This is a genomic window from Algoriphagus yeomjeoni (genome assembly GCF_003259505.1).
Lineage (GTDB): Bacteria > Bacteroidota > Bacteroidia > Cytophagales > Cyclobacteriaceae > Algoriphagus > Algoriphagus yeomjeoni.
The window spans coordinates 1-57,671 of sequence record NZ_QLLK01000012.1; the positions used below are offsets into that span (position 1 = coordinate 1).

General features: G+C 40.1%; 44 protein-coding genes and 1 pseudogene (1 of these 45 running past the window's edge). 13 read left to right on the plus strand and 32 right to left on the minus strand.

Features of this window, described 5'->3' with window-relative positions; all coding sequences use genetic code 11:
* Nucleotides 1-207, minus strand: a pseudogene (locus tag LV83_RS17345) (IS1595 family transposase); the annotation flags it as partial.
* 346 nt (nucleotides 208-553) lie between these two features.
* On the opposite strand from LV83_RS17345, the gene LV83_RS17350 reads away from it, so the two are divergent.
* Nucleotides 554-1,033 carry a hypothetical protein gene (locus tag LV83_RS17350; RefSeq protein WP_111612833.1) on the plus strand — a complete coding sequence of 160 codons (480 nt, stop codon included), beginning with the start codon at nucleotides 554-556 and terminating at the stop codon, nucleotides 1,031-1,033.
* Nucleotides 1,030-2,076, plus strand: a complete 1,047-nt coding sequence (locus LV83_RS17355; protein ID WP_111612834.1) for a hypothetical protein — start codon at nucleotides 1,030-1,032, stop codon at nucleotides 2,074-2,076. The genes LV83_RS17350 and LV83_RS17355 overlap by 4 nt, the downstream gene beginning before the upstream one ends.
* Nucleotides 2,077-2,625: 549 nt before the next feature.
* Here LV83_RS17355 and LV83_RS17370 read toward each other — a convergent pair.
* From LV83_RS17370 to LV83_RS17385, 4 genes are all read right to left on the minus strand, one after another.
* Nucleotides 2,626-2,880 carry a type II toxin-antitoxin system RelE family toxin gene (locus LV83_RS17370; protein ID WP_211320498.1) on the minus strand — a complete coding sequence of 85 codons (255 nt, stop codon included), beginning with the start codon at nucleotides 2,878-2,880 and terminating at the stop codon, nucleotides 2,626-2,628.
* Entirely contained in the window at nucleotides 2,880-3,089 is a 210-nt protein-coding gene (locus LV83_RS17375; protein ID WP_111612838.1) for a hypothetical protein, read from the minus strand. Before LV83_RS17375 ends, LV83_RS17370 begins: the two co-directional genes overlap by 1 nt.
* 119 nt (nucleotides 3,090-3,208) lie before the next feature.
* Entirely contained in the window at nucleotides 3,209-4,522 is a 1,314-nt protein-coding gene (rimO, locus tag LV83_RS17380; RefSeq protein WP_111612935.1) for a 30S ribosomal protein S12 methylthiotransferase RimO, read from the minus strand.
* 354 nt (nucleotides 4,523-4,876) lie between these two features.
* Nucleotides 4,877-5,971: a hypothetical protein gene (locus LV83_RS17385; protein ID WP_211320499.1), complete on the minus strand. Its 1,095-nt coding sequence runs from the start codon at nucleotides 5,969-5,971 to the stop codon at nucleotides 4,877-4,879.
* Nucleotides 5,972-6,293: 322 nt separating this feature from the next.
* Between LV83_RS17385 and LV83_RS17390 the strand changes: the two genes are divergently transcribed.
* Together LV83_RS17390 and LV83_RS17395 are read left to right on the plus strand one after the other, a co-directional pair.
* Nucleotides 6,294-8,303, plus strand: coding sequence for an alpha-ketoacid dehydrogenase subunit alpha/beta (locus LV83_RS17390; RefSeq protein ID WP_111612839.1), 2,010 nt, complete (start codon nucleotides 6,294-6,296; stop codon nucleotides 8,301-8,303).
* Between the two features lie 220 nt (nucleotides 8,304-8,523).
* Complete coding sequence (locus LV83_RS17395) at nucleotides 8,524-9,852, plus strand: DUF5723 family protein (protein ID WP_111612840.1); 1,329 nt, start codon at nucleotides 8,524-8,526, stop codon at nucleotides 9,850-9,852.
* Nucleotides 9,853-10,032: 180 nt separating this feature from the next.
* Here LV83_RS17395 and LV83_RS17400 read toward each other — a convergent pair whose 3' ends face one another.
* On the minus strand, nucleotides 10,033-11,193 hold the full coding sequence (locus tag LV83_RS17400; RefSeq protein ID WP_111612841.1) for a glycoside hydrolase family 5 protein: 1,161 nt from the start codon (nucleotides 11,191-11,193) through the stop codon (nucleotides 10,033-10,035).
* A gap of 147 nt (nucleotides 11,194-11,340) precedes the next feature.
* Here LV83_RS17400 and LV83_RS17405 point away from each other — a divergent pair, with 147 nt between their 5' ends.
* Nucleotides 11,341-12,036, plus strand: coding sequence for a hypothetical protein (locus tag LV83_RS17405; RefSeq protein ID WP_111612842.1), 696 nt, complete (start codon nucleotides 11,341-11,343; stop codon nucleotides 12,034-12,036).
* Between the two features lie 4 nt (nucleotides 12,037-12,040).
* Here LV83_RS17405 and LV83_RS17410 read toward each other — a convergent pair whose 3' ends face one another.
* The 7 genes from LV83_RS17410 to LV83_RS17440 form a co-directional block, all read right to left on the minus strand.
* Nucleotides 12,041-13,174: a carboxypeptidase-like regulatory domain-containing protein gene (locus tag LV83_RS17410; protein ID WP_111612843.1), complete on the minus strand. Its 1,134-nt coding sequence runs from the start codon at nucleotides 13,172-13,174 to the stop codon at nucleotides 12,041-12,043.
* Nucleotides 13,174-14,328, minus strand: a complete 1,155-nt coding sequence (locus LV83_RS17415) for a hypothetical protein (protein ID WP_111612844.1) — start codon at nucleotides 14,326-14,328, stop codon at nucleotides 13,174-13,176. The genes LV83_RS17410 and LV83_RS17415 overlap by 1 nt, the downstream gene beginning before the upstream one ends.
* Nucleotides 14,329-14,520: 192 nt before the next feature.
* Nucleotides 14,521-15,705, minus strand: a complete 1,185-nt coding sequence (locus LV83_RS17420; protein ID WP_111612845.1) for a hypothetical protein — start codon at nucleotides 15,703-15,705, stop codon at nucleotides 14,521-14,523.
* Nucleotides 15,706-15,939: 234 nt separating this feature from the next.
* Entirely contained in the window at nucleotides 15,940-19,131 is a 3,192-nt protein-coding gene (locus tag LV83_RS17425) for an efflux RND transporter permease subunit (protein WP_111612846.1), read from the minus strand.
* 1 nt (nucleotide 19,132) lies between these two features.
* The gene (locus LV83_RS17430) at nucleotides 19,133-22,177 is read right to left on the minus strand and encodes an efflux RND transporter permease subunit (RefSeq protein WP_111612847.1); all 3,045 of its coding nucleotides are present in this window, start codon (nucleotides 22,175-22,177) and stop codon (nucleotides 19,133-19,135) included.
* A 3-nt stretch (nucleotides 22,178-22,180) separates the two neighbouring features.
* Complete coding sequence (locus tag LV83_RS17435; protein WP_111612848.1) at nucleotides 22,181-23,251, minus strand: efflux RND transporter periplasmic adaptor subunit; 1,071 nt, start codon at nucleotides 23,249-23,251, stop codon at nucleotides 22,181-22,183.
* Nucleotides 23,252-23,333: 82 nt separating this feature from the next.
* Complete coding sequence (locus LV83_RS17440) at nucleotides 23,334-23,828, minus strand: septal ring lytic transglycosylase RlpA family protein (RefSeq protein WP_111612937.1); 495 nt, start codon at nucleotides 23,826-23,828, stop codon at nucleotides 23,334-23,336.
* A 122-nt stretch (nucleotides 23,829-23,950) separates the two neighbouring features.
* Between LV83_RS17440 and LV83_RS17445 the strand changes: the two genes are divergently transcribed.
* Together LV83_RS17445 and LV83_RS17450 are read left to right on the plus strand one after the other, a co-directional pair.
* A complete protein-coding gene (locus tag LV83_RS17445) occupies nucleotides 23,951-25,180 on the plus strand; it encodes a metallophosphoesterase family protein (protein WP_211320500.1) in 1,230 nt (409 codons plus the stop codon).
* Nucleotides 25,177-28,206, plus strand: a complete 3,030-nt coding sequence (locus tag LV83_RS17450; protein WP_111612849.1) for an SbcC/MukB-like Walker B domain-containing protein — start codon at nucleotides 25,177-25,179, stop codon at nucleotides 28,204-28,206. The genes LV83_RS17445 and LV83_RS17450 overlap by 4 nt, the downstream gene beginning before the upstream one ends.
* Nucleotides 28,207-28,477: 271 nt before the next feature.
* Here LV83_RS17450 and LV83_RS17455 read toward each other — a convergent pair whose 3' ends face one another.
* The 15 genes from LV83_RS17455 to LV83_RS17525 all read right to left on the minus strand — a co-directional run bounded on the left by LV83_RS17455 (nucleotide 28,478) and on the right by LV83_RS17525 (nucleotide 43,928).
* Nucleotides 28,478-29,674 (minus strand): ATP-binding protein, encoded by a 1,197-nt coding sequence (locus LV83_RS17455; protein WP_111612850.1) that lies wholly within the window; start codon nucleotides 29,672-29,674, stop codon nucleotides 28,478-28,480.
* 238 nt (nucleotides 29,675-29,912) lie between these two features.
* The gene (locus LV83_RS17460; protein ID WP_111612851.1) at nucleotides 29,913-30,521 is read right to left on the minus strand and encodes an alpha/beta hydrolase; all 609 of its coding nucleotides are present in this window, start codon (nucleotides 30,519-30,521) and stop codon (nucleotides 29,913-29,915) included.
* Nucleotides 30,514-31,464, minus strand: a complete 951-nt coding sequence (locus LV83_RS17465; RefSeq protein ID WP_111612852.1) for a ring-cleaving dioxygenase — start codon at nucleotides 31,462-31,464, stop codon at nucleotides 30,514-30,516. The genes LV83_RS17460 and LV83_RS17465 overlap by 8 nt, the downstream gene beginning before the upstream one ends.
* 51 nt (nucleotides 31,465-31,515) lie before the next feature.
* A complete protein-coding gene (locus LV83_RS17470) occupies nucleotides 31,516-32,070 on the minus strand; it encodes a YceI family protein (RefSeq protein ID WP_111612853.1) in 555 nt (184 codons plus the stop codon).
* Nucleotides 32,071-32,144: 74 nt separating this feature from the next.
* Nucleotides 32,145-32,597 (minus strand): MarR family winged helix-turn-helix transcriptional regulator, encoded by a 453-nt coding sequence (locus LV83_RS17475; RefSeq protein ID WP_111612854.1) that lies wholly within the window; start codon nucleotides 32,595-32,597, stop codon nucleotides 32,145-32,147.
* A 159-nt stretch (nucleotides 32,598-32,756) separates the two neighbouring features.
* Nucleotides 32,757-33,557, minus strand: a complete 801-nt coding sequence (locus LV83_RS17480; RefSeq protein ID WP_111612855.1) for an alpha/beta fold hydrolase — start codon at nucleotides 33,555-33,557, stop codon at nucleotides 32,757-32,759.
* Nucleotides 33,558-33,631: 74 nt separating this feature from the next.
* Nucleotides 33,632-35,221, minus strand: a complete 1,590-nt coding sequence (locus tag LV83_RS17485) for an amidohydrolase family protein (protein WP_111612856.1) — start codon at nucleotides 35,219-35,221, stop codon at nucleotides 33,632-33,634.
* 132 nt (nucleotides 35,222-35,353) lie between these two features.
* Nucleotides 35,354-36,169, minus strand: a complete 816-nt coding sequence (locus LV83_RS17490) for an enoyl-ACP reductase FabI (protein WP_111612857.1) — start codon at nucleotides 36,167-36,169, stop codon at nucleotides 35,354-35,356.
* A gap of 86 nt (nucleotides 36,170-36,255) precedes the next feature.
* A complete protein-coding gene (recN, locus tag LV83_RS17495) occupies nucleotides 36,256-37,908 on the minus strand; it encodes a DNA repair protein RecN (RefSeq protein ID WP_111612858.1) in 1,653 nt (550 codons plus the stop codon).
* A 39-nt stretch (nucleotides 37,909-37,947) separates the two neighbouring features.
* Nucleotides 37,948-38,850, minus strand: coding sequence for a type IX secretion system protein PorD (gene porD / locus LV83_RS17500; protein ID WP_111612859.1), 903 nt, complete (start codon nucleotides 38,848-38,850; stop codon nucleotides 37,948-37,950).
* Nucleotides 38,851-38,878: 28 nt separating this feature from the next.
* On the minus strand, nucleotides 38,879-40,087 hold the full coding sequence (coaBC, locus tag LV83_RS17505) for a bifunctional phosphopantothenoylcysteine decarboxylase/phosphopantothenate--cysteine ligase CoaBC (RefSeq protein ID WP_111612860.1): 1,209 nt from the start codon (nucleotides 40,085-40,087) through the stop codon (nucleotides 38,879-38,881).
* 4 nt (nucleotides 40,088-40,091) lie between these two features.
* Complete coding sequence (locus LV83_RS17510) at nucleotides 40,092-40,406, minus strand: DNA-directed RNA polymerase subunit omega (RefSeq protein ID WP_091698232.1); 315 nt, start codon at nucleotides 40,404-40,406, stop codon at nucleotides 40,092-40,094.
* 20 nt (nucleotides 40,407-40,426) lie between these two features.
* Complete coding sequence (locus LV83_RS17515; RefSeq protein ID WP_170124580.1) at nucleotides 40,427-41,335, minus strand: outer membrane protein assembly factor BamD; 909 nt, start codon at nucleotides 41,333-41,335, stop codon at nucleotides 40,427-40,429.
* A gap of 67 nt (nucleotides 41,336-41,402) precedes the next feature.
* Nucleotides 41,403-42,119 (minus strand): T9SS type A sorting domain-containing protein, encoded by a 717-nt coding sequence (locus LV83_RS17520; protein ID WP_111612861.1) that lies wholly within the window; start codon nucleotides 42,117-42,119, stop codon nucleotides 41,403-41,405.
* Between the two features lie 159 nt (nucleotides 42,120-42,278).
* A complete protein-coding gene (locus tag LV83_RS17525) occupies nucleotides 42,279-43,928 on the minus strand; it encodes an OstA-like protein (protein ID WP_111612862.1) in 1,650 nt (549 codons plus the stop codon).
* Nucleotides 43,929-43,976: 48 nt separating this feature from the next.
* Between LV83_RS17525 and tilS the strand changes: the two genes are divergently transcribed.
* From tilS to LV83_RS17555, 6 genes are all read left to right on the plus strand, one after another.
* Nucleotides 43,977-45,296: a tRNA lysidine(34) synthetase TilS gene (gene tilS, locus LV83_RS17530; protein ID WP_111612863.1), complete on the plus strand. Its 1,320-nt coding sequence runs from the start codon at nucleotides 43,977-43,979 to the stop codon at nucleotides 45,294-45,296.
* Nucleotides 45,297-45,299: 3 nt separating this feature from the next.
* The gene (locus tag LV83_RS17535) at nucleotides 45,300-45,815 is read left to right on the plus strand and encodes a Crp/Fnr family transcriptional regulator (RefSeq protein ID WP_111612864.1); all 516 of its coding nucleotides are present in this window, start codon (nucleotides 45,300-45,302) and stop codon (nucleotides 45,813-45,815) included.
* A 36-nt stretch (nucleotides 45,816-45,851) separates the two neighbouring features.
* Nucleotides 45,852-46,508 (plus strand): hypothetical protein, encoded by a 657-nt coding sequence (locus LV83_RS17540; RefSeq protein ID WP_111612865.1) that lies wholly within the window; start codon nucleotides 45,852-45,854, stop codon nucleotides 46,506-46,508.
* A gap of 174 nt (nucleotides 46,509-46,682) precedes the next feature.
* Nucleotides 46,683-47,618, plus strand: a complete 936-nt coding sequence (gene mdh / locus LV83_RS17545) for a malate dehydrogenase (protein ID WP_111612866.1) — start codon at nucleotides 46,683-46,685, stop codon at nucleotides 47,616-47,618.
* Nucleotides 47,619-47,718: 100 nt separating this feature from the next.
* Entirely contained in the window at nucleotides 47,719-50,424 is a 2,706-nt protein-coding gene (locus tag LV83_RS17550) for a hypothetical protein (RefSeq protein WP_111612867.1), read from the plus strand.
* Between the two features lie 68 nt (nucleotides 50,425-50,492).
* Nucleotides 50,493-52,148, plus strand: a complete 1,656-nt coding sequence (locus tag LV83_RS17555) for a mechanosensitive ion channel family protein (RefSeq protein WP_111612868.1) — start codon at nucleotides 50,493-50,495, stop codon at nucleotides 52,146-52,148.
* A gap of 5 nt (nucleotides 52,149-52,153) precedes the next feature.
* Here the strand turns inward: LV83_RS17555 and LV83_RS17560 are convergent, their stop codons facing one another.
* The 4 genes in view from LV83_RS17560 to LV83_RS17575 are tightly spaced (at most 58 nt apart) and all read right to left on the minus strand, a layout consistent with a single transcriptional unit that may run on beyond the window.
* Nucleotides 52,154-53,713 carry a hypothetical protein gene (locus LV83_RS17560; protein WP_111612869.1) on the minus strand — a complete coding sequence of 520 codons (1,560 nt, stop codon included), beginning with the start codon at nucleotides 53,711-53,713 and terminating at the stop codon, nucleotides 52,154-52,156.
* A 58-nt stretch (nucleotides 53,714-53,771) separates the two neighbouring features.
* On the minus strand, nucleotides 53,772-54,929 hold the full coding sequence (locus tag LV83_RS17565) for a DUF4249 domain-containing protein (RefSeq protein ID WP_111612870.1): 1,158 nt from the start codon (nucleotides 54,927-54,929) through the stop codon (nucleotides 53,772-53,774).
* Complete coding sequence (locus tag LV83_RS17570; RefSeq protein WP_111612871.1) at nucleotides 54,929-57,664, minus strand: TonB-dependent receptor; 2,736 nt, start codon at nucleotides 57,662-57,664, stop codon at nucleotides 54,929-54,931. Before LV83_RS17570 ends, LV83_RS17565 begins: the two co-directional genes overlap by 1 nt.
* Nucleotides 57,661-57,671, minus strand: the end of a protein-coding gene (locus LV83_RS17575) for a hypothetical protein (RefSeq protein ID WP_111612872.1). It continues 712 nt past the right edge of the window; only the last 11 of its 723 coding nucleotides appear in the window; the start codon falls outside the window, past its right edge; the stop codon is at nucleotides 57,661-57,663. Before LV83_RS17575 ends, LV83_RS17570 begins: the two co-directional genes overlap by 4 nt.

Sequence of the window (57,671 nt, forward strand, 5' to 3'; positions counted from 1 at the left end):
ATTTGAGCTCTGCATGACTGTACCGCTCCTGATACTGGTTCTAAATCCACAGGAAGCACACTGAAAGGAAAGCTTGTTTTCAAGCCAATAATGCTTGTTTCCAGTACACTTCTTACAGAAGATTCCCTCCTGTATCCTTTGTTCCTTGATGAATGCAATACAGGAAGCCTCGTCTGGAAACCGATTAATGAAATTGATAATAGTCATGGTCAAAACCGTTTATTTTGACCTAATTTATAATGAGTTAAATGCTCTTTAAAGTAATTGTCACCAACTGTCAATAAGAACTTATTTGGTCACTGGTGTCATTGCGGATATACATAAAAAAAAAAAATAGTTTTAAAAAGTTAAAGACTTTTACCGGTATTTTTCTTTTTCGCAGCTAAAAGTCAGGCTGAAAATTGCCTATTATCTTAATTTGTAAATAAAAATGAGAAGAATTGTCTATTTAAACTTGTGTTTATTCATTCTTAGTATCTCATCCTGTAATTTTAATGACAGCAACTTAGAAAAGGATTACATTTATAGTTCTAATAAAATCCCAATAGGGTATATGGCAAACGGTCAAATAGTCATACCCAATAAAGATAAACTCATTGATTCTGAGGTGACTTTTCAAGGAAATAGAGGAAAGGTTATCACAGCAGAGGTTATCGGTAAACCAGAGAGTTTTAAGTATTTATTAACCGAGATTAAGTTTTTTAAGAAAAATGTTGACGGTATAAACTCAGTTAAAGTAGCATCTCTACTTTTTGGGGAAGATGATTTATTTAGATATGATGAATTGATGGCTAGTGGAGAACAGCATACATGTAATGGTGAATCTGATAGTGTTTTGTTGTATTGCTCATGTTGCAGTTTTAAATATGACGAGGATGATAGTTCCAAAATAATTGGTTGTAAATGTTGTCAGTTTGGTAGATGCCAACACACCGTAACTACCGATCCTGAACCTCCGGTTATTGGAGGAAGGAAGAATCCTATACTAAATTCAATTGTCATGCAAAATTTTGAAGGGATTTTAAAAATATGAATTTAAACTGCTTAAAAACACTGACTATCAGTATGGTGTCAGTGTTTTTATTCTTTTGCTGCAAATCCCCCTCAGATGAAAGCTTTGGGAAATATCATCTTCAGGTAAAGGAGCTTGAATTTCCATTACCAACGACTGCGTTTTATCCAACAAGTTCTTTGGTCTTTAACAATCAATTTTTTTTCTTGGACGCGAAAGGACAGCAAATTTTAGTTTATGACGATAGTTTTAGATTAGTTAATATTTGGCAAATAAAAGATCATTTTGTTGACCTAAATGAACGGTTCAACCAGATTTACAAATATGGTGAGGACCACTTTTTACTTTATTCATCTATGGAAAATAAGGGGATTGTGGGAGATCAAAGTTTTTCAGACATTAAATTGGTTGATTTCTCTTCTCATTCTGAACAGCTTTTGTTTCCTAATGGTAGTGATTTGCAACTGATAGAAAAGGAATTGGTATTACCTGCCCTTGATTACGAAAGAGGAAAAAGACTTTTAAAAATCGTTAGTATAGATCTAAATTCTGGAAAACGAAAAAACTTATTTGAGTTTAATGAACCTTTGTTATCTAAAATCCCAATTATGTTTTATACTCCTTCTATTATTCTACAAGATAATTTGTTGGAAGTTTATTTTCCGACATTAGATAAAGGGGAGATAATAAATATAGATGAAAATCAAAATGAAAAAATTGAAATTCTAGACAAATATTTTGGCGAAAATTTTGATTTGGATAAATTTAACTCAGATCCATTTTATTTATTTGATTTATCATTTTATTACTATTCTTTGAAAAAGAATAGTACTCTTATAAGGCTTAGGAATGAGAAGTTTAATTTTGATAAAAATAAGCCTATCATAAATTATATCTTAAACAGGGATAATCGGAGTGTCAATTTTAAAATCCCACTTCCAGACTCCTTATTTCACAAAACAGTAGCAGAAAACAAAGGGCATTATTATTTTATTAATTCAGATTTAACAAATAAAAAGGAAGGAATTGTTTATTTATCCGAATTTTCATTCGAATTAAAGTAAAGTTTATAGTTAAATGAGTGTGCGTTTAAAATTTTCCACCTTAAAGTAAGGTGGCATTTATAGACTTTATAAACCTCCCTTAAAATTATACCTCTCATTTTATACAACCTCACTGCCATCTCAATAAACTCCTTCTGATGGGCCGCCTTGGTGACTTCGATCAATTGCATTCGGGTGATTTTAGAATGCTAAATTAGGCAGATCGGGTGAAAGGGCAAAAAAGGAGGATTGGCTTGGAAGGATTAAAGCCGCAAAGACCACGAAGAAAGCGCAAAGTGAATTGTCAAGAATCACCTTACGAATACTAAGCTAAAACCAAATCCAAATGATCAATTCTCTCACTACCAAAATACATCCTCCAATCAAAAGGAAGTATATCAAAGCATTTCTTCGAAATTTGTCTAAATAATTAAACTTGTGAAAGCCTACTTTGTCAGAAAGAATAACCTTTCTGTATAAATAAACACCCAATCCAAATATGGCTAAGCCAACTAAAATCAACATTGCTTATCTAATATACTCTGGCTAAAATTATTAGATTTTCGGTCGTTACTCATAAATATCCTTTCGGTGCCCAATAGCAATTACCTCAATCAACAGGATTTTATCTTGGATTTCATAGATAACTCTATAGTCAGCGACTCGAATCCGATAGGCTTCTCGACCTTTCAGTTTCTTACAGCCATTTGGTCGAGGCGCATCTACCAAATCAAAAATTGCTGATTTTAAAGTTGAAAAATACGGTTCAGGAATCTTGGCAAGAGACTTTATCGCTGATTTCTTAATGGCGATCTGATACGTCACTATTTCTCTTTTCTAATAGCCTCTATCATTTCAAATGCATCTTCTATCGGAACGGAAGGATCTTTGGATTTTTTAGCCTCGTCATATAAACGTACATCCTCAATATCATCGAGTTGCTCCATCATCGCCTCAAAATCCTTAATTGGAAGGACAACTGATATTTTTTTACCAGTTCGGTCGGTGATGTATTTAGGATCAATAGTAAGCATAGCAGGAAGTTAACATTTTGAAATAGCAAATATCTAATCAGTACTATTTTTTTAACGATCAAATGCCTGAAAATAGTTTTCAATTTTTAACTCTGCTAGCTAATCAGCAAATCTAATCCCTACTCCTCCACCTCAGCATACAGATCAAACTCTGTTGCATCAGTCACTTTTACATTTACAAAGTCTCCAACTCGGCAATAGTATTTGGAAGCATCTATCAATACCTCGTTATCCACTTCCACTGAATCGTATTCTGTACGACCTACGAAGTGACCTCCTTCTTTTTTATCGATTAATACTTTGAAGGATTTTCCGATTTTCTCCTGATTCAGATCGTAAGAAATCTGCTCCTGAATCTCCATCAGATTATTTGCTCGCTCCTGCTTCACTTCCTGCGGAATGTTGTCTTCCATAGAAAAGGCATGCGTATTTTCCTCATGTGAATAAGTGAATACACCCAGACGTTCGAATTTCATCCGCTCCACGAAGTCAACCATTTCTTGGTATTCCTTCTCGCCTTCGCCCGGATGACCAGCGATCAGCGTAGTTCGGATAGCGATATCCGGCAAAATATCACGGATGCTATGGATTAAGTTCTCTTGCTTTTCACGGGTTGTACCTCGACGCATCGCTTTCAGCACATCTGTAGAACCATGTTGCAAAGGAATATCCAGGTAATTACAGATATTCTCACTCTCCTTCATCACCTCGATCACATCCATAGGAAAACCCGTAGGATAGGCATAATGAAGACGAATCCAGTCGATTCCATTTACATCAGATAGCCTGCGCATCAATTCAGCAAGGTTACGCTTCTTATAGATATCCAATCCGTAATAGGTAGAATCCTGAGCGATCAGCAGCAACTCCTTCGTGCCTCCGGCAGCTTTATGCTCCGCTTCTTTTACTAATTCCTCAATCGGACGGGAAATGTGTCCTCCGCGCATAATAGGTATCGCACAAAAAGAGCAAGGTCTATCACAACCTTCAGAAATCTTCATATAAGCGTAGTGCGAAGAGTGCGTCAATAAGCGCTCGCCCACCAATTCATGCTTGTAGTCTGCTTTGAATTTCTTCAAAATCGCTGGCAAATCCCTAGTACCAAAAAATGCATCAACCTGCGGAATTTCCTTTTCCAGATCATCTTTGTAGCGCTGCGATAGACAACCTGTCACATAGACTTTGTCCACCAAACCTTGGTCTTTGGCATCCACATACTGCAAAATAGTGTCGATTGACTCCTGCTTTGCATTGTCGATAAAACCGCAAGTATTGATAATGATGATGTTATTGTCATCCGTCCCCGACTCATGGCTAGCGTTGATTCCGTTACCTCGAAGCTGGGTGAGTAGCACCTCTGAATCGACTAGATTCTTGGAGCAACCCATGGTTACAATATTGACTTTGTCTTTTTTTAACGTTCTCGCTTTCACAGTTTTCCTACTTTTTGAGGCTGCAAAGGTAGACAAAAAAGTAGCTTCGCCCTTTTTTGAATTTAAAATTTGAGGATTTGAAATTTAAAATAACCACCTAGCGCAAGTCTCATGACTTGTGCTTACCACATTGCAGTCTTCAGACTGCTTTGATTAAAAGGCAGCTCTTTCCATTCTTGCACGTAAAAACTCTAAGGATTGGGGAATAATTCTTAACTAAACCTTCGAGGTTTTGGAAGCCTCAAAGGTTAAAAGAAATTGGCTGTGCCGGTGCGCCGTCGCGAGAACAAATCAAAATTCATGAATGACGGTGAAAGAAATTTCAGAATTCTAAATTCCCAAATTTTAAATTCTCTAATACCCCGTTATCTCTTTCAGCAACTCGAAAAAACCCTTCTTCCGCTCTGAATTGATCCCCCAGTCCACAGGAACGCTCTGGTAACCTTCCTCAAATCCCTCATCCTTCATACGATAATCAAAATATCCCCAGGAAGCATACGCTGAGACAGCTGCTGTGAAATTATTCAGTTCCTGATCGAAGTTGAAGTGATCATCTTCGTTGTAAACGATGGGTTGGTTCCTGTATCCACTCACTTTTCTAGTCGCTTCTACTTGCTCAATAATCTTGTTTGGATCCTTTACACCATTCCCATGTAGCAGAATAAAATCGGAAGCTTTCACCACATTTTCCTTTGGAACTGCACCTCCACCATAACTCGTACTCACCAGAAATCTAAACCCATTTTTATCCTTACTTTTCACCAACTCTATCAACTCATGAACCCGCTCAGGCTGGAGTATGTCATGATCGTAGCGAATATTAAATTCGTTATTCACCTCAATCAGCACATGTTGGTAATCTTTGCTATGAAGCCAGTCGATCACATTGCTCACTGCATTTATGACGGCAGCCTCGTCTGCTAGATTTTCATCCTGCCCAAAGTAAAACAACCCAAGTATTGGTGCCATTCCTAATTCATCTGCTTTATCCAATATTCTCTCTAGCCGAGCAAAATACTCAGGCATCAGCTCACCGCTTTCTGTATAAGCGGAATTGATCCAAGGCTGACTTTGGGAATAACCATACGGACTTCCACCTTGGAGATTTAGAGTAAAAGACAACAACCCATAAGATTTCCAAATCGGCATATTTGCTACGAACTCATCCGTGTTCCGGTCTGCATCCCAGGTCTTGGCATCTGGATAAGCCCAATTTTTTACCGTTTCCTCATTCAGATCATCAAATACCCCTTGAACCATTCTGGAATTCATCAGCAAACCTTCTATCTGATATCCATTCCAACTTCTTCCTGTATAAGTCAACTCCTCATTGATGAGAAATTTATCAGAAGAGATGCTAACAACCGTCTTAGGTGCTGTTTGGGTAAAAGCAATAATTGCTGAAAAAAGATAAATACAGCTTAAAAAGCCAAGTGACTTGAGTTTCATAAGTGATAAATTTTGGATCAACGTTAAGTCCACAATTTCCATTTTCTTTTGGACATCAGTCTATTAGAAGATGATTTTTTCACCTGCTTACGCCAATATTATCTAAAGATCACTTCCCACAACATAATGTTAAACTAAGCTTAATCATCTTCATGAGTTGGAGCAAATGCTTTTTTCTACTTTTGAGATGTACAGCAAACTTTTTAACTCCTTGCATTTATTTTTCGCCCCGATTTATGTCGGGGCCCTTTGCGAGGCGCCAAGTTTTATTTTTTTGGCAATTTACTTCCATGCTGTACCTTAGGAAGGAAATCCCAATTCCATGGAAACAACTGATCTGACTTCCCAAAAAATGACTTTTAATCGAAAAAACTACAGCGACGAAATTTTGCTGGAGCTATATGAGTCTTTACTTATGCCCAGACGAATTGAAGAGAAAATGCTGATTCTTTTACGCCAAGGCAAAATTTCCAAATGGTTTAGTGGCTGGGGACAGGAAGCAATTTCCATAGGCGTGGTAAACGCACTTCAAGCAGATGAATTCATACTTCCCATGCATAGAAATCTAGGGATTTTCACGGGGAGAAATATGCCATTGGAGCGACTTTTCGCGCAGTTTCAGGGTAAACTTTCCGGCTTTACCAAAGGTCGGGATCGCTCCTTTCACTTTGGGTCCATCGAGCATCATATCGTAGGGATGATCTCTCATCTCGGTCCTCAGTTGGCTATTGCAGATGGTATTGGGTTGGCAGATAAACTTTCGAAGGAAAAGAAAGTAACAGTTGTTTTTTCAGGGGATGGGGCTAGTTCGGAAGGGGATTTTCATGAGGGATTAAATGTGGCTTCTGTCTGGAAATTACCGGTGATTTTTGTGGTAGAGCATAATGGCTATGGGCTTTCCACGCCTAGCGAAGAGCAATTTGCATTCAATTATTTCACTGAAAAAGGCCCAGGCTATGGAATGGAAGCCATTCGCATTCAGGGAAACAATGTGCTCGAAGTATATGATCAGATCAAAACACTGGCTGAAGATGTGCGCCAAAACCCTCGCCCAATTCTCGTAGAAGCAATCACTTTTCGGATGAGAGGACACGAGGAAGCTTCTGGCACCAAGTACGTTCCAAAGCAATTGATGGAAGATTGGGCGAAACTAGATCCGGTAGAAAACTACGAGAGTTATCTAGAAGAGATAGGAGTTTTGGATGAAAAGACCAAGGAGAAAGTCAACAAGCGAATCAAAAAATCGATCAATGAGGCATTGGAAATTGCCTTTGCCGAAGAAAGTATTTCAGCAAACTTAGAAACAGAACTTAGTGACGTCTACGCACCATTTTCGCAGGAACTAATCTCTCCTGCTCCAAACTCTCCAAAATCCGAAAAACGGCTGGTAGATGCGATCTCTGATGGACTCCGTCAATCCATGGAAAAATATCCAAACCTCATTCTAATGGGTCAGGATATCGGCGAATACGGAGGAGTTTTCAAAATCACGGACGGATTCAAAACCCAATTCGGTGCCGACCGAGTTCGCAATACGCCTCTTTGCGAAAGCGCCATTATCGGAGCAGGATTGGGACTTTCCATCAAAGGCTACAAAGCCATGGTGGAAATGCAATTCGCCGACTTTGTCTCAGTAGGTTTCAACCAGATTGTAAACAACTTAGCCAAGATACATTACCGCTGGGGACAGCACGCCGATGTCGTGATCCGCATGCCAACCGGTGCTGGAATGGCCGCCGGACCTTTTCACTCCCAGTCCAATGAAGCTTGGTTTTTTCATACGCCAGGGGTGAAAATTGTCTACCCTTCAAATCCTTACGATGCCAAAGGCTTGCTCAATGCAGCTTTGGAAGATCCAAATCCCTACCTCTATTTTGAGCATAAGGGAATGTACCGATCCATCAGCGAAGAGATTCCTGATGACTATTTCACGGTAGAAATAGGCAAGGCTTCTTTGGCAAAAGAAGGGAGAAATGTATCGATCATCACCTATGGCATGGGCGTTCACTGGGCAATGAAAGCTAGTGAAGAACTGAATTTATCAGCTGATATTTTAGACTTGCGCACATTGCTACCTTGGGACAAAGAAGCTGTAAAAGCCACGGTGAAGAAGACGGGCAAAGTGATTTTCCTTCAGGAGGATTGCTTGACCGGAGGAATCGGCGCAGAGATTTGTGCATGGATTTCTGAGCATTGTTTTGAATATCTGGACGCTCCTGTAATGCGTGAAGGAAGTCTGGATACGCCGGTTCCTTTTGCGCCAAGTTTGGAAAAGCAGTTTCTGCCGGTGGAGCGATTTAAAGAAAAACTCAATCGATTAATTGAGTTTTAAGCTAACTCTAGGATTAGAGTTTTTAGTTGACTCACAAGAGGTATAAACTAAACACCATTTTCTAATCCAAATACACCAAAATCTACCTATGCCTTTGGCATAAAGCAGATTACTTGTAATTTTCACTGAATTACATAAACCACAGGTTTATCCTGTTTTTCAGATTACAACTTTCTCTAATCCTTTTCATTTCAATAATCCTTTTTAACCACCATTTCCTATGAGAAAAAACTACTTTATAGTTCTACTTCCCGCACTGTTCATCTTTTCTATATCAACCTCCAAAGCACAATCTTTTGTTGGAAGTACAGTTGATAATTATGCGGGAATTCAATCCGTGCTAATCAATCCTGCCAATTCCGCGGACTCTAGAATGAAGCTCGACATCAACCTATTTTCTGCCAGTGCTTTTGTGGGAAACGATTTCATCAGTGTGGATTTAAGTAATCTTAAAAACTTTACTGATGGTTTCGACTTTGATACTGATGCGGAAAAGAATCCAATGGACAACAACAATTTTTTTGGAAACGTGGACATCCTCGGTCCTTCTGCCCTTTTCAATCTCAATGAAAAAAGCAGCATCGCACTGACCACGAGGGCTCGGGGATTTTTCAATCTTCATAATATTGGTGGAGAACTTTACGAAGTAGCAAATAGTGGTGTTGATGTAGATAATTTCAATCTATCAATGAATAACTTGTCTGGTGTTGTTCATGCTTGGGCAGAATTTGGATTAACCTACGGCAGGGTAATTTGGGAGCAGGATAAGCATTTCTTAAAAGCAGGAGCTACGCTTAAATACCTAGCTGGGGCAGGTGGAGTATTTGGATTTAGCCCAAACTTATCGGCTAACTACAATTCAACCAGCGACGCACTCACTACGGGAGGAAATCTTAACTATGGCTATACCTCTGGATTTGATTCAGAAGAAATCAACTTTTCCGATGTCACTGGAGGTTTTGGGGCTGACTTAGGAGTGGTGTACGAATTCAGAGCTTCGGACGATTGGGATGAAAATCCTTACAAACTCAGAGTGGGACTTTCTGTGACTGACATTGGAGCGATCAACTACAGTGGCACGAGTAACTTTCGCTACGATATGAATGCAACCATCAATGCAAATGAATTTGAAGAAAAAGACTTAGAGGAAGTTCTTGCGGACAATTATCAAGGTTCAGAAACGATTGAAAAAACTAAGTTTGGACTTCCAACCGCGATTCAGGTTTTTGCAGATTACAGTATTACCAAACGCTTTTTCGTGAGTGCTCAGGGAGCTATTTCGGTCAAAAAAATTTCTGATATTCCTGTAAGCAATATTATCAATACTTTCTCAGTTACTCCTCGATTTGAAATGAAATGGATCAGCGTCTATAGCCCGATCAGTTTAAGACAATACGATTCCAGCGTTGCTTGGGGATTTGGTTTCCGGGCTGGTCCAGTAACCATAGGTTCCGGATCTATTCTAACAAATCTGATTTCTAGTTCCTCCAAAAGTGCAGATGTGTATGTAGGGTTAAAAATACCGCTTTACAAAGTATCTGCTCTCTAAAGTAAAAAAGGTCTGGGATTTCGAAATCCCAGACCTTTTTTACTTGCTCTATGACTTTTCCGCCGCAATTAGTGTCTCACTAACTGAAAAAAAATATAGTAACCTTGTAGTTTCGGTGCGTGAGACACGCACCGAGGCGCAAGTCCCAGACCTTTTTATTTTTCTGATTCTTTGACTTTTTTAAATCTGCGCCCTCAGCAAATCCAAAAACTTCCGATCCAGCTTCTCCCCATACCAGTCTTCGTAGTCCACATCTTTTCGGCCAGAGTTCATCACCCCAAAAGCTCCTGAGAATTCCCATATGCCAAAGCCAATTCCATTCTCCTTCAAAACTTTCAACACCTCACCGAACCAGCTTAGGAATACGTCGTGCGGAGTTTCATTATAGCAGCCACATTCACCACAGTGCACCCCTATTCCCTGATCGACCAACTCTTTCCAAGGAGCATAATACCTTCGGATTTCTTCTATGTCAAACGTTCTTTCGCCTTGCTTCAATGGCCAATCAACTGGTGGTACTGTTGACGGATCCTTGTAAACCCAACCCGCTTTGTAATGTGATATCGGGAATGGATGATACCCACGGCAACTTTGCGCCAGCTCCAAATCCGCCAACTCAGGCATGGCCGTACCTCCGCCCCCATTCCCATCAGCGATCACCAATCTGGACTTTTTCACAGATCTGATCGTATCTAACGCCGCTTCAGCCACTCTGTGATAATCGGCTATTTCTACTGGTCCACCCGGACTGTGCTGATCATTGGGATCTTCACGCTGATAGGGTTCATTGACCAGATCAAAGCTTAAGTTCTTCTTGGAGATTCCTTTGTAGCGATTTGCCCACATCTCCCAGTGCGCACAGAATGCATCCTGAGCTTCCTGATCTTTCCAAAGATTATAGGGTTCTACGAAACCCGCATTGATGCAAAATCCCGGGGCTCGATGGAGATTCAAACTCACATGCAATCCCTGAGAAATACAGCGCTCGACGAGTTCATCCACTTTCTCCAAACGACTTTCATCAAAATTCAATACCTCATCTGGCCGAATCGGACGAGAGCGATCGATATCTAAATAGCTAGGATAAGAAATAGGAATTCGGGCAAAATCAAATCCCCAATCGGCTATCCATTTCACATATTCTGGCTTGGTGGGCCTACCACGATCTGGATGATCTGAGAAAAAATCGAGTAGGTTAAAGCCTTTCCAGGCAGGTAGCTTGTTTTTGGATTTGGCTACTTCGGCTAAAGCAGGAAGTGAAGTACTTCCTGCCAAGCTAAGTCCTGCGCCTAGCAAAGCAGATTTCTTAAGAAAATCCCTGCGGGAATCTGAGGTATTCATGGGTTAGTTATAGGTTTGACATCATTAAGATACTAAAGTCAACCAATCCTACAGAAGACAATACATAGATGGTTTCTTCTTTATTTTACAGGGATTCAGAAAACAAAACCACCTCTTTTTCACGTATGCATAACTAACTCTCTACTTATGCGAAAATACCTATTCATTCTTTTACTTCTGATCAGCACAACAAGCTTGCATGCTCAATTCTTTATAGCTGGTGGACATCTCAATGGAGGCTTGCCTGTTTCGAAACTGAAGAAAGAAGTGGACAAAACTTTCTTCCCAACTCTCAGTGGGATCTTACTCTATGAACTCTATAATCAGCCAATACAACTGGGATTGGAAGTTGCGTATGGCATTTACGGAACCAAAGTAGAAAAGCGGAACGACCTGTATCCAGGGTATACAGATGAATTTCGCCTGAGAAGAAACAACAATTACACCTCAGGAATGGCGGTTTTTAGATACTTGCCTTCCCTCACGAGCAAAGTTACTCCCTTCATAGAGATTCAAGCAGGTGCTAACTATCTCTATTCAAGATTTAAAATTCGGGCATCTATTTTTGAAGAAGTATTTGAAGCAGGAAAAGACATGCAAGATTGGGCTTTTGCCTATAAAATCGGCGGGGGAGTTCAATTTCCACTTCCGGGAATAGATGGGGGAAAACTGGAGCTGAGAGTCACTTACCAAGACGGAGGAACTATGCGATTTCTAACCAGAGGCGATACCAATTATTTGCCTAATAAAGGTGATGGTGAATTTGAATATAAACCTCGGAATAGTCCGCTGCAGCTTATTAACGCTTCAGTGGGGATTGTAGTTTATGATGCGTTTAGGTGAAAAATCACTTATATATCCTCTCTCGTATAAACTGCTCATCGATTTCCATCTTTTTATCTGGCTTCTCGTCTACTAAACGATGAAAAACCAACTTCCCCCTGTTTTGCTTGGTAAGATTTACTGAGTCACTTTTTATGCTGCTTTGCTTGATTATTTCTACTGATTTAAGGTAGGATCTTCCTTCAATTTTAAAATAATCTACTCGGAAACTCACATTACCTCTTGTGTAAGATTGCATTAAATTCCCCTCTTCCTTATAGGGAGAAACCACTTCTATACTTCTGATGTGATTGGTATTTCGATCTATATCGAAAGACACCTTATAGCCATCGGACTCTTTGGTAACCTTTACAAAAGTTTCTTCACCGATAGCATATAAATCCTCAAAGAACCATTCGCCAGTAAAAACCATCTTGGAATCGATAAACAATGCTTTCTCTAAGGTGTTTTTTAATGTAAGAAATTGTATAAAGTAAGTATCATCACCTTCAGGCTTGCCAAATGGAAAAGTAAAGTGCACCATTTCAGCTACGGTGATAAGTGAATATTTTTGGTTTCCTTTCAGCTCATTTACTTTGATCAAATAAGCTTTATCATTCCTTATGTGCTTATTTTTTCCCTTGGCACTTCGAAAACCCTGTGCCTCCATCAAAATATCCATCGCATACGCAAAAGTAGTTTCTTCATCCTCAATAACTTCTTCCTCGTAAGTAGCAAGCCCTATGTAATCTTTGGTATAGAAAGTTATATCGGCAAGGTCGATCGTATTCCGCAAAAACTCTTGTGGAGATATACCGATATCAATCACATTAAACTCATCCAACTGTATTTCCGACTCTTTGAGAAGAATTTGATTAGTCTGACTAGAATTAAGCTCAGATATTGGGATAATTGCTGCCTGAAATCCTATAAAGGAAATAATCAATCGACCACCTGAATTCTCTGGTTGGATCCGGATTTCACAGCGACCATCTACACCTGAAACTGCTCCATTCAGCGTTCCCTCTACCTGCACATGAGCATAGGCGATAGGATTATTTGTGTCGTAAGAACGTATAGAAAATGAATACGATTGGCCAAAAATCTCTGGACTTACAAAAAGACAAATCAGTAGTATCCACACAAAAATCTCACGCATTAATAATTCAGTTTAAACTTATACACCACTATTTCCTCATTATCAGGATTGTCCAAAGAGCCATCCGCATAGTAATAGTCCCCAATTTTACCGATTACGCTAAAGAAGTTAGGAACTTCAACGTCTCCTACAAGACGCTTTTGGTGATAAACCTGCATGCGTTGTGGGTTAGTTCCCAGCTCGAAGGAATTGGGATCAGGGTTACCAGCAGTGTAAGTTCTGAAAACCAATTCATCTTCAGGGATTACTTTAATGTATTTGTAAAATCCCTTTTGAGTTTGATTAATCCGCCAGTAATCCTCCCAATCTTCTACCGTACTAACTTCCCGGTAGCTTTGATCCATACCGACTCCTTTGTTTCCAAAGGCCTCCTGAACTTCAAAATCCTCATTCAGAATATAGATAAGCGAATCTGGCTCGAAGCTGATATAAATTTCCTCTGCCAAAAAATCATGGAAGTAATAATCGAAATGGGGTAAATAACTGTAGTTCTGATAAATCGCAGGCCTTTTACCCAACAACTCTACCACCTTGCCTGTATTTAGATCTACCTTGCCATAAAGCGGAGCTTTCTCATAATACTCCTTGTGCATTACAAAATTGAACCCTGGGTTTGAGGATTCAATTTTTGTATATAGAAATCCATCTCTGACTTCCAGTTGATTTCCCCAATATTTCACCTCATATATTCCAATATCATCTACTTTAGGATTTGATTCAACTTCTTTTATATCACTTGAATGACTGAAGTCCAATAGTGTTCTATTCAAAAGACTGTTTGATTCATTGAATTCAAACAAAGTCCATCCATTCATAAAATATTTCCTCCCTTTATAACTAGTATAGGTCTGAAAAACAGGTATCTCTGATGGACCTTCTCCATTAGAAATTGGGATTCGCAAAAACTCACCATCTTTATTGAATTCAATAACCTGCATAGAGAGGCGATCCAAAAAAAGTAGCTTATCCTCCTCAAGCTCTACTGATCCTTTACCAACAAAACCTTCATAGTTAAACTGGACTTGCTCCAATTCTAAGTTTGTGATAACAATATTTTTTAGCAGCTGGGGGTTAGTAGCTGAGGAAAGTTCATCTGGCTTTTGCGGGCTACAGCCAAAAAATATAAATAGTATAAAAATATAATTTAAGCGCATATGCTAAATTGGATAGTCAATTAGATACTTTTTTCCTTAGCTATTAAATTCAAAACAAGAAAGTAAACCCCACTGTTTTTAATCTATTAGTTTTTAACTAAGAAAGCAAATCAAAAAAAGTTAATCTTCATGGAAAAGTTTGAGTTCATAAGTTAAAAAATCTAATTACTTATTTACACTCAGTATTACAATTTACTCCTCCACTAACCTAATCTTATAAAACAGATTATAATCCCGCTCTACTTCTCCGTCGGCTGCTTTGATGATTAGCGTACCATCTGGCAAACCAAGATTTACCGATCCTGCCACCGGGAACTCATTCAGAATTCCGATTTGACGATCTCCTTTCACGACAATATTCCGCAGTTTTCTATACTTAATCATGGCATCTCTATATTCTGGATCTGATTGGAAATTCTCGCCTTTGGCTCTAAAGCCATTATACACATCCTCAGGCATAGCTGTATAGAACTGCACTAATTGGTATTCACCAAACGCTTTGATATCAGCGAAACCAGGATAAATCATCCCTTCTTTTTCTGAATCTGCCTCATGCCCTTCTCTATCTGGATGACTTAATTCTACTCCTGTTTCATATATTAGTTCGTAACCATCCAACCTGTACAAGCCCATTTGATTTCCTTTTACTGGCAAAGAAGCTACTTTTCTTGTTTTGGGATTGAAGCTCAAGAATGGATAACTCTCACCAACCCATTTTTGGATTTTCTTGGGCTCCCAATCCTCCGGATAAGTATTTACATAAGTTATTGAATCCTGATCCAGATCATAAATAAATCCAGTATTCGCTTGGTTATAAAAATCCGCTCCAATCTTCTCATGATCAATAGCTGCTTTGGAAAAGGAATTAGGCTCCTCACCTACTATAAATGATTTTCCCTCTTCTTCAAAAACAGAAAATGACTGCTTGTAATTATATATGGAGAGGGAATTCAATTCAACAAGGGTACCATCAAATTTCTTGATCTTTTTGAAATCCAAATTATATAAACTAAAATCCATCGTGCCAGAAAACTCCTTAAAAATATAGCCCTCCTCACCATAAAATCGGCCCTCAGCCACCATTTGAATCTGGTCAGGGCCTTCACCGGCTATATCACGATTGTCAATAATCTCCCCTTCCCCATTCACTAAGAAAATGTTTCCCTTTCTAAGTTCCTTCATCAGATATAAGTCCTTAGATGGTAAATAGTCTAGGACCGCTAACATTTCCAGCGCATCAACCATAATAGAATCCACAACCTCAAACTGAAGTTCTTGAGTTGGGTTAGCTGGAGTTGAAGTGGTTTCTTTTTCGGAGCAAGATAAAAATAGGCTTGCAAAAAGTGTGGTAAGGATCAAAAAAGGAGATTTAGTCATGGTTATGATTTAAGGTTTTAAGTTAGTCGAGAAAGGTGGGGATTATAGGACAATGACTTGCATAAAAAACAATCATCCCCGTGATTTTAAAAATTTATCTTAAAATCACGGGGGTAAGGTTTTAGTTTTAAATCATAGTACAATTAAGATCCAAAACCTTTAATGCGGTGGATAGAGACTTTACCTGCAGAATCTTCGAGGAGATTCCTCCTCCCTCGTCGTCAGAATGACACCTCAACAATTATCCGCTGCGCCACCTCGCCGCCGCGAGAAAACTCTGAAAAACCACTTGCGCCCTTGCGCCTTGGCGGGAGCTATCTTTTCTAAGATGGGTTTTTTCCACAACAGCACCGGCAACACCCAAAACACCCCAATCATACTGAAAATCAATCCTCCAATCGTGCCAATAGCCAGAGAGAACCAGAAAATCTCATTTTGACCTTCTATGATAAAAGGAATCAATCCGAAACAAGTGGACAAAATCGTGAGCAAAATTGGAATAGCTTTGCCAGCTACAGATTTGAGGACATTTCGATTATAAAGCCCTTGACTTCTATTGTTCAGATCATTGACGATAAAGATCCCGGCATTCACAGCCAAACCTCCCAGCATCACAAAGGCTGCATAACCGCCCTGATCAAAGTAAAAATCGAATAGTGAGAAGATCAGAAATAGCCCAATGAAACTGATCGGGATGATCGCAATGATATAAACCGGCTGCTTGAGGTTCTCAAACAATACCGAGCAAATCATAAATATCCCAATGATCAGCAAGCCCAATAAGCCATACTGACGCTTTTGCTGATCATAATTCCAGCTATACGAATCCTTTTTTGCCTCATAGCCTATCGGCATGGACACTTTCATTTCTTCAAGAACCTCATCCAGATATTCATCACCAAACTTTCTCGAACCCATGTATTCAAAAGCTACTATCCGGATGTATTGTCTATTTTCCTTGTGAAGTGAATTTGTAGTCGTTTCCTTGGTCAGTGTACCATAATCAGAGACTTTGTAGATTTTATTTTCTCCTCCGATCAGTCCTTTCTGCTCCATATCAAATTTACTGAAGTCAGCAGCCTTACGTTCTCTAATCATCAAACCGTAGTTTTTCTCTTCCAACGTCAGAATTGTCGATGCTCTCTGTGGTTTGGACATATCCTGCAAAGCGGTCAAAACCTCGTACTGATTCGTCTGCCCCAGCGCCATTCTATTCTGATCTAAGCGAAGTACATATTCCTCAGTTTTTTGCTCTCCGTAGCCAGCCCGTTCGTTTGTTTTTACTTCCTGAATTCTCTTGTGAAGCAAAAGCTTTTCTGCCAAAACATTGGCTTGCCGCTCCAATTCATCAAAATTGTAGCCTTTCATTTTCACTCTATAGCTAGGAATCTGATCGCTGGAACCTCCTGTATAAAACCCTTGTCCCACGCCGTAAATATTCCACTGAGCGCCAGACCAATCGGTTGATTTTACAGAGAGTTTCCCTTTCAGCTGATAGGGTAAAGCTCCATTTTCATAGGCTTCATCAAAGGTAATTTCTATACTTCCCTGCTGTCCACTATACACTGAAGTCACAAACTGATCTATGCCCTGCACATCATCCAAATAGGATTCAAACTCCCGCATGATAAAATCCATCTGTTCCAAGGTATTTCCAAATGGCAGTCGACAATACACATAAAGTTTCGTCTTGGCTGCCTCACGATAGCCACTTTTTTCATACACTCCACGCACAAACATCCGCATGGAACCTCCGAGAGCTTTATCTACATAGGGTCTGATTTCCTCCTGATAGAAAGTATTTCCCACAGTTTTGTTATACCACTCATGCTCATCCCATTTGGCAGGGAGAAAAAATATAGGAGTCCCAAAAAGCAAAATAAGGAAGGTGATAAATGTCTTTCTGTATTTGGCCGTCCAGGCTATACTTCTTTCATAGTTTCTCAAATACTTGACGCGCTTCCGCAACTTAGGAAGAGTCAATTTTCTGCCTTGCTTCACCGATTCTTTGAACATCACCTGATAAAATGCAGGAGTAAATACCAAGGCAATCAAAAGCGAAATACCCAACATTACCGAAACCACAATGGAAAATTCCGTAAGGTTTTTGCGGTCTTCCTCTGGCAGGAAAAAGACAATCATCAATGCCGCAATAGTAGTCAGAGAAGCTGCCAAAAGTGCCAGAAATACTCTCCTATTTTTATGTTTATGCAAATGATCAATCATGATTATCGCATTATCCACGATCAACCCAAAACTAATCGTCAATCCTGCCAACGAATACATGTGGATATCTACTTTGAGGAAATAAAGCACAATGGCACAAAGGCTCAGATTTGCCAAAATCCCTAAAAACAGGATACTCAGGTACTTGATATTTCTATTGATGAGAAAAATGAAAACCACTAAAATCAGGATAGAAAGTCCCGACCTTTTATAGATTTTATTCAGTTCCTTCTCTAAGTATTCCGTGTCGTCGTTTTCCAAACGCACCTCAAACCCAGCTGGAAGTGATTTCCCAGCGTCCTCAATTGCCAATTTCAGTTGTTGCGCCAGCAGGACTTTATTGACTCCATCGCGGTTGTACACGGTAAGCGTTACCGAATTATTCCCATTAATCCTGTAGTATCTGGTCGCCTCAGCTTCTTCTAAGGTCATGCTTGCTACATCACGAAGTCGAACTTCTTTTCCGCCAATTTCGCTAATGACCAAGTTTTCCAGCTGATCCTTGTCCTGAAGTGAGCGGTCCACCTGTACGAAGAGTGTCTGCCCTTCATTGTTCATCACCGCCCCGGGGAATGTCAGCCCAAATGCGCTCTGAATGCTATTGGCCAGCTGATTTCTAGTGACACCAAAAGACTGCATCTTTTGAATATCGTAAGTGACATAAAGCTGCAAATTATTTGCGCCCAGCACTTCCACTAGTTCTACTTCTTCGTAGCGCGTCAGGGCTGGCTTAAGGATATCCTCCGCTATTTTCTTGATTTCAAAAGATGCAAATGGCCCATTTACGCTGTAGGTCAAAATCGGGGATTTCTCCTGCGAACTAGTCTGGGAAGATTGCGAAACCGAGGGATACCCTACCCGCTGATCCATCTGTGGATAAATCTGCCGAATCATGGCGGAGATCTCAAACTTCTTCATTTCCATATCAGCCTTCTTGTCAAAAGTCAGCGTGATGGAACCACTATTATAATTGGAACTAGAATTGATTTCCTTCAGCTCAGTTAATCTGGAGAAAGCACCTTCTAAGGGAGAAGTCGCCAGTTTCTCCACGATTTCCGGTGAAGCATTTGGTATGCTATATCTCACCGACAATATTGGTGATCTGGCTCTGGGATTGAGATCTACCGAAAGCATAGGAATCACTGCAAACCCAAGGATGGAAACGACTACGAAGACTATCAGTATTCTGAATGGAGTCATATTATGCCGTTTTCAGTGATTTCTTAGAAACTGTAAACCAGTAAGCCAAAGGCACAAAATACAATGCGGTAAGTGTACCGATAGTCAAACCTCCTATCACAGCAAAGACCAAAGGTCGCTGCAAATCAGCGCCCAAACCGCTGCTAAATACGATTGGGATCAGTGCCAAAATAGTCGTAATGGAAGTCATCAAAATCGGCTTTAGACGAATCTGACCAGCTTTATGAAGTGCCATTTCCAGGGCTTGTGCAGCTGAAATATCATCCGACTCCACATAAGTTGACCGAAGTCGGTTGATGGTATCGATCTTCAAAATCGCATCATTTACCATGATTCCTAGCATCACTACCAAGCCAATGGCAGACATCACATTCAGCGAAGCTCCGAAAACCCATAAGATCAAAAATGCTCCACCGATTCCCAGCGGAAGGGTAAATACCACTATCAATGGCTGGATAAAACTTTCAAATTGCGCTGCCAAAATAAAGTAAAGTAGCAAGACCGAAATCAAGAGGATACCAATCAACTGTCGGATATTTTCTTTGTCTTTGAAATACTGTCCTACCACAGTTACTCCTAGGTTTTTATCCTGTCCCCAGCGATTGTAAGCACTCACATTCTCATCAGGATTCTCAGCGGTCACATTCAGCGATTGATAAATCCCGCCCTTGTCCGCAGTGACATATTTGTAATGATCCTCGTATCCATATTCTATAAATTCCCCAAGAATGTAGGAAGTTGTATCCGAAGCCACGACTCTGGTATTCCGAAGAATATCTTCAAATCGCGCATTTGGCTCCTTCAATCGGATCGGCGTGATCTCTCCAAAACGCCGTATATCGGTAATCGTATAACTTCCAAATAACCTGGAAATCTGAGTTTGGATAGCATCCACAGGGATTTGATAAGTAGCCATTTTATCAGCCCGAAGTGTGAAAATCACTGAGGCTTCTTTCATCAAACCAGGTCCCCGCTCCCACTCTTGTGTGGGGAATTGACTAAGCCAAGGATCCATTTTATCCTCGGGAACTGGCTCCTTGGATGCCAGATCTTTCCATCTCACCTCGTAAAATGGCATGTCAGAACTGAACAACTGATCAAATGCATTTGGCGCATCGCCCAGTGTAAAGGATGCTTCCGGATAATTCTTTTTCAGATTCGCTTCGAGTTCCTTGATCGCTTCTTCCTTTTCTTCTACAGATGGGAAAAGAAAATAGAGTAAGGACTGCTGAATAGAGTTTTCCCCATCGAATAGCAAAAACTGCTTCACTCCCACATCCGCCTCTGCCTGGTCGTATTTGCCTTCCATGGTTTTCAAAAGCGTGAGTACACGGTCTCTATTTTCAGAAGCCGAAATCGGTTCAGACCAATCCACATCAAGCGTCGCATCCAGCTTTTCTATTTCGGGTAAACCTGTCGTTTTTAACAGCAGGCTAACTCCCAAACCAAGTGGAATCAGTAACATAAAGATGAACATCGCGATCTTTCTATTGCCAGTAATTTTGCGATAGCCAAACTCATACAATCCAAGAACTTTGGTGAAAAACGCTCCCTCTCCATCATCGTATGCTTTTTTGCTTTTGGAGAAAAAGAGAAAATAAAGCATTGGTAGCAGGATAAAAGCTACTGCCAACGAAACCGAGAGAATCGCCGTCACCGCCACTGCCTGATCAAAAAACAAAGCACCAGAGATCCCGCTCAAAAACACCAGCGGAACAAATACGGCCAACGTAGTCAAAACAGAACTAATCAGCGCTCCCATCACCTCATCCACACCTTCCACACAAGCTTCGAAAATAGACAAACCACTTTCCCGCTTCCGGGTAATATTATCCAAAACAATGATGGCATTGTCAATCAGCATCCCGATCCCAAGTGCCAAACCTGAGAGGGAAATGATATTGATCGAAAGATCGAAAAAGTAGAAAATAAGAAAAGAAATCAGCAAGGAAGACGGCAAACTCACGCCAATAATCAGCGGCAATCTGTAATCTTTCATAAAGAGAAATAGCACTGCAAAAGCGAAAACCCCACCAAAAAGTAAAGACGTTTCCAAGTTGGAAATCGCAGCATTAAGGAGATTTGACTGATCTTGAGTGATCTCAAAATCCACCTGTGGATAATCCTCCTTGAACAATTCTATCGCTTCTTTAAGTGCAGGGATCAGTTCATTCATTTTGGCTGAAGCCTGCTTGTGAACGGTAATTACCAGACTTTCCTGTGTTCCAAAAAGGTGATATCCCAGCGTTTCCTGCGTCTCATAACTTACTTCGGCAAGTTTTCCCAAAGGAATGATCACGCCTGAAGATGCTGCTACCGGTAAGCTTTCTATGTCTTTTGGTGTGTCAACACGGGTAGCCAGACGAAGGTAGTAGCGGAACTGCCCGTCTTTTACGGAGATACCTGGAAGTTCAGAATTACCGGATTGAATGGCGGAAATCACATTTTGCTGCGTCATTCCGAGTGCGGACAAAGCCTCTTCATTTGGCTTTACTGTGATGATTCGGTCCTTTTTACCATTGATATCCACCAGAGAAACTCCGGGAAGCTGCTCAATCCTTTTCTTGAGGACATTTTCAGCCAGCAAACTCACTTCTACTTCATCCGCTCCTTCTTTTGGCACCACCTGCACACGGGCCACGGGAATATCTGAAGTATTGATTCGGATGACTTCAGGACGTCCAAGGTCTTGGGGAAGCCCATTTGTCAATCGGTCTATTTTCTCATTGACATCGATGTAAGCCAACTCCATTTGCGTGCTGTAGTCGAAGGTCAATCGTATCGTTCCAACTTCAGAACCGGCTTTGGAATCCATTTCCTCGAGGCCGTTCAGCGTGATCAATCCTTCCCGGATTGGACTGAGGACATTTTGCTCGATAGCTTCAGGAGAAGCATTGGGATAACTGACCTTCACCACTATTTGTGGCACATCGATCGGTGGCAAAAGCGAAATTGGCAGTGTGCGTAGGACGATGAAGGCAAATACCATCAGCGCCATAAAAGTCATAAAAACTGCAATAGGCCGGGCCAGTAAAAATCTAACCATGGCTTATTCTTTTACGATTTGAACCGGAGCTTGATGCGCAAGTTGAAGGTTGTTGGAAGTGATTACGGTGCTGTTTTCTTCGACACCTTCGAGAATTTCCACTTCCTCTCCATTGTCTTTGCCCACTTCCACATAGTTCCATTTGGACTCTTTATTTTCAATAGTAAAGACTACTGCTCTTCCTGATCTGTAAACCAGCGCATCTTTAGGAACTACCAAAGAGTTGCTTTGCGGAGCACGGATAATTGCCCGGGCATTCATCCCTGGCAGAAGATTTTTATTTGCTGCCAAAGTAATGGAAACCTGCACTAATCCACTTTCATCTACTTTAGGATTAATTCCTGTCACACGGCCACTAAGGGCAGTTTGAATGTCAGAGATCGGATAGACTTCTGCTTTTTGGTTGATGGAAATTAAGCTAATCTCCGATTCCAGCACTTTGACTTTCAGAATGAATTCATTGGTTCCTAAAATCTGGCAAAGCTCTGTATTGGCTCCCACCAAACTTCCTGCTTTGTATTTGAGATCCGCCACCTGACCGGAAATAGGGGCTTTCACCACACTTCTATCAAATGCCAACTGAGCTTCTTTGAGTTCTACCTCGCTCAGGAAAACACCAGATTTAGCCCTAAGCTGCTCATCGACTATTGCTTTTTGCTCGGTATTATCTGAGGCAAATAAGGTCTCAAACCCCATCTTCTGGGATTCATATTCTGCATTAGCATTGCGCAAAGAAATCTTTGCCTTCTCCAGCCTAAACTCAGCTTCTGTGGGATCAAGTGTAGCGATAACATCACCTTTCTTGACGTACTGCCCTTCGCGGACATTCACTTCAAGTAGGTAACCTGCTTGCTCTATCACGGCCAGAACTTCAGCTCCAGCTTCAAGTTTTCCGGTAGCATTGATTAGATAATCGAAGCTTTTTCGCTCAGCCATAGCAACATTAACCTCGGTGGCGGCAACTTCGTTTCGAAAGGATTCTGTGGGAGCTTCTTCGACCTTTTCCTTATCTTCTTTGCAAGCAGAAAACAGGACAATTAAAAAACCGAAAAGTAGTAGAGTAGAGTTTTTCATTGAAATAAGTAGTTTCGATGAATAAGAAACTAACTAATTCTTCAATGTCAAAATTTTTATTGCAGAAAGGATGTTAATGATTCTAAAAATCCGGCAAGGAAGTATCAATTTCTTTGGACGGTGGACTAATAGCAAGATTCACAGGTCTCAAGCGCATAGCAGCAGGTGGGTCGTCTCCAAAGTATTCTATAAGTCTATCGATCTCCTCTATAGTAGCTACTTCTATTCGCACGCGAGTAATTCCATCATCAAGCATGCCTAATTGGGTACCTGCAGCTCGGGACAGATCAATGATTCGCCTGGAAGTTTTCGGAAGCCTATCATTGATCCGGACCCAAACAAAATCACCTGTATCTTCTCGAGTTACTTTTACCAAGGTGTTAAAAGGCAAGGTTTTATGAGCTGCTGTGAGGCTATCCATATGAAAAATCTCACCATTGGACGTTTTTCTTAAGTGAAATCTGCGACCATAGAAACTGGCAACACCCTCTTGTATCACTAAAGCATCAGGTGGTAGTTGCGGTTGATTTGCCTCGGAAATAAGTGAAGCCACCAAAATAAGAAGCCAATTCCACATACGTAATCTGAATTTCGCCAGCATTTCCAATAAAGATGCCAATTTACGTCATTTGTATCAAATGGCTTGCAGTAGGTCATTCACTGAAGTAATTTAGTTCTTCATTCATTTTTAGATACGATATGATCAAAATCCTCCACACCGCAGATTGGCATTTGGGAAAAAGGCTACAGGAATTCTCCAGACTGGACGAGCAAAAATTGGTTTTGGAAGAAATCCAGCAGATTGCTGATCAGGAAAATGTGGATCTGATTCTATTGGCAGGAGATATTTTTGATACTTTCAATCCCAGTCATGAAGCAGTTGAGTTGCTTTACAAATCGCTTCGAAGACTTTCTAAAGGAGGCAAAAGACCCATTATTGCCATCTCTGGAAATCATGACAGCACGCAGTTTGTCGAAGCTCCAGATCCGCTAGCTCGGGAGATGGGGATCTTTTTCTATGGAAAATACGACACGATCATCCCAATCGGGAAACTGGACAATGGCATAGAAATCACACAATCTGATGAAGGCTTTGTGGAAATGAGACTGCCTGAAATTGACTTTCCTATTCGGGTGATTTTGGCACCCTATGCAAATGAAGTTTCCATGAAAACTTACCTAGGAGAAGGAGATCGTGAGGAAGAATTCCGCAATGTGATGGGAGCAAACTGGAAGAAAATCGCAGATCAATATTGTAATGAGCAAGGAGTAAATCTATTCGCTGGGCACTTTTTCTTTATGAAAGAAGGAGAGAAACCAGATCCAGAACCTGAATCCGAGCGACCGATTCTTCATGTAGGCGGCACACAGGCACTTTTCACCAGAAATATCCCCGCTCAAATTCAGTATGCAGCATTGGGGCATCTGCATCGCTATCATTCGGTTGGACACGAGCATTGCCCTGTAGTTTATTCCAGTTCGCCCCTCGCCTACTCTTTCAGCGAAGCTGATCAGCAAAAGCAAGTGGTGATCATCCAAGCTGAACCTGGAAAACCAGTTACGTATACACCAGTCGGCTTAAAAGAAGGAAGACCACTTTATCGCAAAAGCTTTGATAATTTACCCGATACCATAGTTTGGTTGGAGGAAAACCCCTGTTGTTTTGTGGAACTGACCTATGTGACGGAAAGCTCGATCGAGGCGGCAACGCGAAAAGCAATTATGAAAGCGCATGATGGAATTGTGATTTTGATTCCTCAGATCAAAAATCCTTTGGGAAGAGAAAATCAAAGCCTGCAAGTGGAAGACCTTGGTAAAGACATGGAAAGTCTCTTCAAACTTTTCTACCAAAGTGACAAAGGGCAAGAGCCAAACGAGGAATTACTCGCGATTTTTAAAGAAGTCATCAGCCAAAACGACGAAGCATGATTCCTATTAAACTTGACATTCAGGGATTGTATTCCTACAAAGAGAAGCAGACGATTGAATTTGACAAACTCACCGCAGCGGGCTTGTTTGGGATTTTTGGAGCTGTAGGATCTGGAAAGTCCTCAATTTTAGAAGCAATTCTTTTGGCACTTTATGGAAGTACTGAGCGCCTTTCTGATCGGGGGGAAAAGAACAGCATGGTCAATCTGCAGTCTGATCATCTACTTTTGAACTTTGAATTCAGCTCAGGGAAAAACAATGCAAAAACCTATTTAGCGCGGTATTCTGCAAAGAGAAACTCGAAGAACTTTGAGGACATCAAGCCGGCAGAGCATACTTTCTATGAGAAAGTTGACGGAAACTGGGAACCAATAACTGCCCGAGCCGAGGAAATCGTCGGCATGAAAAAAGAGCATTTCAAGCAAACGGTGATCATTCCTCAAGGGAAATTCCGGGAGTTTATTGATCAAAAGCCACTTGATCAGGCCAAGATGATGAAGGAGCTTTTTGGGTTGGAACGCTTCGATCTTTCCTTCAAAACAGGCACGCTTCTCAAAGCTGTAAAAGAACAGAAAATCCGTTTGGAAACGCAATTACAAGGATTGGAAGCATTCTCTGAAGAAGGTCTGGACGAAAAGCAAAGTCAATTTACCCAACTTAAAACCCAGGCTACTGACGCTTCGCAACAGCTGAAAAATGCTGAAACTGACGTACGTCTTCAAGAAAACCTACGGGCTAAAAACCAACAATTATCCAAGTTCAAGGCAGAGCGAGAAAGCCTGAACATTCAACGTCCAGAAATAGAAAAACAGCGCCAGCTTCATGCTGAATTCATCAAAGCAAAAACGCACCTGAGGCCAGTGTGGGATAATATCCGAGATACCAGCGCTGATCTAGAAAAGTACAAAGTCAGCGTGATTGATTGTGAGCGCTTCAAACTGGAGTTTGCCAAAGAAATCGAAGAACTGGAGGCGCAGGAAGCAGAGCTAAAACAGAAAAATCAGGAGAGACCACAGCGGGAAAGCAAAATCCGTGATTTGAAAAAAGTCATTGAAATCCAGTCCCTAGAGTCGCAGCGAGAACTAGCAAATAACAAGTTACTCAGTTTGCAACCGATAATTGAAGCTAAAAAACAAGCACAGAAAGCACTGGAAGCCAAAATAGCCGAGTTGGAAAGTGAAGCTGAAAAATTCGAAACTACAGACAGTTCGCAATTAGCAAATCTCATCAGCACGGCAAAAGACTGGAAAAACCTCGAAAGTCAATTGAGCAAGTTTCAATCTGAGGAGATTGAAATAGCTAAGGAAGTAGATCGCATCAACGAAAAACTTGAAGCTTTAAAAGACACTATTCCTGCTAAGGATGGCTCCTTTGAAAAATGGGAAAATGCTCAGAAATCTTCTATTCAAGAACTGGAAAAACAGCGGGATCTCTTGATGCAAAAGCAAGGCCTTGCGGCGCATGTTCATCTGCTCAATGCAGGTGAAGCCTGTCCCTTGTGCGGTGCCGTGGAGCATCCCAATCCACTTGAAAGCGATGGGAGCAGTGCTTTGTCAGCAAAAGACCAGCAAATTCACCAAGCGAAGAAGGTATTGGAGCAGATTCAGACTTCCAAAACCTCACACAATGAATTGATTTTTCACCTGGAAAATCATCAAAAAACCGCTGCTACGATTCAGAATGAATTGCAGACCACAGAACAAAACCTAGGTGCGATCAAATCCTCTCTTTTAAAGGAAGGCATTAATTCTCACGAGAATCTTTTGGCGAAAATCCAATCCATTGAGCACAGTAGTCTAGCTCGGGAAAGGCTAATCCAAAGCGTCAAAACCCATCGCAAAAACTGGGATGCTGATCGGGCTTTGATTGATCAATCTGAAAAAGACCTGCAACAGGCACAGCTAAAACTACAATCCGTCCTCAGCAATATTTCGGCTAAGAAAGAAGAAATCAGAGATATGGCTTTCTGTAAGAAATACTTCCAGAAAGACTCTCAGGCTATCACGGCAACCATTGAAGGAGTTGAGTCTGATATTGAAAAAGCAATTCAAGCACTTGATGGAAAGCAAAAACACTTGCGTGAAAAACGCAGTGGGTCGGATAAAAACCTGGCCGATTTATCCAGTTTCACCAAGCTTCGGGACGAAAGTTCTGTGAAGTTGGAAAAGCTTGAAGCTGAGTTTAAAGCGTTGAAAACCCAACATGGATTTCAGGATGAAGAACGATTGATCCGCTTATTTCAGCATTCCCTTGATGCGGAGAAGGTTGCTCGGGACATTGCTGACTTTGACCGTAAGCATGACATTGCTGAGAATAGAATACAGGAATTGGAGGCTGAAAGAGGTGTTTCTGAATTTCAGGAGCAAGCATTCCAGGAGCTTATCACTTCCTTCGAAAGCTTGAAAACCAACGCTGAAACCTTCCAAAACCAAGTCTTATTGCTGGACAAAGAAATACAGGAAGCCATTGGGAAATTAGCCGAAAAGAGAAGTTTGCAGGCTGACTTCGCCAAACTTGAGATTAGAGAAAGTTACCTCAAGGAGTTGGACAATATGTTTCGAGGCAGTGGATTCGTGAAGTTTGTAAGTTCGATTTACCTGAAGGAGCTTTGCAACACGGCCAATGTGCGTTTTATGAAGCTTTGCAAAAACAGGCTAAGTCTGGAGATCGATGACAACAATACCTTTTGGGTGATCGACTACCTTAACGGAGGCAAAAAGCGCTTGCTGAAAACGCTTTCTGGAGGTCAGACTTTTCAGGCTTCTTTATGTCTGGCTTTGGCTTTGGCAGAAAAAGTAAAAGCACTCAATCAGGCAGATCAGAGCTTCTTCTTCATGGACGAGGGTTTCGGAGCCTTGGACAAAAATGCACTGCGGGTGGTTTTTGAAACGCTGAAATCCCTGCGTCATGAGAATCGAATCGTCGGAATCATCTCTCACGTGGAAGATCTTCAGCAGGAAATTGGGGTATTTGCTAATGTGGAACTCGATCCCGAGCTGGGCTCTCAGGTGAGCTATTCATTCTAGTTTCAGATTTTACTCAATCTAATGAGTAAATTTACTCAGTACATTGAGTAAAATTCTAAAAACAGCCAAATTGTATTGAATATCAAATACTTATAGGATAATTTTTAAGGATAAATATTCCATATTAGAGCTTAAAATAATGAAGGAAAGCTCTGCATTTCATACTTAAGAGCAAACTATTATATGTGTTTTACTAAAAATCAGCAGTCTCTGCAAAACCTTCGTGAACTCAGCGGTGAAAAACTAAAAAAGACAGCCAATTAGCTGTCTTTTAAGTGTATAAATCTAGCACATTCATCTGCAAGAACTCCTCCCACGGAATACCATCTGTACCGATGACCAGGGATTTTTCGGGATGATAGGTGTTGGTGAAAGCATTCATCCCTGCCAGTCCTCCGACTTTTGCAGTCTTTACTTCCAAGGCAATGATTCGCTTTTTATATTCTACTATGAAATCCACCTCATCATTTCCATCTCGCCAATAATAGATTTGCAGCTTTCGCTCCTTGAAGGATTGATTCACCAGATGCGCACCCACGGCAGATTCCACCCATCGACCCCAGGCCCGATGGTCAGCTTGTAATGTATCTACAGTTTCGTTGGAAATTCCTGACATGATGGCGGTATTATGAACCATGAACTTGGGACTTGAGGATCGCTTCCGCACTAAGTTTGGGCTATATTTCTCCAGCCCACTTAGCAATCCTGCTTCATTCAGAAGTTCCAGATAATTGGAGAGTGTGGTGGTATTACCAGCATCTGCCAGCTGCCCCATGATTTTGGTGAAACTTAGCACCTGACCTGAATAGGATGAGCCTATCTCAAATAGGCGCTTCATCAGTGCTGGTTTGTCCACTCGCGTCAACATCAGAATATCCTTCGAAATACTGGTCTCTAAGAGTGCATCACGGACATAATTCTTCCAGCGGTCTTCATCCTCCTTCAGCAGAATAGCGCCAGGGTAGCCGCCATACCAGATGAATTCTTCAGGAGAAAGCCCGAAAGCCTCTTTCATTTCCTTGTAAGACCAATGTCCCAGGTAGGTGGACTCAAACCTACCAGCCAATGATTCAGTCAGACCCTGCTGTAGCATTAAGCGCGATGAACCAAGCAGCACAACTCTAATATCACGCTCCTCGGCGGTATCTCTATCCCATTCGGCTTTGACTTGCTCGCTCCAGTTATCGATTTTCTGTACTTCATCGATAACCAAAATATAAGGGACTTCGGTAGCAGAGCTTTGCTTCATCCGTGCATTTTCCCATTGCTGGGCTATCCAAAGCCTATCTGTAGCCGGCACCGCATCAGCCGCCACCAGCGTATGTGGCCAATTGATATCTTTCATGATTTGACGAACGAGGGTGGTTTTTCCTACCTGCCTAGGGCCATATATCACCTGAATGAACAACCGAGGCTCATCATGAAGACGTTTTTGAATTTGGATTTTTTCTGATCGCTGATAACTCATTTTCTTTACTTTTTATCCAGCGTAAATTTACTCATTATATTGAGTAAATTTATAAAATACCACCTATTTATTTTAATATCAGACTCTTATGATATAATTATTAAGCCAATTTTCATTCATTTCAGTCTTAAAAAATGGTAGGGATGAGTAAAAAAATTAAACTTGAACCATAAAATTTTGGTCATAAAAAAATCCTCTGACAAACTGCCAGAGGATTTTTCGAATTAAGAAAACCTATTTACAATATATTCCCATTTACCCAATCAATTTCTTCCTGACGGATAGTATGATTGGAATCCTTGAAAATCGACAATTTCACTTTTGCACCCATCCTGCTCAGTAGGGTTTCTGATTCATTTATTCTGGAAAGTGGCACATGAAAATCTTTTTCGCTGCTGCCAATAAAGATCTTAGTATTTCCAAAATCACCAGAATATTTATCAGACTGAACCTTTTCCCCGATCAATCCACCGGTAAAGGCAATTACTCCGCCTAGTTTCTGAGCATTTTGCGCAGCAAACTCTAGGCTTAGACATGCACCTTGGGAAAACCCAATCAAGACGACATGCTCAGCAGAAACTCCTGAATCAACAATTTGTTTCCAAGCAGTCTTAATTATTTCTAATGAAGCGGCTAAAGCAACCTTATTCGATTCATCAGGAGCCATAAAGCTATATGGATACCAAGAGCCTTCTTCAGCTTCTGGAGCCAAAAGCGCATATTCTTCTAACTTAAGATACTTTGAAAGTCCCAAAATACTATCTGCATTTGCACCTCGTCCATGAAGCAGTATTGCAGCTTTCTGGGCTTGATTCAATGGAACTCCTGCTGTTTTAATTTTAGTCATAGGATGCTACATTTAGCTTAACTGGAGTTAGGCTAGCTTCCAACTTCTCACGGTTTGGCTCTGCCCAGTCCGGTAATTTAATCAACTCGCCCAAGTGGGCTTCATCCTCATCAATTGAAAATCCAGGCTCATCGGTTGCGACTTCAAAAAGAACTCCACCTGGCTCACGGAAATAGATGGAAGTAAAGTAATTTCTATCTTTTACTTCGGTCACCTGATAGCCATTTCTCATCAAAATCTCCTGAACCTGAAGTTGGGACGCTGCATTATCTGTTCTAAATGCGATATGGTGAATTGTGCCTGCACTTTGCATTCCACGGCTTCCAGATTTATCTATTACAATATCCACTATATCCCCAGGCTTGCCTGCAGTCCCGTATCGGTATCTGCCATTTTCCTCACCTATGAATCGATAATCCATATGCTCTGTAAGTAACTTTTCAGTCAAATCCTTAGCACGCAGATTTAATGTAGCTCCATAGAAACCTTTAATGGAATGAGCAATTGGCACTTGCCCATAGGACCAGCCAGTCCGTTCATCCTGATCATTTGCTACTAACTCAATTCCCATGCTGTCATGATCCTCGAAGCGAATCAGCTTATCGCCAAAGCGAGTTAGTACATCTGAAACAGCAATGCCGTATTTTTTCAAGCGATCTATCCAATAATCCAAAGATCCTGAAGGAATAGAAAAGGCTGTGTAAGTCACTTCTCCAGCTCCTTTGGAACCCTTACGGGCACCAGTGAATGGAAAAGTGGTAAATACTGTGCCTGGTCTACCCAACTCATCTCCAAAATAGAAATGGTAAACTCCCGGCGCATCGAAATTGATAGTCTTCTTCACCAGTCTCAACCCGAGAATTCCAGTGTAAAAATCAATATTTGCTTGTGGGTTTCCAGCAATCGCGGTGATGTGATGGATACCAGTGATTAATGGTTGCATTGAATTTCCTTTCTTTTAAAATAAAAAAGCTGCCAAGAGGCAGCTTTTAGATTATCCGTTTACTTCAACTGATTCTTCTACTTGCTGCTGTACTAATTGTACATTTAAGTGTAGACGAACTTGATCGCTTACTACTACACTTCCTGCCTCAGTCACTGCTGACCAAGTAAGACCAAATTCTTTTCTATTAATTTTACCTTCGATTTCAAAGCCTGCTTTGGTTTGTCCGTAAGGATCACCTGCAACTCCACCGAAGTCAACTCCAAATTCTACAGTTTTTGTAGTTTCTCTCAAAGTCAAGTCACCCACTAATTTATAATCTCCTCCTTCATTCTTGATTTTTCCAGAGAAAGTCAATTTAGGATGATTTTCTGCATCAAAGAAATCTCCAGACTTCAAATGATTATCTCTGTCTTTCTGATTAGTATCAATGCTATCAATATCTGCAGAGAATGAAACTGCTGCCCCATCAAAATCCTTAGATGTACTTTCTGCAGAACCTTCAAATGACCTGAAATAACCTGTTACTGTAGAGATAACCAAGTGTTTAACTTTGAAAGATACTTCAGAGTGTGTAGGGTCGATAATCCATTTTGTAGTGCTCATAATTTTTGCTGTTTTAGTTTAGTTTTTATTTGTATTGATATTAATTGTATAGACACGTATTAGTTTAAAATTTTTTAGCCTCGTAATTTATCTAAGAGATTACTCATCAAAATCGCCTCATCTTCAGATAATTTGACAACCTCATTATTAAAGCCTTCCATATAAGTCTGGCAGTCACTTAATAGTTTTAATCCTTTATCAGTGATCACAATATCAACTTGACGACGATCTGCAGGACATTCTCTTCTTTCCACCAGTTGCTTTATTTTCAGTTTATCGACCAAGCGACTAGCATTTGACATTTTATTAAGCATTCTATCTTGTATAGAAGACACCGTAGTCGGAACTCCATTTTGACCTCTCAAAATCCTTAACACATTAAATTGTTCTGGGGAAAGATCAAAAGGCTTTAAAATCTTGTTTTGTGCTGACACCAAATAACTATGCGTGTAAAGAAGGTTGACCACTAATTTATTATAGGGGTCTTTGAACTCCTTCTGCTTGATTGCTTCTTCTAGGCTCCCCATAACTTTTGTTTTTGTATTTAATGTATATACATGTAAATGTAGTAAAAGGTTTCAAAAAGCAAAAAAAAAAAATACTCTAAATAAGAAAAGGCCTCAAATGAAGCCTTAAATGCATTAAATAATTATTTTTTTAGACGCAGTAAATCTCCATCTGGAAAATCAACTTCTTTCAATCAGCCAGTCTCCTATCAGACGATTGACTTCTTTTGGCTTTTCTATGGAACTACTATGGCCAGCTCCTATGATTCTATGAAGTTTAGACTTAGGAATACTCATTTGAATAAACTTTGATTTTAAGGGCTTGGTTGCTACATCTTCATCGCCGACAATCACCATGGTGGGGCAAGTGACATTTCCTAACTCGTGCTCTATCCCCTTTCTATAAATTACTCCTTCTACAGCCCCAGTGACATTTCTTTTATTTGCTTTCAACTCAGATTTCCAAAAATCAATTTTCTGAGCGTTAAGAGGATCGTTAAGCCAGCTATCCGCAAACATAATCTTCATCACTTTACTCGCTACAGGTGGCACGACGCCTAACCATTTCACGATTCCATTGAGTGTTTTGTATTTGGGGAGATTTTCTACAGGTTCAGCATTGGCAGATGTACCAAGTAGAATCAGGCTTTTGATCAATTCTGGATATCGAGAGGCTAGCCTCATTCCTACAAATCCTCCCATTGAAAGTCCTGCAAAATGAACTGGACCAATTTTCAATACCTTGATCAAGGCAGCGGCATCTTCAGCCAGCGTATCCATATCAAAAGGCCCCTTTACCTCACTCTGGCCCTGCCCTCTATGGTCATAGGCAATTACTCGAAATCGTGTCTGAAGAAAATCAATCTGATCAGCAAACATCTTGTGACTCCAAAGTAACCCATGGGAAAAAACGATAGTTTGCTCTCCAATTCCTTGATCCGTGTAGAAAATTTCGACTCCGTTTACATTGATTTGGGGCATTCTACTATTTGTTTTAAAACCTGCTAATCCCGAATGTGAAAGCAGAACATTCTAAAATTTAATCTGATATTAGTTTACCAATCTAACCCAGGCTGCTTAATAGAAAAGCTTTCTGACTCTTTTTGCTTGTCTACTATAACTTTTACATCCTTTAAAAGTTTTTTAGCATCATAAACTATCCCGTCCTTCACTGTATACTTTACGCCACCCACTCGGATAGGGTTATTATTTTCATCTATCCTGATCGCACCAGTACCGTAAAGGACTTTCAGATTTTGTAGAGGATTTTCTTCAAGAATCACGAAGTCAGCCAACTTTCCTACCTCTACGGAACCAATCTCCTTTTCCATTCCAAGCAATTCCGCTCCATATAAAGTAGCAGAGCGAAGAACCTCCAATGGGTGAAAACCAGCTTCGCGTAGCAATTCAAGTTCACGGATGAAAGCAAACCCATACAGCTGATAGATAAAACCAGAGTCCGAACCTGTGGTCACTCTACCGCCTTTATTCTTATACTCATTTACAAAAGTCATCCAAAGCTGATAATTCTCCTTCCACTGAACTTCTTCTTCTGTAGTCCAATCAAACCAATAAGAGCCATGAGACTGTCGGCTAGGAGCATAGAATCTCCAAAGTGACGGGAGCGTATATACCTCATGCCACTCAGCCGTGCGAGCGCGCATCATGTCACGGTTGGCTTCATAAATATTAAAAGTGGGATCTAAGGTGAAATCTAATTCAAGCAATTCATTCATCACTTTATTCCAATGTTCAGATCCAGGCTGTGCGGCTTGTTTCCAAAGTTTACCAGCTTCAGCAAACCTGTGCTGCTCATTTTGGTAATTATAGTCCAATCGAAAATCCTGAATGGTACGATTTTCAAAGAGTGCTTCCGGCAATCCGTACCAGTGTTCCATGGATGTCAAACCTGCTCTAGCTGAATTCAACACATTCCACCTAGCTACGTCCAACTGCTGATGGTGCATAGCAGAGCGAAGTCCAATTCTCTTGTTTTCCGAAATTGCAGCTTCCATTACCTCTGGATTGGCTCCAAAAAACTTAATTCCGTCCGCTCCTTTCTTGGCATTTTCATTGACCCAGGCTTTTGCTTGCTCCGCATTAGTTATCGGAGCTTTTGCTCCTTGACCAAAACTTGTATAGGCTAATATTCTAGGAGCGGTGATTTCATTTGCTGCAGATCGCTTCTTTTGATCAAGCACCCAATCCAACCCATTGCCAGCTGAAGGGTCTCTAATCGTAGTAATTCCATGTGCCATCCAAAGCTTGAATACATATTCAGCCGGAGTGCCCTGACCACTGCCTCCTATATGTCCATGAGAATCTATAAATCCGGGCAGTAAATAATGCCCTTCCAACTCATAAACCTTATCGTCGGGGCCAGCTTTTGGCCTGCGATTTTCATTGATTGGCATTCCAGGATAACCAACCACCTGGATTTGGGCTATTCTATTTTTCTCCACAACAATATCTACAGGACCTACTGGCGGTGCACCGGTACCATCGATTAAGATCACTCCTCTTAGGATCAAGCGTCCATATTGGCCGTCACCTTCATTACGATCTGGCGCAGATTCTATTTGGGAAAAAGTAGGAAAGGAAATGAAAAGGCCAAAAATGGCGAGGAGTAAAAGTCTTTTATTCATAGGAGAAAGTCTTATTCAGATCATTAAGTTAAGTGAAAAAGAATCAGATAAAAGCGAATAACTGACAAAATTATAGCACAAAAAAGCCCTAAGGAGTTTCCAAAGGGCTTTTTCGAGGATTGTTGGTGGAAATTATAAATCCTTAAACTTTTCCATGATGTCTTCAGAAATCCCAGTAAAGGAATATCCTCCATCATGGAAGAGGTTTTGCATTGTTACTAATCTAGTATAGTCAGAGAACATCGTCACGATATACTCTGCACAGGCTTCGGCTGAAGCATTTCCCAAAGGAGAAAGAGATTCTGCAAAATTATAAAACGAATCAAATCCTCCGATACCTGTTCCTGCTGTGGTTTTGGTTGGAGACTGAGAAATGGTATTTACTCTCACTTTCTTGAGCTTACCAAATCTGTACCCATAACCTCGAGCGATACTTTCTAACAAAGCTTTTGCGTCAGCCATGTCTGTATAGAAAGGGAATACTTTCTGAGCAGCGATATAGGAAAGACCGATGATTGATCCCCACTCATTCATGACATCTTGCTTCTCAGCCACTTGCATCATCTTATGGAAAGAGATTGCAGACACATCGTATGATTTCATGGCCCAATCGTAGTTTAGGTCTCCATAGGATCTCCCTTTTCTAATGTTTGGGGACATGCCAATGGAATGCAAAAGGAAATCAAAATTTCCTCCAAGATACTCTTTGGCTTCTGTGTAAAGTTTCTCGATATCTTCAGTGCTTGTAGCATCCGCAGGAATAACGATGGTATCACATTCCTTTGCAAGGTCATTGATGGCACCCATTCTCATTGCGATTGGAGCATTTGTCAAAACAAATTTTGCTCCTTGCTCTTTCGCTTTAAGCGCTGTTTTCCACGCAATTGAGTTCTCGTCAAGAGCACCGGTGATGATTCCAAGTTTTCCTTTTAGCAAATTATCTGGCATATAGCTAGGGGGTTATTTTCAAAAATTATTGTTCAAAAATAGGAAAAAATAATCATTCAAGCCTTGCATTTAAGCCGTGGCGGCAATTAACGGCGAAGCAATTCCTTAGCACTTTCTATCGCCGAAGCAGATGGAGATGCCCCAGCAATCATTTTGGCAAGCTCTAGCACTCGCTCTTCCTGATCCAGCAACTTGATTTTGCTGACGGTTTTCTCAGAGGAATTGTCTTTGTAAACAAAATAATGTAGATCTCCTTGCCCAGCAACCTGCGGCAAATGGGTAATGCAAATCACTTGATGTTTTTTAGAAATATCCTGCATCATTCCTACCATTTTTAGAGCTACCTCACCTGAAATCCCTGTGTCAATCTCATCAAAAATCAATGTAGGCATAGCCATTTTATCAGCCATTAAGTATTTAATCGCAAAAAGCAACCTGGAAAACTCTCCTCCTGAGGCTACCTTTTTAAGCGGTTGCGGAGAGGACCCCTTATTTGCAGAAAACAGCAATTCAATCTCATCCAATCCATTTACTGTAGGTTCAATGGATTTATGCTCCATGACTACTTTGGAATTTTCCATCCCTAATCCTGACAGTAATGCCTCGAGAGACTTCTGAAAATCACTAAAACTTCCTTGTCTTTTCTTGCGAAGAGCTTTTCCTGAATTGGCAACATGAATCTTCGCCTGATCCAATTCTTGCTTTGCGGCAGCAATAGTATCGTCCAAATTTTGAACCTGAAAGACTTTATCTGCCAGCTCTCTTTCCAGCTCCATTAGCTCTTCTACAGTAGCTACTCCATGCTTTTTCTGCAGTTGATAGATCTTACTTAACCTATCTCGAGTTTCATCGAGCTTCTCAAAATCAACCTCAACCTTACTTTCCTCATCACCAAGTGTCTCTTCGATATCTTTTAATTCAATATTGACAGCTTGAAATCGTTCTTTCAGCGTTGCAAAAACATGCGCAAGTCTCTCGAGAGACTGCATTCCATGTTGGATTTGAGACATTCCCTGTAAAATACCGAATTGCTCATCCTGGAATAGATTAAGCATTTCATTGATTTTCAGCTTGATCTCTTCAGCATTCTCTAGGATCTCTTGGCTTGACTCCAACTCGGATTGTTCTCCTTCTTTCAAGTCTAGGACACTCAGCTCTTCCAACTGAAATTGATTAAAATCAGCTTCCTTTTGCAATTCAACAGCCTTTTTACTCAGTTCATTAAATGACTTTTGGGTTTTTTGAAAGGCTTTAAAATCGGATTTATACTGTTTAAGCTCATCCTGAGTTTGGGCAAATGCGTCTATTAAGCTAAGCTGATAGCTCCCTTCTCCTAGCTGCAGTGTGTCATGCTGGGAATGCACATCCATCAAATAAGTACCTAGAGTTTTCAATGAATCTAAAAGGACAGGCGTATCATTGACAAATGAACGGGATTTACCAGCCGGGCTGATTTCCCTTCTAATAATACAGGTCGGTTCGTAATCTAACTCAGCGAGATCAAAGAACTCCTTCAACCCATAGTTTGCCACATCAAAAACTCCCTCAATGACACATTTTTTATCTGCATGAAGTAGGACTTTAGTATCAGACCTATTCCCTAAAAGTAAGCCAACCGCACCCAACATAATTGATTTACCTGCGCCAGTTTCGCCGGTAATCATACTAAGTGCAGAACTTGGCTGCATATGCAGCTGGTCTATCAGAGCATAATTAGAAATGCTGAGAGATTTGAGCATGTGTAATGATTTCGTTTGGGCAAAACTAAAAAATCGAGCTTAGCTTTTCAGCAGCTCATTATACTTTCTCGCATTATTCGGATCAACTTCAAGAAGTAATTCGACAATTTCTGTCCTAATCTCCAAAGAAGCATTTTTCATAATTGACGTAATTTCGTCACTTTTGGCATCCATGAATGAAATAGTAAATATTCCATTTGGCTGCGTTTTGTTTGCTTCTGCCAATATTCGCACAGCTTCCAAGATATTTTCATAAGCTTCCTCTGGACTTATCTGCAGAATATCCAACCCCTGACGGTGATACAAATAATATGCATCACGTATCACTGAAAATACAGAAGAAGTATATATATCATTATTTAAAGCATATCGATTTCGACGATCAGAGGTACTCTGGGTCCAGCCAGGTCTTCCTGATTGCTGAGCGTTATTTACTATATCATTTGCTGCCGCAAAGAATTCACTTCCACCCCGACTTTCAAAGGTGTCATAATCTAAGCCTAAAGCTATCTGAGCATAGAATGCGAGTAGTGAACTTATGTTGTTTAAAAAGGTAAATCGATTGAATTCAAGCGGCTGGGACTCGATGTAGTCAAAACTCCAATTTCTATCCGCAAAATTAAAAACCAAGCTCTCGTAATTCGTGCCATAAACTGGCCTTACCGTCTGAATTTGAACGGTTGCATTATATGTTCCAACCTGTGGCACATCGTTGATCGTGATCAATAAATTTCCCTTGATACGCTCTTCAGGGCGAAATTCATCTGTTGTCCAAGATCTTCCGTTAAGAAATTGCTCAAAACTAGTCTTCATCTGCTCGAAAACATTGGTATTTTGAATCCTAGCACGATCACTATTAATGATCACTGTAAAATTGAGCTCTTGAGAAAAGCCAATGAAAGAATAGCAAAACAGGAGTAAGAGGAAAATTCCTTTCTTCATAGACTTAAAAATAAGGAAATATCTACGCTCACACCCAAACTGGAATATTTTTGATTTGATCAATAATAAGCGCTGCTATTTTATTTTTTGATTCAACCTCTGACTGCACAGCAAATCCAGAAGCATGAAAAATATGTACCTTGTTCGTATCCACTTGAAATCCTGCTCCAGATTCTTTCATTGAATTGAGAACAATCATATCAAAATTTTTCTTTGCTAACTTGGACTGGGCATTTTCAGCTTCATTTTCCGTCTCTAAAGCAAAGCCAATGTGAACTTGATTTTGCTTTTTATTTGAACCAAGCTTCGCTGCGATATCTACGTTTTTGACTAGAGATATAGAAAGTTTTGTATCACTTTTTTTTATTTTCTCAGGGGCAATTTCTGCTGGTGCATAATCAGCGACTGCAGCAGCAAAAACGCAAATATCCATTTGATTATGGATTTTTGATGCTACTTCAAACATCTCTTTTGCTGATTTCACATCCTGCCAATGAAAGTTACTTTTGTTTACTTTCAACGAGATCGGGCCAGATACAACAAAAACTTCCGCTCCTCTGGAAAGAAATGCATTTGCCAATGCAACCCCCATTTTCCCACTCGAGTGATTACTGATATAACGTACTGGATCTAGCGCCTCTTGTGTCGGTCCCATGGTGATAAGTACTTTCTTTCCTTTGAAATCGGACTTTACGACAAAGAATTCTTCAACTTTAGCTAAAATATGCTCTGGCTCCATCATTCTGCCTTTGCCCGACAAACCACTTGCTAATTCTCCTGCTTCCGCATCAAGAATAATATTTCCAAAAGACTCTAATTTCCTAATATTTGATTCTACCGAAGGATGCTGGAACATATCCAAATCCATCGCCGGTGCTACCATGACAGGGCATCTAGCTGATAGATAGGTAGCAGAAAGCAAGTTGTCACAAATACCATTAGCGAACTTCGCGAGGGTATTAGCACTAATAGGTGCTACTAAAAATAAATCCGCCCATAATCCTAGCTCCACATGATTATTCCAAACTCCTGTTTCATCTTTTTGAAATTGACTTAAGATAGGTCGCTTGGAAAGCGTAGATAAAGTGAGCGGTGTAATAAAGTCAAAAGCAGAAGTGCTCATAATAATTTGCACTTCTGCTCCTGCTTTAGTTAATAATCGAGTAAGAAAAGCGGATTTGTAAGCAGCAATGCTACCTGTTACTCCTAAGATAATTTTCTTACCCTTAAGGCTCATAGAATTATTCAGCCGTTGGCTCTTCTGGGAATCTGCTGTACACTTTGCCTTCCATGAATTCCTCCATAGCTAATGTGCTTGGCTTCGGCATTCTTTCGTAAAACTTGGAGATTTCAATTTGCTCTTTGTTTTCAAATACCTCTTCCAAATTATCAACAGTAGAAGCAAACTCAGAAAGCTTAATATTCAACTCCTCTTTCAAAGTGTTAGAAATTTGCTTTGCTCTTTGGCCTACAATATGAAGAGACTCGTAGATATTCTCTGTTTTATCAGCGATTTTATCAAGATCTCTTGTAATGATTGATGGATTAATTGCCATATTCTTGTTTGATTATAATTCTATTTTATTTCTACTTCTTCTATTGTCTTATTCTCTAATGCTCTCGCTTTTTGCTCAGCCAGTCGCTCGTTGTAATCGGCCAAAAGAATTGAATGAGAGACTAATTCTTCTTTGGCCTTCTCTTCAATTTCTTTCACCTTCCCAGTAAAAGCGCTATTCGGATATCTTCTATAAAATGAAGTTGCAAACCCTAGAGCATCATCTAATCTATCTTTCTTTTTTAGGAAAGCACTATTCTCGGCATAGCCTGTACTTACCTCAACCAGCTTATAAGCAAGTTCTTCATTATGCTTACTATCTGGATAATCCTTCATGAAATTCTGAAAGTTGATAATGCATGCCCGGTAATAATCACCTGGATACAAACCGTCCTTGAGTCTGTAATACATGGATGACTCCATGTAAGCTTTTTGCTCAAATCTTCCTTGCAAATCAACTAGCATTTCCATTGCACGCTCATAGCTTGCAGATGCTGGAAATTTGGTCACAAACTGCTGTATTGCAGAAACTGCTTCCTGTGAACTCTGCTGATCAAGATTCGCATCCGGAGCATCCAAATAAAGGGAATAAGCATTCATAAATAACGCTTCTTCAGCAAGAGGGCTCCTATTATATGTTCTATAGAAATTACTGAAATATCCAGCTGCCTCAATGTATCTTTTTGTCTTGAAATGGCAATTAGCATAGTTGTAATCTGCTAACTCAGCTTTCTCACTACCTCTGATAACTGGCAACACTTTGTCATACAGGATAATAGCTTTATTGTATTCTCCTTCCTGATAATATTTGTTGGCACCTGCATACAGCTCTTCCCAATTCGTGCTCTTTTCAAGCTTATTGAATGGGCCACAAGAACTTGTAGCAAGTATAATAAGTAGTAATAGAATGGATTGTACGCGCATTTTCATTTTCAAGACCGCAAATATACGGGATAATAATTCGGATTCAAATGGATGTTAGCTGGATAGTCAAGTCTTACTTCTTGACAACGAGCTTCTTGGTCACAATATTTTTATTGTCCAAGAAAAGGGTGTAGAAATAAATTCCAGGATTGAAGTCTGCAACATTAATTGGAAGCGTGCTCCTTTCGGGATCTAGTTCATAGTCTGCTATTGGGTTCCCAATAAAGCTATTTATCGATATTCTCGCCTTAACCGATTTGTTTTTGATGTTATAATCAAACTGGGCAATTCTCACGCTAGGATTGGGATAGACATCGCTAAGCACGATATCCTTATAATCAAACTCATCAACTTTGTCTGATGGATCATCAACCTCATACCTAGCTTCAACGACAAACAGATCTCTTAAATTGCTCTCATTGACAAATGATAAATCAAAAGATCCTCTCGTTTCAGCTATTCCCATATCAAATACTAAATACAAATCTGTGAGAAGCTCACCTGGCTCCAATTTCAATTTGATTTTGGCTAAGTCTTTTTTCGGGTCGTAACATGTATCTCCAATACAAATACTAACCTTCTGGGAGGACCCTATATTTCCACGTAGGCTTTTCAAAAGGTAAGTCTTTACTTGATTGGACTCGTTTTGAAGGATAATAGTTTTGCGTTTTGTCGAACCTAAATCTCCACGAAACTCAACTCCATCACTCAGCACACGCACCTGTTGGGCCTCCGCAAATACGGGAGCCAACAGCCAAAGCCATGTAAAAAATATGAGTAATCGTTTCATGTAGAGTTTTTATCGATACGCCTTTAGTATAGTAACTGTAGTCAATATACGGACAAAATTATACCAATGGCTATGTATTTAGATAAAAATGCGGTTAAAATCTGTTAACCCTAATGAAATTTTTCAGCTACTTGTGCGTTAGCTTAAACCTGGAAAAGCCTACAACCGTGATGGAATCTTTTTTTCTGGTTTCCAACCACGTTTTTCCAGTGATTTTCGGATATCCTCTTCCGTAGGCAGAATCAATTCTATATCCGGTTCATTGAATAAATTTTCTGCATCAAGATCTATTTCGTCAGGCTTTCTCCACAAAAAAATATCTTCTAGTGTAGGCCTTTCTTCGAATCTCCAGTTGAAACCCTCTAATCTGGAATTTTCTTCCGTAATGAGTTGTAAGGGGGTGAACTTGCCATCAGGTTTGATTCCATAGGTTACCCGCTGAATCGCACCATCTTTGAACCTGAGCTTGATGTTAGCACTCAGCGTTTTATTGATCCCCTGAGATATGGTATCTGCTTGCAAAGCGAAATAGAGGGATTCTCCGTTGCCTTCAATATCAATCCTGTCCATTTGCCCCTCTCTAAAATACCCATCCATGGTTCTACCCTTCATCTGGTTGAAGTTCATTATGGTATCCTGAGTGATGACGAATACTTTATCTTTCATAAAGACACGCTCGAGTTCTTCATTTGCAATGTAAAAAACCATACTATCTGCGGTGATTTGGCTTTTTTGATTCCACATTACTGGGCTTTTAAATAGCTGTATGGAAGAATCCGCATAATTATAAACCAAGGAATCCGCTACTCCGGACATGTCAGATTTTACTAATCTAACTGACCTAAATGCCAGTAAATATTTCATAGAATCAGCCTCTCCATCCTGTGATATCAAGGAGTCTGAGGCCATGTAGAGTGTATCTTTTTCGAAATACCTTCTTACCAGTGCATTCCCATGGACTAAACTATATTTTCGCTCATCCCAATACTCTCCTACATCTCCAAATACTTCAACTTGACGTTCTTTATTGAGTACGCTTACATTTTCTTTGCCTTCATAATAGGCGTCAAGCTCACTGTAAAATAGCTCTTTTGCCTTAATCCGGCTTGTTTCTGTTTCTACAACCCCTTCATAAAACCTGAATTTCTTGCCTTGCGTGTCATAAAAACTGCCATTTTGAGCATCCAACGTATTCCCTTCTGTTGATATCAGGTTGGTCAACCCTTTGGTCTCAGCCGTCTTAGGGATGGTCAAATAAATCAAATCATTGGTCTTCATGGTGTAGTCAGGATTGACTAGAACCACATCATTTTTGAAAGTAATTTTCTCAATAGTTACTTCATAAGTCCCTCTTTGACTAGTCAACACATTTACAGAGTCCACTACTTTTCCATCATTGAAATAATATGCAATGTTCGCCTCACGGTCATAATCAAGGTATTCAGTGGTCAACGTAGTTTTTTGATTCGTGAAAACTACATTATTTCGGAGCTTAGCAAGCTTAGTATTCCCATCGTACTCAGCATATCTACTGGTAGTCTGCACAGGATCTTCCGTATCCACTATTCTCACATTCCCAAATAGACGTGCTTTGTTTTCCAATCTAAAGAAATGTGCAGAATCGCAATAGATCAGCGAGTTCTGATGCTTCATCTTTACATCTCCTACTAACCTTTCATATCCGTCACTGCCGATCAACTCACCCGCGCCGTTAATCTCCAAAACCGATGTTTCCTGGGCTTGAGAAGAAAATGATATGACCCAAAAAGTCAGAAGGATAAAGGAAATACGAAAGAGGGCTGAAGTCATAGCGGCACGAATGTGGGCAAAATTAGTAGAAAATGATATTTTTGATCAATGGTTGAAGCTTTTATCCGGCATATCCGGAACAAATCAATTTTAGATCCCACCAAAACCTACCTATTAGCTAGTAGTGGCGGAATAGACAGCATGTGCTTAGGCAATCTTCTTACCAAAGCAGAAATACCTTTTGAAATAGCCCATGTTAATTTTCAATTAAGGGGTGAGGAAAGTGATCAGGACGAAGAATTTCTAAGAAATTGGGCTAAAACACTTGAGATACCTTTCCATGTACATCATGCTGATACCTATGCTTTCGCATCAGAAAGAAATATCTCTACGCAAATGGCGGCAAGAGAGATTCGTTATGCTTGGTTTGAAAAGTTAAGATCAGAAAGAAAATTAGCCGGGATCATCACTGCTCATCACGAGGACGATCAAATTGAAACAATATTTCTAAACTTACTCCGAGGAACTGGTATAGAAGGTATTTATGGAATGGCAGATCGCCGAGGTTGGTTGATCCGCCCCATGCTTCCATTTAGCCGAAAAGAAATTGAAGAATATATCTTGGAAAACCAGATCGAATGGAGGGAAGATAGCTCAAATGAAAAGACTGATTATAAGAGAAACAAACTTCGCCATATTAGTTTACCTGCACTTTATGAGGTTGGCGATGATGCAAAATCAAACCTGCTAAACAGCTTTGAAAGATTAAAAGATACTGGAAAGGCATTTACTGCACTCTTTGACAATTGGAAATCTGAGAAAATCAAAGAATCTGATGATCTTCAAATTCTTTCATCACAGGACCTTCTACGACATGCAGGCGCATCTTCCCTACTGTATTTTTGGCTTCGACCATACGGTTTCAATTCTGATCAAGCGCAAGATATTTTAGAGACTTGTCAATTCAGTGAATCTGGAAAACTCTTCGAAAGCAGCACACATCTGCTAAATATTGATCGTGATCAATTGATTTTGGCACCTATCCCTAGTGAGTTTGAATCGATTTCTATTTCAGCCAGTGACATTGAATTTACCATACCGGAAGGCAGGTATGAACTCCTAAAATTAGACGGCCGAGAGGCATTAGACAAAAGTCGGCAAAATGCTATGCTCGATTTAGAGCGCTTGAGTTTTCCACTCGAGATCAGGACTTGGCAGGAAGGTGATCGGTTTATTCCTCTTGGCATGAAAAATGCAAAGAAAGTCTCTGACTTTTTGATAGATTTAAAGGTGCCTGTGGTGAAAAAACGAGGTATAAAAGTACTAATTTCAGAAGATCAAATAGCTTGGGTAATTGGATATAGAATAGCTGATTGGGTAAAATCAACAGCAGCTACACGGAAATTACTTTATCTAAAAAAGCAATAAGCAATGCGGAATCCATTTTCTAAAACATACACTGAAGCTGAGGAAAACATGTTCCATTTTCTAGGGCAGATTAAGTTTTTTGAAAACTTGAAGGAAAAAGAAATGGCTCGATTTATCCCTGCTATGCATCATCGAAAGTATGTGAAGGACGAGGTGGTTTTCTTCAGCAAGGATCCAAGTCAGGCGCTTTATTTGGTTAAAAGCGGAGAAATATCCCTAACTATTGACATCAAGGATAATTTTGAAACGATTCTTGAAATCAAGCGAGGTGAGGCCTTTGGAGAAAATTCGTTGATCGAAAATGCCAAGAGAACTTACACTGCATTAATAGTGTCAGATGAGGCAGAACTGATTGTAATCCCTCATTTTGCGATGCAGGAGATTTTTGACAGCAATCCAAAGATCAAGGCAAAAATGATGACTTCACTTGCGGAATACTATAACCAAAACAATCAGCGACTATTCCGATCCTACAGAGAATCCTTTGGCTTTTTTAGCCTGCGTCAAATGTTTGAATAACGAAATTTAAACTTGCTTTTTTTCAAACATAAATAGATGCCCGGAGATCAATTTTTAGAAAAGTTAAATTCCAAATCTAACCTGGAGTTAGAAAGAATTGCTGCGGATTCAAGGTCATATATTTTCGACGCCAGGCATGCAGCTGCAATACTTTTAAAAAACCGAAATTATCAATCTCCACTTATAGAAATCGTCGAAGGAGAAGCTAAAAAGGGAGGAATAGTTAAAACGAAAAACCTTGAAAATCTAAAAGAAGAAAAAAGACGTCTGATAAGGCACCTTCGGGAAATTTCAATCAACGGGACTGGGAAATACAGACTTACAAATGGTAATGAACTTCAAATAAAGAGATTGAATGAAAAAATCTTTCAGATAAACATTGAAACTAGCTATGGAAGAGGTTTAGGACCTGTAATTATTTGTAAAATCAAAGATGATTCAACATACCTCACTTATCCATTTTTATACTTAAAATATATCCTGATTTACGGAGTTGGTGGAGTAGTTTTATTTATACTTCTTTCTTGGCTAGGTTATGTAAATTATAGTCTAAAGATTTTTTTTATTCCATTTATCGTTCCGGTTGGATTTCAATTGCTTTTGATGCCTTTTATCTATTTTTTAACATTGAAAACCTTTCAAGAAAGATTGAAAAAAAATAAAAACCGCAACTTCGGCTACGAAAACTTCTAGATTGAGAACCACCAATTTTGAATCTATTACCTTAAATAGGTAAATCGACGATATTCATCAAAAATCCTTAATTACTTCCAAAGAATTCTGGACTCGGTTTCCGATACTAGGCATTGTTTAATATCTTAGCGCCGCTTTTTAACGCAAAAAATTCATAAAAAATCTATAAATCTAATGAGCAAAGTAACCGTAGTAGGAGCTGGTAACGTGGGCGCAACTTGCGCAGACGTATTGGCTTATCGTGAAATCGCTGAGGAAATTGTATTAATCGATATCAAAGAAGGCGTTGCTGAAGGTAAGGCACTTGATATTTTCCAGAAGGCACCAATTAATCAATACGATAGCCGTACCACTGGAAGCACAAATGATTATACTAAAACTGCCAATTCAGATGTAGTTGTGATTACTTCTGGCCTTCCTCGTAAGCCTGGTATGACTCGTGACGACTTGATCGAAACCAACGCTGGCATCGTGAAATCTGTGACTGAGAATGTAATTAAGCATTCACCTAACGCAATTATCATCGTGGTTTCAAACCCTCTTGATGTAATGACTTATCAGGCACACATCACTGCAGGTACTTCTAGAAACAAGGTAATCGGTATGGCTGGTATCTTGGATACAGCGCGGTACAGAGCTTTCCTTGCTGAAGAATTGAATGTTTCTCCAAAAGAGATTCAGGCCATCCTGATGGGCGGACATGGTGACACGATGGTTCCTCTCCCTCGCTATACTACAGTAGCTGGTATCCCAGTAACTGAGTTGGTAGCTAAGGACAAGCTGGACGCGATCATCGAAAGAACGAAATTCGGTGGCGGAGAGCTAGTAAAGCTAATGGGTACTTCTGCTTGGTATGCTCCAGGATCAGCAGCTGCGCAAATGGTAGAAGCAATCTTGAAAAATCAAAGAAGAGTATTCCCTGTTTGTATCAAACTAGAAGGTGAATACGGAATCGATGATTGCTACCTAGGCGTACCAGTAATTCTTGGCAAAAACGGCGTCGAGAAAGTATTGGAACTAGACTTAAATGCTGAAGAAAAAGCGCTTCTTGAGACTTCTAGAGGTCATGTGAAAGAAGTGATGGAAGTATTGAACAAACTAGGTAAGTAAAACTAGTTTATTTATACATCAGACCTGAGATTCTCTTGCTTTTGCGAAGGTTTCTTAGGTCTGATTTTTGTAATATGCCGCCTGAACCATCGTTGAACCTGTGAAGATCTGGAAAAGCCTTCTTATACTTTTTATCACCTTACTCCTAGCTGCAGGAGGTTTCTGGGTTTACAAATCCTACTTTTCAACTCGCAGAATCAATAGCTTAGAAGTAATCAGCCAAAATGCCGTCTTTGTCTTTGAAACATACGAAGGTGCAAATCAATGGAACACACTGGTAAATGATCCGGTTTGGGAAATTTTAAAAGCATTCCCAGCTTTTCAAAGACTATCTGACCAACTCATTACCTTAGACAGCCTAAATGGAGGATCAGGCGAAATAGCAAAATCTCTAAACGGCCAACAAGCTACCATCAGCCTTCATTCCACTGGTATTGAGACATTCGAACTACTTTTTACCATCAATCTCAATCCATCCACTACTACAGATTTCATCGAAGAAATTGAATCAAGAATCCCAACAGGATCTAGATTTCAATCTCGAAAATACTCTGATCAGGATGTATTGGAATATTATAATGCTGACAATAATCGACTTTGGAGCATTACATTATTAGGAGATTTGGCGGTGATATCATCTTCCTCCTTCTTAGTCGAAGAAGCCATCCGTTTTTATGTCAATGAAGACCAATTAAGTTTTTACTCCCTCGCAAAAACTATCCCTTATAATTCCGATGCACAAGGTAGACTTATCATTGACGGCAAAGGATTATCCAGCCTGCTAAAAGGTGTAGGTGGATTGAGGGAAAGCCCGACAATTGATGCTTTGGAAATTATGCCTGGAGTGGTGTCTTTGGACCTTATTTTAGAAGAAAATCAGATGGTTTTCAAAGGACCGGTGGTTTATGAAGAAGATGTTAATTTCACCCCATCTATCCAGGCAAATCTTGCAGCCATCGAGGATGTCATCTCCATTCGTACGCTTGCACTGACTCAGATTAATTTAGAGAGTATCTATGAAACTCAGAAAATCACCAATCGCGCTTTTACAGCGAGGGCGACTTTTAGTGGAGACATTCAGCGCAAGCTCTTAGACAAGGGATTTTTAGATTCATTTACAGGAGAATTGTATTTACTGGATCTTGAAAATGCTGGAGGGGCTGATCAAAACCTCGCGCTGTTGGCTCGAACTAGAGATGCAGATCTTGCTATACAGCAACTCAAAGAGTTTCAAGAAAGCGAGAGTGACGAAGGGTCGGATTTCTATTCAGGACATGAGATTCTTTACCTTTCAGAGGAAGAATTCCCTGCACATTTATTTGGTGGAAAATTCACAGGCTTTGGGCAAACTTTTATTACTTCAGAAAATGATGTTTTAATCTTCACCAATTCTCAGCAAGCAATGAAGCTGATGCTGGACGATATCACTTCTGGAAGTACCTGGGGAAAATCTTCTAGAGCTCCAGAAGCGAAAAAGGACCTGAGCCCAACTTCCGGCTTTAGTCGCATTTATCTCACAGATAATATTTGGGACACTTGGACAAAAAAGGCAAATCCATCCTGGAGTTCATTCTTGCAGAAATATTCGGAGGCATTCCTTTCTTTCCCTTGGGTTTCTTTTAAAATAAACCAGCTACAGGGCAAGACAGAAGCGACGCTCAGCTTTCCATATGATGGTGGCTCCAAACCGACTATTGAAACTACTGATGCTATTTCTCTGCAGCCGAGCAATAGAATTTCCTTTGAAAACCAGTTAATCTATGGCCCAAAATCAATCATCAACTATCAGGATAATACGGAAGATTTATTGGTACAGGACCAAAACAATGTTCTCCATTTAATCAATTCTGCTGGTCAGGAAGTTTATTCAGAGCAACTTACAGGCCCTATAGTTTCAGATGCTTTTCAAATTGATTACTACAAAAATGGAAAGCTTCAGCTATTGGTCGCTACAGCTGATAAAATCTATGGAATTGATAGGCTAGGCACTCCACTTCCAGGCTATCCCTTGGGAGCAAACGGAGAGAAAATCACACATCTCAACTTAGTTGATTATAGCAACTCAAAAGATTACCGCTTTTTCATCAGTACCGAAGCCGGCAACTTATATTTAATAGACAAGACGGGTGACAAGCTGGAAGGCTGGGATCCAAATCGAATTGGAGCCAAAACTATTGGTGCACCGGCTCATTATCGCGTACCAGGAAAAGGAGATTACATGGTGGCTTTGACTGAAAATGGGGCTCTTCAGCTTTTTAACCGAAGAGGCGAAAGCCAAGCGGGTTCTTCGATCAAATTAGGCGATTCTTTCACGTCTGGGCTGATATCCTGGCGCGACCCGAAGTCTAGATCCAGCCAGTTGGTGGGGATTACTGCAAATGGAGAGGTAATACATACCAACTTCAATGGGGAGATTGGATATAGGAACCAACTTGTCAAGGACGATCGTGATAGTGAATTCCTGCTTGTGCCGGATCAGAAACAAAACGATTTTGTTTTTATCTCACGACAGTATAACGAGGTAACCGTTCTTGATAGAAGTGAAAAAAACCTCTTCAGCACGCGCGTGTCTGACGAAAATCTCATCTATCAATATTTTGACTTCGGATCTGACAGGCAATTATTTGCAGTTACTGATCTCAATCAAGGATTTTGTTACCTGTATGATATGAGTGGAAATCTTCAGACCACCATGCCGCTAGAAAGTACTGGTACAATACAGATTACCTATCAGTCATCCCTAGGTCAATATCTGATTAGGACGATAAGTGGCTCCACACTTACAGAATTTCAATTAGCAGATTAAGCTGAACCAAATTTTCTTTGGCTTGGGCCGACGAATGGCTACCTTGCAAAAAATTACAGATTCTACTCATGCCGAAAAAGTATTTCCTATCCATACTCCTACTCATTTGGGTTAGTACTAACTCTTTTGCGCAGCTGGTTTTAGATAATCAGGATATTTATGAAGCTGCAAATTCAGTAAATCTGAATTCACCGTATCATACGACACTCTCATTTTTTTATAATCTGGAAGAAGGAAATTATAAGCCAGAAAATGCAGCGAAAACACTGGACCTCTCAGATGTTGAATCAAAAAATGGAGAGCGTCTTGCTGTAAAACTGAAGCAGATATTTGAGGGTAAAGGAATACTAATTCGAACTAACGATATTCCAAACGAGCAAAACTATTCAGATAGCACATCCGCACAGGATGAAAACATCTATTATTTCGATAAGAAAAAACTGCCGGGAATATTTCTAAAAAAAACCGGTGAAAGTTGGAAATATTCAGCTTTTAGTGTCACTCAAATAGACAAACTGCACTCCGAGACTTATCCTTTCGGTACCGCAAAGCTTCTTAATATCCTACCTAAAATCGGCAATGAGCAATATCTAGGTCTCCATTTATGGCAATTGGTAGGCTTATTCATCCTACTCTTATTGGTTTTTCTTGCACATTGGGTGTTCACTTTGGTAGTTGACAAATTGATACTTTACCTATTTAAAAGGTATGGCTACGGCAAGGTGGGTGAAGATTATATTTTGCCCGTCGCTCGAGTGATAAGCTTCTATCTAATTGTGGTCTTACTTTCACTTTTCATCCGAGTGCTGCAATTGCCAATCGAGATTTGGTCTTGGATAGTGATTGTGTTTAGAACACTGAAGCCTTTTCTGATCACTATCATTTTTTACAAATTGGCAGATGTGGTAGCGGCTTATTTTACCAAGCTAGCAACTAAGACAGAGTCTACTTTAGATGATCAGTTAGTGCCTTTGATGCGAAAAACCCTCAAAGCTTTCGTCATCATCGTTGGTACACTGTTCATCCTTAGAGATGGACTGAACCTCGACATTATCCCATTCCTAACTGGTCTTTCTATAGGTGGTGTAGCTATTGCTTTAGCTGCTCAGGACACCATTAAAAACTTTTTTGGATCGGTGATGATTTTCATTGACAAACCCTTCCAAGTGGGAGACTGGATCACTTCGGGTGATATCGATGGAACTGTGGAAGAAGTAGGGTTTCGATCTACCCGAATCAGGACTTTTAGAAATTCTCTCATGTATGTGCCTAATGGAAAAATAGCGGATGCAGTGCTAGACAATCATGGTTTGAGACAATACAGAAGGTTTTACACCACACTAACAGTCACTTATGATACACCTCCTGCTTTGATCGATGAATTTGTAAAGGGTCTTCGGGAAATTGTATTGGCTCACCCAGATACGCGAAAGGATATGTTTCATGTGTATTTCAACAATCTATCATCTTATAGTCAGGACATCATGTTTTACATTTTCTTCGAAGTGCCTACTTGGGGTGAAGAACTGAGATGCAGACATGAGATTTTGGTAAAGATTGTGAAGCTTGCCAATTCAATCGGGGTGCGATTTGCATTCCCTACTCAGACATTGCACATGGAATCTTTTCCTGAAAAAAAGACGCTTGTCCCTGAATATAGCGGTGGATATGAAGCAAAGTTGAATGACTTCCTTCAGTCAGAACTTAAGCGAAAAAACGATTAAGTAATCTATTTCACTTCAAAGGTTCGTGTGTAATTTCTTGCTTCTCCTTGGGGAGTTTTAGTTTTCAGTGTGATCTGATATTTACCTTTAAGATCAGGGAGCTTTATTTCCATTGAGTTACTCACAGGCGCTGAATCTGGGACAGCAGACCAGTAAATAACAGTTCGCCAATCCATAATTCTTTGATCGTCCATTGGAGCTGAAAAAAGCGATTCGGTAGATTTTACTTTAGGCTGAATACCTTCATAATCGAGATAGATGGAATTCGAAGGGATAGGAAATCCTCCAAAATCATTCTCATAAGAACTGAAACTCATTACCCCTGGAAATTTCTCTTCATTTAAGAAAAAAGTCCGTGTCAACACATCTAACTTTTTGAAATTAGTAGGATCGAATGCTGCCAGCTCATCTGAATTAAAAACAACCAATGCGTCCACAAGCATAAGTGGATTGGAGTCAAACACTGTATTCATGACGTTGTCCAAAATTCGAAATTCTTTCTTTTTCTGAATATTCTTTTGGGAAATCTCAGGGACATACTCCTTAATCACCGTACCAACAGTTTCAAATCTGGTATAATCATCAAGCAGGTAGGTTCGGTCTTCCAAAAACCCTGTCACTACTGGCATTTGTGTTGCATCATACTCATTGACGAAGTAGCCTTCTATCTGCCCGCCTTTCAACAATTCCTGAAGATAAAGCTGATCTTCTGGACTTATTTCAAGTTGAGGAAAAATAAAATCCTTTTTAAAATGAGTCGCTGGAGCTGGAGAAACTACTCCAAAATCCAATAAAGATCCATTTTCATCAGCTTGGGCAACCAAATACTTCCAGTTCCTCATCCCTCCTGCATCGAAGTACATGCTTCCATTTGCATCGGGACGATCTGTAAAAAGCGCTGACTTTTCTCCATGCAAAGACATGTAATACAATTTGGTGGTGTCTACTGCAGCTTCATCAAGTTTGGCTTCGATGACATGCCCAAAAAGCTCTGGAATCAAATTATGCTCATCTATAGACTCATAGGCAGACGTAGAAGAAATCATCCCTTGATCAGCTAAGAAAGGATTCAATGAGGCTATGCTCAAATTGGATAGTTCAACACCGGTAGGCAATTCAATTTTTAAGGTGCTCCCAGCTTCATTGATTTGTCGGGATAACACGATCTCACTTGACTCTTGATTTATTGTAACCAGCTTTCGCTCAGCAACTACTGTAGGAGGAACTGTTTTATTAAATACTGTGACGAACTGTTGAACTAATCCTTCCTCTAAATTTTGGTATGGACTTATTCTGGTAAATACCCGAAGAAGATAATTATCAGATGGAAGATTTGGCGGAATCTGAAGAAAATTAAAACTCTGACCATCCTCTAAAGGCATCTTAGCAATCGCAACTGACTCATTATAACGATTCAGCAACTCTGCGTAAATGATCTTTGATTCGGTAGGAATGTCTCCATTTAGAGATTTACTATGTATCCAAACTCTTTCTCCTCCAAAATAGATTGTTTTTGGAATGGTAAAATAGACTGTTTCATTTTCAATAGTCTGTCCTAAGGTCATTGTGATGAAACCCAGAGAACAAATTAATATGGCGAGGCATTTATGTGATAAGTTCATATTAATCCTGCCAGAAATCAGGTTTTACATTTGTTCCTCTAAGCGTACAATCAGAACATGGTCTAGGCGATCCTTGATACCCAATTGGCTCCAATTCATTAAACTCAGAAAAAATTGGAAATACAGGAACAAAGCTGCCGCTTGCAAATGATTGAGCATACTCAGTTTTGGGTATGGTATCAGGTTCAACAAAACATCCTCCATAAGCGGGCTCAAATACAATCCAAGGTGCTACTTCTTGCACAGAGATAAACAATCTCTTTTGTCTAATCGTACCCAAGCTTACAAATCCTACCACCGGTGCATCCGGGTTTTGATCATTGTTGATGTTACCACCAATATTTGAGGGTAACGGGCTAAAAATCGATCCTATATCATCAGAGTTTTTTCGAAGAATCTCCCAGAATTCAGATGCTTTTTTATCCAGTGCTTTCTGGGAAATCAAAATGCTATATTTTAATCCTAGCCGCTCGTCATTCTCCAGAATTTGGGTAATTGACTGTCTGAAAACGAATTGGTCTTCAAATCTTGAAGAGGTTTCCAATATTAAATCAGAGCTCACTGAACCTCGATAGCACAAATCTGTTCTTTCATCTTGACCCCTAAAAACTATATCTGCTGTCTCAGGATCAAATTTATAATAGGATGGGAACTTAGGGCGAAAAGCATAGGTCTCCTCAAATGTCCACAAGAAATCATCGGCGTTTTCATCTCCTTTTGTTGTCAAATAAACCTCAACTCCCAGCTCATTTTGCACAAAACCAACATCAATGATCTCAGGCGTAAGAATAGGGCGAAGCAAATCAGAAGTATAACTTCTTCCATCATTGGTAGAGATGTAAAGTCTGTAATCCTGATTCTCTGGAATATCATTCGCAAACTCAAATTCTCCAGAACCTAAATCCGTCAGTGGATATTGCTCTCCAGACTCTGATCTCAGAAAAACTTGAGCAGATGGATAGCTAGGTACAAAAGAATCAGTAGTCTGAATATTCTGGGTATAACTTAGCTTCAACTTGCTCGGTAATCCCTCTGTATCCAAATATCCCTCCACTACCAAAACAGACAGATCTGCAGGTTCAATTTCTGGATTGAATGGCTCTCTGCATCCACTAAGGAGTAGTATACAGGAAAATATTAGAAGCACGAGTCTATTCATCAGAAACGGAAATTGTAAGTAATAAACGGAATAGGCTGAGCAAAAATTGACAATTGATAACCTCTCAACTGACCTTCTACAGGAGTGTAATAAACAGAGTATGGATTGCTTCTACCTAACAAATTATAAACTCCAAGTGACCAGGAGGAATGTGCCAATTTTTTAATCTTGTGACTTCCCTCTAGATTGATTGAAAAATCCACTCTGAAATAATCTGGTATTCTGTATGCATTTCGATCTGAGAAATACACGCGCTCAGAACCTGCATATTCAAACTTGGAAATCGGTAATGTGATCGGACGACCTGTGCTGTAATTAACATTTAAGGAAGTATTAACCCGCTTGCTCAATTCATAATTGGCAGTAACGACCAAGTGATGCGGTTGATCAAAATTACTGGAGTAAAAGTCACCATTGTTAATTTTCTCAATACTTGGGTCATCTGAAGTTCTCATCAACGAACGAGAATAAGTATAAGCAATAGACCCCTGTAGTAAGCCAGTACTTTTTCTAAGTAAAAGCTCCACGCCATAAGCCTTCCCATCAGAGTTTAGTACATCCTGTTCTATATTTTCATTGAGAATAATATTAGCTCCAGAACGATAATCCAGCAAGTTTGCCATATAACGATAATAAACTTCTGTAGAAAACTCCAGCTTATTTTGCGCAAGATTTCTATAATAACCCACAGAAGCTTGCCCTCCAGTTTGGGGGCGGATATACGTATCGCTCAACTTCCAGGAATCCGTTGGCGCTATCGAGGAAGTGTTTGACAACAAATGTATATTCTGCCGCATGGTGTTAAATCCAGCTTTGACAGAAGACCTGTTATCCAAGGTGTACCTCGCGGAAACTCTAAATTCAGGTCCGTGATAGGTCTTGACATTTTCACCATCACCAAATGTCACCTCTCCTATCACATTGCTGTCGGTAATTGGAGCACCTTCCACATATTGGTTAACGGTCATTGGCCCAAGCAATTGATAGAACATATACCGACCTCCGTAACTCACTGATAGCTTTTCTGAAACTATAAATTCATCTCCGAAAAACACGGAAACCTCTCGGGCATTTTCCTCATCCAGCTCTTTTTCAAGAACGATTGACTCTGTGCCAAATGGACTATTTCTGCCAGGATTCAGCTTGTACTGAATGCCATGCACACCAAAATTGAAGATATGCTTTTCGCTCTTTCGGTATTCAAAATCTGCTTTCAAAAAGAGTTGATTAACATTGAATCCAAAATCGAAGGAATTCAATGGGTTTTCTACTCCTATTATTCCAAATTCATAACTATCGCTTCCAACAGTAAACCTTCCTTCCAATGCGTCATTGAAAAAGTGCTTCCAACCTAAGGCAAGATTTACATTTTGGTAAGAATAGGTAGTATCTGGGTCAAATCGAAAATCATCTTGACTCAAATAAGCGGTCAACTCTAAAGTATTCTGCTCATTAATGGTATGCTGAATATTTGCATTGATGTCATAGAAGGTGATTTTACTATCATTCAAATCAGCTTCCTCATCCAATAAATTCAGGGCCCAATCCGAGTAAGTAGTCCTTCCTCCAATCATAAAAGTCGTCTTCTCTCCGATCGGACCATCCAGACTCAATCTACTCGTAAGGATACCTATACCACCAGATCCGCCTATTTTGTCTTTTCTTCCAAATTTTGGATCTACCTGCAATACAGAAGAAAGTCGTCCTCCATAGTTGACAGGAATAGATCCCTTATAGAGTTCTACTCCGTTTACGAGGTCTGCATTGAATGCTGAGAAAAATCCGAAAGCATGAGTCGGGTTGAAAATGGTGGAGTTACCATATAGAATTAAGTTTTGATCTGCTGCGCCACCGCGAACATTAAACCCAGAAGTAGCTTCACCAACTGTATTCACTCCCGGCATTATCAAAATCCCTTTGAGCACATCTACCTCACCCAACACCGCAGGAAGTCTTTTTACCTCTGCAATACTGATAGCCTGAACGCCCATATCTAGCTTATTCACGTTCGAAAGCGCACCAGAACTTACTACTACTTCATCAAGGGAAAGTATGGTCTCCTCAATACTCATATTGAATACTCCATCACCTTTTAAATCAATTTGGCGCTGCTCTTGGAAGCCTCCAATATTTTGCACCCAGATGGTGTGTCTTCCCTTTGGAAGGGTCAGCTGATACTTTCCATTCTGATCTGTTGACACTTGATTGTAATCAACTTTCTCTAAAACAATCGCCCCATTCATTGGCTTGCCAGACTCTATGCTGGTCACCACACCACTTAATATTGCTGTTTTTGACTGTGGATTATCGGCTGACTTCCCTATCACAAATCGCTTGTTCTTATCAAATGCACCTAAAGAATCTCCGGGATTTGCAAGATTATCTTGCCGCTCCTGAACTAAAAAATAATCTTTTGGAAAATCAATCTGAATTTTCTGCCCTTTAGAGATCCAAATTCTATTCGACATATCAATTGAATAGGTCAAGCCGGTCTCCGCAAATACTTGATTCAAAATCATCTTGACATCAGAATCATTTGCCTGCAAATTGACTTGAAGATTCTCTACATCTTCCTTTTTGAAGAAAAACTTGTAAGTAGATTCTGTCTCTATTCTTTCAACAAATCTTTCAAATGGCATACCTAAATACATTCCTGTAAACTTAGGATTGTATGTCTGGGCCTTTAACTCAGCAAAAAAGAAAACAACTAAAATCAGCAGTAGAATTTTTTTCATTCAGCAA

Excerpts from the sequence above, each read along its gene's own strand:
- LV83_RS17510 (WP_091698232.1), bottom strand. The coding sequence starts at position 40,406 with ATGGCAATTAATCCATCAATCATTACAAGAGATCTTGATAAAATCGCT.
- LV83_RS17570 (WP_111612871.1), bottom strand. The coding sequence starts at position 57,664 with ATGAAAAAAATTCTACTGCTGATTTTAGTTGTTTTCTTTTTTGCTGAG.
- LV83_RS17430 (WP_111612847.1), bottom strand. The coding sequence starts at position 22,177 with ATGGTTAGATTTTTACTGGCCCGGCCTATTGCAGTTTTTATGACTTTT.
- LV83_RS17440 (WP_111612937.1), bottom strand. The coding sequence starts at position 23,828 with ATGTGGAATTGGCTTCTTATTTTGGTGGCTTCACTTATTTCCGAGGCA.
- LV83_RS17565 (WP_111612870.1), bottom strand. The coding sequence starts at position 54,929 with ATGAATAGACTCGTGCTTCTAATATTTTCCTGTATACTACTCCTTAGT.
- LV83_RS17480 (WP_111612855.1), bottom strand. The coding sequence starts at position 33,557 with ATGCCCCAAATCAATGTAAACGGAGTCGAAATTTTCTACACGGATCAA.
- LV83_RS17485 (WP_111612856.1), bottom strand. The coding sequence starts at position 35,221 with ATGAATAAAAGACTTTTACTCCTCGCCATTTTTGGCCTTTTCATTTCC.
- LV83_RS17455 (WP_111612850.1), bottom strand. The coding sequence starts at position 29,674 with ATGAGTTATCAGCGATCAGAAAAAATCCAAATTCAAAAACGTCTTCAT.
- recN (WP_111612858.1), bottom strand. The coding sequence starts at position 37,908 with ATGCTCAAATCTCTCAGCATTTCTAATTATGCTCTGATAGACCAGCTG.
- coaBC (WP_111612860.1), bottom strand. The coding sequence starts at position 40,087 with ATGAGCCTTAAGGGTAAGAAAATTATCTTAGGAGTAACAGGTAGCATT.
- LV83_RS17375 (WP_111612838.1), bottom strand. The coding sequence starts at position 3,089 with ATGCTTACTATTGATCCTAAATACATCACCGACCGAACTGGTAAAAAA.
- LV83_RS17410 (WP_111612843.1), bottom strand. The coding sequence starts at position 13,174 with ATGCGTGAGATTTTTGTGTGGATACTACTGATTTGTCTTTTTGTAAGT.
- LV83_RS17355 (WP_111612834.1), top strand. The coding sequence starts at position 1,030 with ATGAATTTAAACTGCTTAAAAACACTGACTATCAGTATGGTGTCAGTG.
- LV83_RS17520 (WP_111612861.1), bottom strand. The coding sequence starts at position 42,119 with ATGAAACGATTACTCATATTTTTTACATGGCTTTGGCTGTTGGCTCCC.
- LV83_RS17425 (WP_111612846.1), bottom strand. The coding sequence starts at position 19,131 with ATGACTCCATTCAGAATACTGATAGTCTTCGTAGTCGTTTCCATCCTT.
- LV83_RS17560 (WP_111612869.1), bottom strand. The coding sequence starts at position 53,713 with ATGACCTTAGGACAGACTATTGAAAATGAAACAGTCTATTTTACCATT.
- LV83_RS17450 (WP_111612849.1), top strand. The coding sequence starts at position 25,177 with ATGATTCCTATTAAACTTGACATTCAGGGATTGTATTCCTACAAAGAG.
- LV83_RS17515 (WP_170124580.1), bottom strand. The coding sequence starts at position 41,335 with ATGAAAATGCGCGTACAATCCATTCTATTACTACTTATTATACTTGCT.
- LV83_RS17490 (WP_111612857.1), bottom strand. The coding sequence starts at position 36,169 with ATGCCAGATAATTTGCTAAAAGGAAAACTTGGAATCATCACCGGTGCT.
- LV83_RS17470 (WP_111612853.1), bottom strand. The coding sequence starts at position 32,070 with ATGAGCACTACAAAATGGATTATCGACCCTACACACTCTGAAGTATCT.
- LV83_RS17445 (WP_211320500.1), top strand. The coding sequence starts at position 23,951 with ATGATCAAAATCCTCCACACCGCAGATTGGCATTTGGGAAAAAGGCTA.
- LV83_RS17350 (WP_111612833.1), top strand. The coding sequence starts at position 554 with ATGGCAAACGGTCAAATAGTCATACCCAATAAAGATAAACTCATTGAT.
- LV83_RS17540 (WP_111612865.1), top strand. The coding sequence starts at position 45,852 with ATGCCCGGAGATCAATTTTTAGAAAAGTTAAATTCCAAATCTAACCTG.
- LV83_RS17385 (WP_211320499.1), bottom strand. The coding sequence starts at position 5,971 with ATGAAACTCAAGTCACTTGGCTTTTTAAGCTGTATTTATCTTTTTTCA.
- LV83_RS17465 (WP_111612852.1), bottom strand. The coding sequence starts at position 31,464 with ATGCAACCATTAATCACTGGTATCCATCACATCACCGCGATTGCTGGA.
- LV83_RS17405 (WP_111612842.1), top strand. The coding sequence starts at position 11,341 with ATGCGAAAATACCTATTCATTCTTTTACTTCTGATCAGCACAACAAGC.
- tilS (WP_111612863.1), top strand. The coding sequence starts at position 43,977 with ATGGTTGAAGCTTTTATCCGGCATATCCGGAACAAATCAATTTTAGAT.
- LV83_RS17460 (WP_111612851.1), bottom strand. The coding sequence starts at position 30,521 with ATGACTAAAATTAAAACAGCAGGAGTTCCATTGAATCAAGCCCAGAAA.
- porD (WP_111612859.1), bottom strand. The coding sequence starts at position 38,850 with ATGAAGAAAGGAATTTTCCTCTTACTCCTGTTTTGCTATTCTTTCATT.
- LV83_RS17415 (WP_111612844.1), bottom strand. The coding sequence starts at position 14,328 with ATGCGCTTAAATTATATTTTTATACTATTTATATTTTTTGGCTGTAGC.
- LV83_RS17420 (WP_111612845.1), bottom strand. The coding sequence starts at position 15,705 with ATGACTAAATCTCCTTTTTTGATCCTTACCACACTTTTTGCAAGCCTA.
- mdh (WP_111612866.1), top strand. The coding sequence starts at position 46,683 with ATGAGCAAAGTAACCGTAGTAGGAGCTGGTAACGTGGGCGCAACTTGC.
- LV83_RS17555 (WP_111612868.1), top strand. The coding sequence starts at position 50,493 with ATGCCGAAAAAGTATTTCCTATCCATACTCCTACTCATTTGGGTTAGT.
- LV83_RS17535 (WP_111612864.1), top strand. The coding sequence starts at position 45,300 with ATGCGGAATCCATTTTCTAAAACATACACTGAAGCTGAGGAAAACATG.
- LV83_RS17475 (WP_111612854.1), bottom strand. The coding sequence starts at position 32,597 with ATGGGGAGCCTAGAAGAAGCAATCAAGCAGAAGGAGTTCAAAGACCCC.
- LV83_RS17390 (WP_111612839.1), top strand. The coding sequence starts at position 6,294 with ATGGAAACAACTGATCTGACTTCCCAAAAAATGACTTTTAATCGAAAA.
- LV83_RS17395 (WP_111612840.1), top strand. The coding sequence starts at position 8,524 with ATGAGAAAAAACTACTTTATAGTTCTACTTCCCGCACTGTTCATCTTT.
- LV83_RS17525 (WP_111612862.1), bottom strand. The coding sequence starts at position 43,928 with ATGACTTCAGCCCTCTTTCGTATTTCCTTTATCCTTCTGACTTTTTGG.
- LV83_RS17435 (WP_111612848.1), bottom strand. The coding sequence starts at position 23,251 with ATGAAAAACTCTACTCTACTACTTTTCGGTTTTTTAATTGTCCTGTTT.
- LV83_RS17400 (WP_111612841.1), bottom strand. The coding sequence starts at position 11,193 with ATGAATACCTCAGATTCCCGCAGGGATTTTCTTAAGAAATCTGCTTTG.